At 61.7% G+C, this 57,671-nt stretch carries 52 protein-coding genes and 2 pseudogenes (1 of these 54 cut by a window edge); 21 read left to right on the top strand and 33 right to left on the bottom strand.

Translation table 11 applies throughout. The features are described 5' to 3' along the window. Positions 1-174 precede the first annotated feature (174 nt). Positions 175-360, top strand: a pseudogene (locus AC57B6_RS25260) (hypothetical protein); the annotation flags it as partial. A gap of 301 nt (positions 361-661) precedes the next feature. Here AC57B6_RS25260 and AC57B6_RS25255 read toward each other — a convergent pair. The 5 genes from AC57B6_RS25255 to AC57B6_RS25235 all read right to left on the bottom strand — a co-directional run bounded on the left by AC57B6_RS25255 (position 662) and on the right by AC57B6_RS25235 (position 4,254). Next, on the bottom strand, positions 662-1,000 hold the full coding sequence (locus AC57B6_RS25255; RefSeq protein WP_028194120.1) for a hypothetical protein: 339 nt from the start codon (positions 998-1,000) through the stop codon (positions 662-664). Between the two features lie 231 nt (positions 1,001-1,231). Beyond that, a complete protein-coding gene (locus AC57B6_RS25250) occupies positions 1,232-1,516 on the bottom strand; it encodes a hypothetical protein (protein WP_144192334.1) in 285 nt (94 codons plus the stop codon). A gap of 228 nt (positions 1,517-1,744) precedes the next feature. After that, a complete protein-coding gene (locus tag AC57B6_RS25245) occupies positions 1,745-2,299 on the bottom strand; it encodes a fasciclin domain-containing protein (protein WP_496422313.1) in 555 nt (184 codons plus the stop codon). Between the two features lie 231 nt (positions 2,300-2,530). Continuing rightward, a complete protein-coding gene (locus tag AC57B6_RS25240; RefSeq protein ID WP_144192336.1) occupies positions 2,531-3,130 on the bottom strand; it encodes a lipocalin family protein in 600 nt (199 codons plus the stop codon). Positions 3,131-3,255: 125 nt separating this feature from the next. Continuing rightward, a complete protein-coding gene (locus AC57B6_RS25235) occupies positions 3,256-4,254 on the bottom strand; it encodes a MerR family transcriptional regulator (RefSeq protein ID WP_496422312.1) in 999 nt (332 codons plus the stop codon). 365 nt (positions 4,255-4,619) lie between these two features. Between AC57B6_RS25235 and AC57B6_RS25230 the strand changes: the two genes are divergently transcribed. Both AC57B6_RS25230 and AC57B6_RS25225 read left to right on the top strand, forming a co-directional pair. Beyond that, a complete protein-coding gene (locus tag AC57B6_RS25230) occupies positions 4,620-6,095 on the top strand; it encodes an ATPase domain-containing protein (protein WP_496422311.1) in 1,476 nt (491 codons plus the stop codon). A gap of 5 nt (positions 6,096-6,100) precedes the next feature. Next, on the top strand, positions 6,101-6,457 hold the full coding sequence (locus tag AC57B6_RS25225) for a response regulator (RefSeq protein WP_491563063.1): 357 nt from the start codon (positions 6,101-6,103) through the stop codon (positions 6,455-6,457). A 96-nt stretch (positions 6,458-6,553) separates the two neighbouring features. Here AC57B6_RS25225 and AC57B6_RS25220 read toward each other — a convergent pair whose 3' ends face one another. Beyond that, positions 6,554-6,940, bottom strand: coding sequence for a hypothetical protein (locus AC57B6_RS25220; RefSeq protein WP_106352617.1), 387 nt, complete (start codon positions 6,938-6,940; stop codon positions 6,554-6,556). Positions 6,941-7,189: 249 nt separating this feature from the next. Between AC57B6_RS25220 and AC57B6_RS25215 the strand changes: the two genes are divergently transcribed. Together AC57B6_RS25215 and AC57B6_RS25210 are read left to right on the top strand one after the other, a co-directional pair. Beyond that, positions 7,190-7,630, top strand: coding sequence for an Hsp20/alpha crystallin family protein (locus AC57B6_RS25215; protein WP_028194128.1), 441 nt, complete (start codon positions 7,190-7,192; stop codon positions 7,628-7,630). 13 nt (positions 7,631-7,643) lie between these two features. Beyond that, on the top strand, positions 7,644-8,048 hold the full coding sequence (locus tag AC57B6_RS25210) for an Hsp20/alpha crystallin family protein (protein WP_046571673.1): 405 nt from the start codon (positions 7,644-7,646) through the stop codon (positions 8,046-8,048). Between the two features lie 69 nt (positions 8,049-8,117). Here AC57B6_RS25210 and AC57B6_RS25205 read toward each other — a convergent pair whose 3' ends face one another. Next, positions 8,118-8,636: a DUF2878 domain-containing protein gene (locus AC57B6_RS25205; RefSeq protein ID WP_496422310.1), complete on the bottom strand. Its 519-nt coding sequence runs from the start codon at positions 8,634-8,636 to the stop codon at positions 8,118-8,120. Between the two features lie 217 nt (positions 8,637-8,853). Between AC57B6_RS25205 and AC57B6_RS25200 the strand changes: the two genes are divergently transcribed. Both AC57B6_RS25200 and AC57B6_RS25195 read left to right on the top strand, forming a co-directional pair. Then, positions 8,854-11,259, top strand: coding sequence for an ATP-binding protein (locus AC57B6_RS25200; RefSeq protein ID WP_496422309.1), 2,406 nt, complete (start codon positions 8,854-8,856; stop codon positions 11,257-11,259). Between the two features lie 11 nt (positions 11,260-11,270). Then, on the top strand, positions 11,271-11,708 hold the full coding sequence (locus AC57B6_RS25195) for a response regulator (protein WP_028194131.1): 438 nt from the start codon (positions 11,271-11,273) through the stop codon (positions 11,706-11,708). Between the two features lie 96 nt (positions 11,709-11,804). Here the strand turns inward: AC57B6_RS25195 and AC57B6_RS25190 are convergent, their stop codons facing one another. The 3 genes from AC57B6_RS25190 to AC57B6_RS25180 form a co-directional block, all read right to left on the bottom strand. Then, entirely contained in the window at positions 11,805-13,475 is a 1,671-nt protein-coding gene (locus AC57B6_RS25190; RefSeq protein WP_028194132.1) for a PAS domain-containing sensor histidine kinase, read from the bottom strand. A 20-nt stretch (positions 13,476-13,495) separates the two neighbouring features. Beyond that, entirely contained in the window at positions 13,496-14,149 is a 654-nt protein-coding gene (locus tag AC57B6_RS25185; RefSeq protein WP_496422308.1) for a biliverdin-producing heme oxygenase, read from the bottom strand. Between the two features lie 591 nt (positions 14,150-14,740). Beyond that, a complete protein-coding gene (locus tag AC57B6_RS25180; RefSeq protein WP_496422446.1) occupies positions 14,741-16,132 on the bottom strand; it encodes an aminotransferase-like domain-containing protein in 1,392 nt (463 codons plus the stop codon). Positions 16,133-16,566: 434 nt separating this feature from the next. On the opposite strand from AC57B6_RS25180, the gene AC57B6_RS25175 reads away from it, so the two are divergent. From AC57B6_RS25175 to scpA, 9 genes are all read left to right on the top strand, one after another. Then, positions 16,567-17,049 carry an MSMEG_0572/Sll0783 family nitrogen starvation response protein gene (locus AC57B6_RS25175; RefSeq protein ID WP_028194136.1) on the top strand — a complete coding sequence of 161 codons (483 nt, stop codon included), beginning with the start codon at positions 16,567-16,569 and terminating at the stop codon, positions 17,047-17,049. 18 nt (positions 17,050-17,067) lie between these two features. After that, a complete protein-coding gene (locus tag AC57B6_RS25170; RefSeq protein ID WP_496422307.1) occupies positions 17,068-18,114 on the top strand; it encodes a Nit6803 family nitrilase in 1,047 nt (348 codons plus the stop codon). Next, a complete protein-coding gene (locus tag AC57B6_RS25165; RefSeq protein ID WP_028194138.1) occupies positions 18,107-19,177 on the top strand; it encodes an MSMEG_0568 family radical SAM protein in 1,071 nt (356 codons plus the stop codon). Before AC57B6_RS25170 ends, AC57B6_RS25165 begins: the two co-directional genes overlap by 8 nt. 2 nt (positions 19,178-19,179) lie before the next feature. Then, entirely contained in the window at positions 19,180-19,764 is a 585-nt protein-coding gene (locus AC57B6_RS25160; RefSeq protein ID WP_106352622.1) for an MSMEG_0567/Sll0786 family nitrogen starvation N-acetyltransferase, read from the top strand. Then, positions 19,761-20,747 (top strand): sll0787 family AIR synthase-like protein, encoded by a 987-nt coding sequence (locus tag AC57B6_RS25155; protein WP_030099134.1) that lies wholly within the window; start codon positions 19,761-19,763, stop codon positions 20,745-20,747. The genes AC57B6_RS25160 and AC57B6_RS25155 overlap by 4 nt, the downstream gene beginning before the upstream one ends. A gap of 80 nt (positions 20,748-20,827) precedes the next feature. Continuing rightward, entirely contained in the window at positions 20,828-21,112 is a 285-nt protein-coding gene (locus AC57B6_RS25150) for an MSMEG_0570 family nitrogen starvation response protein (RefSeq protein ID WP_028194141.1), read from the top strand. 82 nt (positions 21,113-21,194) lie between these two features. Beyond that, the gene (locus AC57B6_RS25145; RefSeq protein ID WP_496422306.1) at positions 21,195-22,496 is read left to right on the top strand and encodes an MSMEG_0569 family flavin-dependent oxidoreductase; all 1,302 of its coding nucleotides are present in this window, start codon (positions 21,195-21,197) and stop codon (positions 22,494-22,496) included. Positions 22,497-22,501: 5 nt separating this feature from the next. After that, a complete protein-coding gene (locus AC57B6_RS25140; RefSeq protein ID WP_496422305.1) occupies positions 22,502-23,335 on the top strand; it encodes a Pnap_2097 family protein in 834 nt (277 codons plus the stop codon). 14 nt (positions 23,336-23,349) lie between these two features. After that, on the top strand, positions 23,350-25,479 hold the full coding sequence (scpA, locus tag AC57B6_RS25135) for a methylmalonyl-CoA mutase (protein ID WP_496422445.1): 2,130 nt from the start codon (positions 23,350-23,352) through the stop codon (positions 25,477-25,479). Between the two features lie 30 nt (positions 25,480-25,509). Here the strand turns inward: scpA and AC57B6_RS25130 are convergent, their stop codons facing one another. The 8 genes from AC57B6_RS25130 to AC57B6_RS25095 form a co-directional block, all read right to left on the bottom strand. Beyond that, positions 25,510-26,253, bottom strand: coding sequence for a ribonuclease activity regulator RraA (locus AC57B6_RS25130; RefSeq protein WP_051743181.1), 744 nt, complete (start codon positions 26,251-26,253; stop codon positions 25,510-25,512). Between the two features lie 26 nt (positions 26,254-26,279). Next, positions 26,280-27,065: an SDR family oxidoreductase gene (locus AC57B6_RS25125; protein ID WP_028194145.1), complete on the bottom strand. Its 786-nt coding sequence runs from the start codon at positions 27,063-27,065 to the stop codon at positions 26,280-26,282. A gap of 23 nt (positions 27,066-27,088) precedes the next feature. Beyond that, entirely contained in the window at positions 27,089-27,547 is a 459-nt protein-coding gene (locus AC57B6_RS25120) for a RidA family protein (protein WP_081832901.1), read from the bottom strand. After that, on the bottom strand, positions 27,544-28,629 hold the full coding sequence (locus AC57B6_RS25115; RefSeq protein ID WP_454807989.1) for an alanine racemase: 1,086 nt from the start codon (positions 28,627-28,629) through the stop codon (positions 27,544-27,546). The genes AC57B6_RS25120 and AC57B6_RS25115 overlap by 4 nt, the downstream gene beginning before the upstream one ends. 95 nt (positions 28,630-28,724) lie before the next feature. Beyond that, the gene (locus AC57B6_RS25110) at positions 28,725-29,450 is read right to left on the bottom strand and encodes an amino acid ABC transporter ATP-binding protein (RefSeq protein WP_028194146.1); all 726 of its coding nucleotides are present in this window, start codon (positions 29,448-29,450) and stop codon (positions 28,725-28,727) included. After that, complete coding sequence (locus AC57B6_RS25105; RefSeq protein ID WP_496422304.1) at positions 29,428-30,165, bottom strand: amino acid ABC transporter permease; 738 nt, start codon at positions 30,163-30,165, stop codon at positions 29,428-29,430. Before AC57B6_RS25105 ends, AC57B6_RS25110 begins: the two co-directional genes overlap by 23 nt. Before the next feature lie 3 nt (positions 30,166-30,168). Next, positions 30,169-30,867: an amino acid ABC transporter permease gene (locus AC57B6_RS25100; protein ID WP_028194148.1), complete on the bottom strand. Its 699-nt coding sequence runs from the start codon at positions 30,865-30,867 to the stop codon at positions 30,169-30,171. 32 nt (positions 30,868-30,899) lie between these two features. Further along, positions 30,900-31,724: an ABC transporter substrate-binding protein gene (locus tag AC57B6_RS25095; RefSeq protein WP_496422303.1), complete on the bottom strand. Its 825-nt coding sequence runs from the start codon at positions 31,722-31,724 to the stop codon at positions 30,900-30,902. 169 nt (positions 31,725-31,893) lie between these two features. On the opposite strand from AC57B6_RS25095, the gene AC57B6_RS25090 reads away from it, so the two are divergent. The 5 genes from AC57B6_RS25090 (at position 31,894) to AC57B6_RS25070 (ending at position 40,573) form a co-directional block, all read left to right on the top strand. Further along, complete coding sequence (locus AC57B6_RS25090; protein ID WP_144192349.1) at positions 31,894-32,835, top strand: LysR family transcriptional regulator; 942 nt, start codon at positions 31,894-31,896, stop codon at positions 32,833-32,835. Positions 32,836-32,837: 2 nt separating this feature from the next. Continuing rightward, positions 32,838-33,749 carry a LysR family transcriptional regulator gene (locus AC57B6_RS25085; protein ID WP_496422302.1) on the top strand — a complete coding sequence of 304 codons (912 nt, stop codon included), beginning with the start codon at positions 32,838-32,840 and terminating at the stop codon, positions 33,747-33,749. Between the two features lie 993 nt (positions 33,750-34,742). Continuing rightward, complete coding sequence (locus tag AC57B6_RS25080; protein ID WP_496422301.1) at positions 34,743-37,934, top strand: efflux RND transporter permease subunit; 3,192 nt, start codon at positions 34,743-34,745, stop codon at positions 37,932-37,934. After that, the gene (locus AC57B6_RS25075) at positions 37,924-39,111 is read left to right on the top strand and encodes an efflux RND transporter periplasmic adaptor subunit (protein WP_046571707.1); all 1,188 of its coding nucleotides are present in this window, start codon (positions 37,924-37,926) and stop codon (positions 39,109-39,111) included. The genes AC57B6_RS25080 and AC57B6_RS25075 overlap by 11 nt, the downstream gene beginning before the upstream one ends. Then, positions 39,104-40,573: an efflux transporter outer membrane subunit gene (locus tag AC57B6_RS25070; RefSeq protein ID WP_496422300.1), complete on the top strand. Its 1,470-nt coding sequence runs from the start codon at positions 39,104-39,106 to the stop codon at positions 40,571-40,573. The genes AC57B6_RS25075 and AC57B6_RS25070 overlap by 8 nt, the downstream gene beginning before the upstream one ends. A gap of 77 nt (positions 40,574-40,650) precedes the next feature. Here the strand turns inward: AC57B6_RS25070 and AC57B6_RS25065 are convergent, their stop codons facing one another. The 15 genes and pseudogenes from AC57B6_RS25065 to AC57B6_RS24995 form a co-directional block, all read right to left on the bottom strand. Next, complete coding sequence (locus AC57B6_RS25065) at positions 40,651-41,808, bottom strand: M20 aminoacylase family protein (protein ID WP_042273656.1); 1,158 nt, start codon at positions 41,806-41,808, stop codon at positions 40,651-40,653. Positions 41,809-41,890: 82 nt separating this feature from the next. Continuing rightward, the gene (locus AC57B6_RS25060; RefSeq protein ID WP_028194154.1) at positions 41,891-42,202 is read right to left on the bottom strand and encodes an NIPSNAP family protein; all 312 of its coding nucleotides are present in this window, start codon (positions 42,200-42,202) and stop codon (positions 41,891-41,893) included. Between the two features lie 91 nt (positions 42,203-42,293). Beyond that, positions 42,294-43,433: a porin gene (locus AC57B6_RS25055; RefSeq protein WP_496422299.1), complete on the bottom strand. Its 1,140-nt coding sequence runs from the start codon at positions 43,431-43,433 to the stop codon at positions 42,294-42,296. 188 nt (positions 43,434-43,621) lie between these two features. Continuing rightward, positions 43,622-44,287, bottom strand: a complete 666-nt coding sequence (locus AC57B6_RS25050; RefSeq protein ID WP_496422298.1) for an SRPBCC family protein — start codon at positions 44,285-44,287, stop codon at positions 43,622-43,624. Positions 44,288-44,296: 9 nt separating this feature from the next. Continuing rightward, positions 44,297-45,178 (bottom strand): NAD(P)-dependent oxidoreductase, encoded by an 882-nt coding sequence (locus tag AC57B6_RS25045; RefSeq protein ID WP_496422297.1) that lies wholly within the window; start codon positions 45,176-45,178, stop codon positions 44,297-44,299. 15 nt (positions 45,179-45,193) lie between these two features. Continuing rightward, the gene (locus tag AC57B6_RS25040) at positions 45,194-47,548 is read right to left on the bottom strand and encodes a xanthine dehydrogenase family protein molybdopterin-binding subunit (RefSeq protein ID WP_496422296.1); all 2,355 of its coding nucleotides are present in this window, start codon (positions 47,546-47,548) and stop codon (positions 45,194-45,196) included. Next, on the bottom strand, positions 47,541-48,029 hold the full coding sequence (locus AC57B6_RS25035; protein ID WP_144192352.1) for a (2Fe-2S)-binding protein: 489 nt from the start codon (positions 48,027-48,029) through the stop codon (positions 47,541-47,543). The genes AC57B6_RS25040 and AC57B6_RS25035 overlap by 8 nt, the downstream gene beginning before the upstream one ends. Before the next feature lie 3 nt (positions 48,030-48,032). Next, positions 48,033-48,908, bottom strand: coding sequence for an FAD binding domain-containing protein (locus tag AC57B6_RS25030; RefSeq protein ID WP_496422295.1), 876 nt, complete (start codon positions 48,906-48,908; stop codon positions 48,033-48,035). Continuing rightward, positions 48,905-50,008, bottom strand: a complete 1,104-nt coding sequence (locus tag AC57B6_RS25025) for an ABC transporter ATP-binding protein (RefSeq protein WP_496422294.1) — start codon at positions 50,006-50,008, stop codon at positions 48,905-48,907. Before AC57B6_RS25025 ends, AC57B6_RS25030 begins: the two co-directional genes overlap by 4 nt. A gap of 11 nt (positions 50,009-50,019) precedes the next feature. Continuing rightward, a complete protein-coding gene (locus AC57B6_RS25020) occupies positions 50,020-50,907 on the bottom strand; it encodes a carbohydrate ABC transporter permease (RefSeq protein ID WP_252889769.1) in 888 nt (295 codons plus the stop codon). Positions 50,908-50,910: 3 nt separating this feature from the next. After that, complete coding sequence (locus AC57B6_RS25015; protein WP_030099156.1) at positions 50,911-51,828, bottom strand: carbohydrate ABC transporter permease; 918 nt, start codon at positions 51,826-51,828, stop codon at positions 50,911-50,913. A 7-nt stretch (positions 51,829-51,835) separates the two neighbouring features. Beyond that, on the bottom strand, positions 51,836-53,155 hold the full coding sequence (locus tag AC57B6_RS25010; protein ID WP_244144063.1) for an extracellular solute-binding protein: 1,320 nt from the start codon (positions 53,153-53,155) through the stop codon (positions 51,836-51,838). Between the two features lie 598 nt (positions 53,156-53,753). Continuing rightward, positions 53,754-54,167, bottom strand: coding sequence for a Rid family hydrolase (locus tag AC57B6_RS25005; protein ID WP_491563048.1), 414 nt, complete (start codon positions 54,165-54,167; stop codon positions 53,754-53,756). Between the two features lie 80 nt (positions 54,168-54,247). Next, positions 54,248-56,644 (bottom strand): acetamidase/formamidase family protein, encoded by a 2,397-nt coding sequence (locus tag AC57B6_RS25000; RefSeq protein WP_496422293.1) that lies wholly within the window; start codon positions 56,642-56,644, stop codon positions 54,248-54,250. A gap of 80 nt (positions 56,645-56,724) precedes the next feature. Further along, positions 56,725-57,671, bottom strand: a pseudogene (locus AC57B6_RS24995) (acetamidase/formamidase family protein); its annotated part runs 337 nt beyond the window's last position; the annotation flags it as partial.

Raw genomic sequence — 57,671 nt, 5'->3', positions numbered from 1 at the left:
CTGATGCGGTCGTTCACCTGCTGCACCGCACAAGCTGCTCGTCGCATATCACCTTGCTTCGGGAGCTTCGCAGCCACGTCCAACGAACGCTTGCGCGTCAGCGCCGCAGAAGACGCCCCCGGGCGGAACGCCGTTTGCTCGCCTTACGAGAATTCCACGCAACAGGAGTTCATCATGTCGACCAGTAGAAACGAGCCGCACGATACCCGGCAAACCGCCGGTAAAAATCAACCCTTGAAGGAACATCGTCCGGGCGTAAATAAAACCGAAGAGAAAATCGACGAGGCCGTCGAGAATACCTTTCCCGCTAGCGATCCGCCGTCGATGGGTGGCTCGACCCGAATAGATCCCGCGCAACCTGTCTCCCGCGAAACAGATCCGGGCGCGAGTTCACCCACGGACACAACGCAAAACGCGCAGGACACACGGGAAAAACGCCACCATCCTCCGTCGGAGAACGCGCTCGAATCGTCGCAGGATAAGAATCCAATTCCTCAGGATTCGGTGCGAAAATAAATTGCCGCGCGTCGGGTCACGAAGGCGAAAGCGCGTCGCTCATGTATTTTTTCAATCGGAGAGCGACGCCCCGCTCTCCCTTCAGTACCTGCGCGGCCAGTGTGCGGCCTGACGATCTGATGAACAACCTTGGCAAATAAAGAGCCTACGCCGGTGGATCGTCCTCGCGGCCTTCAAGATCTCCCTCTGCCGGATCGATGATGCGATCGGGTTCGATATCGCCGCTATCCACTAGCGTCGAGTCGCCGTCGGCGGCGCGGCGTTCGCCGGTACCCGTCCGGTCGGTGTCACCACCGAGTTCGGCGTCACCAGTTTCGAGCGCGTGATTGTCTAACTCGGAATCGACATCGAACTCATGACGCTTCGCACCGGCGACATCGCTGCCGCTATCGGATGAATCGCTCGGGCCGAGTGTGCCCGTCGTTCCTGAAGTTTGCTTGACTGTGTGCTGCGGCTCTTCGTCGGGGTTCAGCGTGCTGCTCATGGCGCTCTCCTTGGTTTATCCGGAAACGGCAGTGAGAGTGTGAGCAAGGACTGTTCCGCTGTGGCATCGGTACCGACCTCCGTAAGAACCAGCTTGACTGCCACGGTCGAGCACCACCAACGTAAAGGCATCTGCCCCGACGACGTCACGTGCGTTACTTAAAAAATAGCCCGCCACGGCGGCATGAGATCCTGGATGTGCTCGAGGGATTCCATCGCGCGTCGTAAAGTCCTACTGAACAGTCCGTGCCGGCATGCTGTTGTCTTCGGGGCGCATGGTCGGCATGTTCATACCGCCACTATCCCCCGTCTTGCTCATGTCGCCAGGAACCCGGTTCCACGGGCTCGATACGGGCTCGCTGTGGTACGTCATGCCTGCGGTTGCGGCACCGTGGGCGCCGCCGCTGCCATTGCCGCCGTTGCCGTTCCCTCCAGCTTGCGCAAGCGTCGCGGCACACACACATAGCGATGCGATAGCGACACGTGCGAGCCGAGCTTTCATCGTCAACTTATCCATGGTGTTTCTCCTGTGATCCCGGCTCGTCCGTTAGCCGTGCCGAAGTCTCATATACCGCGAAAGGTCTGCCCGGCTGCGCCGCGGCAACGCGCAAGCAGGTGCCCGCTCAGGGACGGAGCAGAGATGGACCGCGTCCAGGAGCGATGCATGCGTATGAGTCGAGGCTGGACAGCAAAAATGACTGCGATGTGCCGATTTTTGAGCCTCAGACTCTGCGTACTGTCTGCGCTACTTCGGCATCAGAACCTTGTCGACGACCATGATGACGCCGTTGCTCTGGGTAACGTCGTAGGTTGAAATGTCAGCAGTGTGGCCACCTGCGTCCGTCACTACGATATTGTGCGGACCGTTCTCTGTGAATATCAGCGGCTCACCATTGACCGTTTTCAGTTCGGCCTTGCCGCCGCCGGCCTTGATAGCCTGGTCGAGCTTGCGGAAGTCGTAGCGACCAGGAATGACGTGATACGTCAGGATGCTGGTCAGCATCCCCTTGTTTTCAGGTTTGACGAGCGTATCGACCGTGCCAGCGGGTAACGCAGCAAACGCTTCGTTAGTGGGTGCGAACACCGTAAACGGTCCGGGGCTCTTTAAAGTGTCGACGAGGCCTGCCGCTTTGACCGCGGCGACGAGCGTGGTGTGGTCGGCCGAGTTGACTGCATTGTCCACGATGTCCTTGTTTGGAAACATGGCCTGGCCACCGACCATGACCGTGTCGCTGGCCGCATAGGCGCTAGAGACGACTACCGACAAGGCGACAACGACGAGTATAGGTTTGCACTTCATGATGGACTTCCCCTGAGTCGCCAGGCGTAATTGCGTGGCTCTGACCGCATATACGGGGAATACGCGCGCCTGGATTCAAAAACGGCCTGCATCGAGCGATACCGCTTTCACGGGCAGCCGGCTGCAGTGCCTCTGGCACGTCGCTATCGACTCATTTGATTAGGAGGATGTATGAACAGCAATCTCATCCTCTCAGCCCTTCGGGCAAAAAGATATCCTCGGACGGACGAGCTAGTGCTGCGTTTTCCGTAGCATCGAAGTATCGTAGCCGAGCGCCGCAACCCGGCTTACCAGTTCGGCGCCCAGCGTCGGGTCGGGCTGCGCGGCACGCGTGAGAATCCACAAGTAGCGGCCACTGGGCTCGCCGACAATCGACCAGCTATAGTCGTCCGCATGGTCCAGCACCCAGTAATTCCCCAGATAAAGAGGTCCGAAGAACGACACTCTGAGTTTGGCGTTTGCCGAATCCGGCACGATCTTCGCACGCCCCTCCGACACGCGTAGCGGTCCGCCTGTACCTCCATCGCGACAGCTATTCGTTACGGCAATCAGGCCATCGTTGCGTTTCGCGTACTCGGCGCTCACGCTTTCGCAACCCTTCTCGAACCGGTTTTCATAGCGCGCAAACTCATACCACCGGCCGGTGTAGCGATCCAGATCCACCGGCCTCGCGGGCTCAGGAACCTGCGCATTGCCACTCTTGCCGCCTGTCAGCGATGCGCAAGCTGCCAATAGCCCAAGCGCGGAGACAGCGAGGATCGTTGCGGCGATACCTATCGGGCGCCGCTGCTTCGGCAGTGGCGACGGAGTTTGCGTTTCTGATTGATGCATCGAAATAGCCTTCGATCCGGTTTTCATAAGTCAAACACCCCTGGTTTGATCAGGCCAGCCATGCAGTGGACCGCATCACCATTCCTTGATGCGAACAGACGCAGCTAAGGCGGTGAGCGATCGGGTCAGTCATCGTGCCGCTGCTGCATGAGACGTTCCTCGTGCGCGATGTGCGCGAGCGCGGACTCGAACATCGCGAGGGCGCGGTTGGCCACGTCGCCAAGATTCCGGTGTAGCAATGCGTCCTCGGCAGAGCGCGATTCGCACTCGTCGCTGTATTTTTCGAAGGCCGAGAGTTTCATGATGAGTTCGACAAGGTGCCGTGGACATTCGCACGCAATCGTTGACGAGCGGGTGGCCATCCGGGTCAGCGTCTGATCGTCGAAGCGGCGTGCTGCACGCAGCCAGAGACTGTCGGGCGATGCCGCGCCCCAGCCTCGTGCGGCGCGGACCAGCTCTTCGAGCACTTGCCGCCACTCGATACGGCTGTCGGGTTCGCGGTAAAGACGCACACCGGATAACCGCAACATCTGGATGGCCCGCCCCGTACCGAACCCATAAGCTACTGCGATTGCCCTCGCCTGACACGTTTCGCCCAGACTCAGGACTTGCGATGCCACATCTTCGTGCAGCGAGGCAACCGACACCAGGAGGATGTCGGAGGCCTTATTGGCCAGCTTCGAACTCGCCTCGTCCAGGCTCGCAAAGCGCTCGAAACTGACTACGCCTGCTTCTGAAAGATCGACATCGTCCGACTCGATGCGCCGCAAATAGGCGTCGCCGATGACCGCGAGCGTAATGCCCAGGCGAGGCGGCGTTGTGCCCGGCGCCACCTCGGCGAACTCCCTGCCGGAGCGGCCGAGCGCGAGCTGTTCTAGCTGTATCCGATCAAGCTTCGCGATAGCGCCGATTGCATGGCCGCGCTCAACGAGGCTCTTGATCAGCAACAGCCTGCGCACGTCGTCTTCCGAGTACAGGCGCTGCCCCGATTCGCTCCTGGGCGGCGCCACGACACCATAACGGCGCTCCCAGATACGCAGCGTGGTGACGGGCATCTTTGCCAGCCGCGCCGCGTCTCCGCTGCGGTAACGCTTCTGGGTCTTGTCATCTGTCGCAAAAGCCACTGCAGCTCCTTTCTCCTACCGTCCGTATCGGAATGATAGACGACATATGAGACATAGTGAGTCGACAAAGAGCAGCACACCGAGTCACTGACGCTATTCATTCTGTGTTATACGATATGTACGGGTCAGCCTTGACTCGGAACGCTCGGAACACTCGGAACCAGACCTGAAGCACCATGAATTCGCTGAAATGGGGTCCGCACGTTACTCGCCACAGTGACGAGGTAAAATCCCGCGTCTTAGCAGACGCGCGCGTTTTTGCACCGGTGCGATCCTTCAGGCACACGGATTGCTCACCCTTGTCAGTTGGCCTGCGCTCGCATCGACTCACCGGCCCCAGTTTGAACCTTCGAGCACGATTGAAAATGACACATCAAACATCTATGACATCGGACCAGTCGAACGTCGAAACGGGCGTCCCTGGTCTCGACGTTATCCTGGGTGGAGGTCTGAACCGCGGAGCGCTGTATCTGATTGAAGGCATGGCGGGCGCGGGCAAAACGATCCTGTCTAGCCAGATCGGTTTCCATCGCGTGCTGCAGGGCGAAAAGGTGCTGTATATGACCCTGATCGCTGAATCGCACGACAAGCTTCTTGCACACCTGAGCGGTCTGAATTTTTTTGACGCACAGGTAGTCGCGGAGAAGATGTTCTTCGTCTCGGGCTATCACGCGCTCATGCAGGGCGGGCTGGATGGCTTCCTGAAGCAGGTGGCCTCGAGCCTTCACCAGTATCGTCCGAGTCTTCTGATCATTGACGGGTTCCGCAGCGCGCGGGAGTTTAGCGAGACGGATCTCTCACTGTCCAAATTCATCCATGAGTTGAACGCGCTGGTTGCCGCGATGAACTGCACGACATTGCTGCTGGCGCCTCTGTCAGGCAACGAACCGCATCCCGAGCACACGCTTGTGGACGGCCTGATCGAACTCAACCGCTACAGCGACGGTATGCGCCGGACCCGCGAAATCGAAGTCCACAAGATGCGCGCCCGCGATCATTTATTGGGCAAGCATTTCTTCCGGATCACAGACGGCGGGCACGTCATGTTTCCGAGGCTGGAAGCACGATGCGCAACGCAACCGGGGCCGGCGGACCTCAAGGCGCGCCTCGGATCGGGTATCCCACGCCTTGACGAGTTGCTTGGCGGAGGGTTTATCAAGGGCTCCACGACTACGCTGATGGGTGCAACCGGAATCGGTAAGACACTCCTTGGGCTTCAGTTCCTGGCGGCCGGCGCCAAACGCGGCGAAAAGTCCGTCTACCTCGGCTTTTATGAGTCGCCACAACGATTGATCGGCAAGGCCGAGTCCGTTTCAATTCCGCTTCAGCAAGCCTGCGACAGTGGGCTTCTGACCATCCAGTGGCAACCTGCCATTGAACTGGCGATAGACGAACTCGCAGCCGTTGCTCTCGCGACGGTGAAGCGAACCGGCGCTACGAGGCTGGTGCTCGACGGCATAGAAGGGTTCCGTGATTCCGCCATGCGCACAGGCCGGTTCGGTCTGTTTCTGAACGCACTGACGCATCAGTTGCGCGAAGCGGGAGTCACTACTCTTCTTACGGAGGAAGTACCGTTTTACTCCGATCCTGCCGCGACTCGCGGGATACGCCTGTCAGCCATGACCGAGAATCTCATTCTGTTGCGCTATGCCGAAACGGACACCGGGCTGCATCGAATGATTTCCGTGGTCAAGCAACGGGAAAGCATGCACGACTCTTCGCTTCGGGAGCTCGTCGTGTCCGAGAAAGGCCTCGATATCATCGACGCCTTTCCGGGCGCGGCAGATGTGCTCGCCGGTCGCGGGCGTGCCTCGGGAACACTTGGCCGGTTCCACAGCTGACGCCCATGAAAACAATCATGGTAGTGGACGACGAGTTCGATCTCCTGACTGTCTGGAGCCTCCTGCTCGAACAGGTCGGCTACACCGTCGTGACCGCGCCAAATGGAGCGGCCGCGCTTGAACTGGCGAGGAAGAGCAAGCCGGACCTCATCCTCAGCGACTGCATGATGCCGGTCATGTCAGGTCCGCAGTTGTGCGCGGCGCTTTTCGAGGACCCGGAGTTGCGGTCAATTCCTGTCATCCTGTGCAGCGCAGCCGCCGATATACCGGTGCAACCCAATCCGGTCATTGAATATTGCCGCAAACCTCTATCGATCGACACACTACTGCCGATCATTCAGAGGATGCTGCCTGAGGCCTAAGCGGGCAGCAAGGGAACGGGCCGGCCTCCAGCGCCGCGACAGAGACGAGCGGCCCGGTGTGAACGCGCATTGACACGCTTCGACGCATCGGTCGAATCACTGGATTGGGGTGGCCGCGCCAATCTTCTGCGCCAGCAATCGCTCGTAAGTGCCAAAACTCAAGTCCACCTCGTCCTGAGAAACAAAGTTGACCGTCAACGCTACCTGTTCGGCGGTGAGACCGAGGACCGTGGCGAGTGCGACCTCGATCGGCGCGGCACACGCGCGGTCTTCCGCGATGGTCGTGCCCACAGCAATGTCATACGCGCCGTCCTGATCGCGCAACACGACTTCGATAAGGCGCGCCCGCGCGCTCATGTTGCTTTCGATGGCTAACCGCGCGACCTCGGCCACAACGCGCAGCCGCTCGGTCGGAAAGCCACGAGTCGCATGCAGTCGGACACGGTGTTTGCCAAGCGTTATCCAGTCTGTGTCGAATTCCATGTTGCCTCCCAGAAGAATCTGCGGCGCTCAAATAGGGGCGGCCGCCGGGCGTTTCAATATATTCGAATCCATATATTCAGACTCAATCAATATTGGAAATGCTGAAGTTGAAAGTCTTCATCAAGCGCCTATTTTTGGCTCGCAAAACCCACTGCGCGATGCTCCCAGGAAGTCATTGGGGAAGGAGGTTTGTCCAACCGCCGCAGTGGGAAGACAACTTTGATGAGCTCGCACGACAGGAGATTAATTATGAGTGACTTCTACTTTGGCAACGACCTGTTCGGGGAACTCGATCGTCTGCAACGGCAGATGTCGGCGCTGTTCGGCAACCTTCCATCGAGCATCCGCTCGAGCCGCACGGACGCATTTCCTCCTCTGAATATAGGCAGCACCGACGACTCGATCAACATCGTCGCGTTCGCACCCGGCATTGACCCGGCCGCGCTCGACGTGACCGTCGACAAAGGCACGCTGACCATTGCGGGTGAGCGCAAGGCGCCTGAACTGTCCGCGGCGAGCGAAACCCGCTCTTACGCGAAGGAGCGCTTTTTCGGCAAGTTCCGCCGCGTCGTCGAACTGCCGCAGAACGCCGATCCGGACAAGGTCGTGGCCGGCTATTCGAACGGTTGCCTGACCATTCAGATCGGCAAGCGCGAGGCCTCGAAGCCGCGCTCCATCACCATTCAGTAAAGCGGAGGAACTCATGAACGAAACGACCCAAATCGCCCAACGCGACACCGGCGAGGTCGCTCGCCGCAACGAAAGCAACGCCCGCCGACTCTCGCTCGCGCCGGCTGTGGACATCATCGAGGACAGTCACGGCATCACCCTGTGGGCCGACCTGCCGGGCGTGCCGCGCGAGCGGCTCGACGTGAAGGTGCACGACGGAAGACTTTATATCGAGGCAGAGGCGGTGGTGCCCACCCCCAGCGACCTGCGGCTTCATCATTCAGAGATTCGCGCACCGCATTTCGCGCGAGTCTTCACGTTGAGCGACGACTTCGATACGTCGCAGGTGGACGCAAATCTGCATGACGGCGTGCTGAAACTCAGCATCCCGCGTCGTGAAGAGGCACGTCCGCGCCGCATCGAAGTGCGGGTGGATTGATGCCGATCTGAACGCCGGCGGCCCGTGACGAGGCGAGCTAAGCTCCTAACCCGTGCGCGCGCCGTCCGGCTAGTCCGTAGGGACATGAACCCCGTCCCAGCGCCGTGCCAACGCCAGCATCAGCGGCATCAGTACGGCCCACCCCACGCACAGGGCGACCAATGACAGCACGGGATCGCCAAAGCGAACCGCGCCAAGCGCCGCACCCGCGCGAAACGACAGCGGGCCGGCGAGCGCGCCGACCACACCTGCCAGAAACAACCGCTTCTTAAGCCAGCCGAACAGCACATTGAATTGGACTGCGAACAGAGCCCACAAGGCGAGCAGCCACCACGGGGCCGTGCCGCTAATCAGCGCGCCGCCCGGATAGACGAGCAGGCCACACGCGACCAGCAGACTTTCCCAGAGCGCACCGATCAGCACAGCCGTGGCTACCAGCTTCAGTTCGGGCACTGGCGCGGCGACACGCGTGGCGTGCCAAACTACCGTAGCCAGCACGAACGCGCCGCCGATCCACGCTACGCCCCTTGCGGCACTCAACACGCAGACAAACCAGCCCGTCTGACCGACAACGAAGTAGAGCCACACCCTGGGCGCTATGGGGCGCGGGGTATTTGAGGAAGACGGGCCCGGAGGAGCTGAGGACGACATGCGTTGAGGTTCGTGGATTCCTTAATTCTGTGTTTACGCATCGAAGTCGCGCCTGGATGCAGAAAGCCTCACGAGCCGCAACATCCTCGCTGTCCCCTGCGAGCATACTCCCCGCATCTCTATGCGAAAATCCCGGTCAGATCGAGGAGCGAGCATGGCTGACCTTTCACATTCCACATCCGCTGCAGTCGAGAACTGCGCCAACGAGCCTATTCACATTCCCGGCGGCATTCAGCCACACGGCTTTCTGTTCAGCATCGCTGCGGACGGCACCGTGCTGCAGGCAAGCAGCAATGCCACCCAATTGAACGGCGAGCCGGCCCAAAATGCGCTGGGGCAGCCGCTTGCGCAATTTCTCGGGGCCGAATGGGCTACGAGAATCGTCACCGCACTCGACACCGAAGATCTCGAAGGCATCCCCCTTTACCTCGGCTCGATTGCGATTTCACCCGCGGGAAACGGTACACAGGCGTCGCCATTCGCGGTGATCGTGCATCGCAACCAGGGCGTCGCGATAGTCGAGCTGGAACCTGCTCAAGGCACGATTGACGTCTTCTCGTCGATGTACCCCCTGGTGCGCACCTTCATTAACCGGCTGCATGGCGTTCAGGACGTCCACGGACTGGCGCAGCTTGCCGCCGAAGAGGTGCAGCGCATTACCGGCTTCGGCCGCACAATTGTGTACAACTTCGACGCGGACGGTAGCGGATGCGTGATCGCCGAGCACATCGAACCCGGCTACGCGTCGTACGAAGGCCAACGCTTCCCCGCCTCGGATATTCCCGCGCAAGCCCGTGCGCTCTACATACGCAACCGCATCAGGCTGATTGCCGACGCTGGTTACACGCCCGTGCCATTGGTGCCGCCGCTGCATCCACTGACTGGAAACCCTACCGATCTCACCTACTCGTCGTTGCGCAGCGTGTCGCCGGTCCATGTCCAGTACATGAAGAACATGGGCACGCTATCGTCAATGTCCATGTCGATCGTGGTCCGGGGTCAACTGTGGGGCCTGATTTCATGCCATCACGACACGGCGCGCATCCCATCGTTCGAAGTGCGCGCCGCATGCGAGCACATTGCCGAGGTGCTGTCGCTGCAGATCGAGGCCAAGGAAGAACATGCGCAAGCTGCCTACCGGTTGCGCCTGCGCCATACCCACACACGCCTGCTCGCGGCAATGGCCAACACCGAGAGCTTCGTGGACGCGCTCGCCGAGGACCCGCGGGACCTGCTGGATCTGACGGCGTCCGACGGCGCTGCAATCGTCTTCGACGGCCGTATTGTTCTCGTCGGCACGACGCCGGACCAAGCGGAGGTGGCCCGGCTCGTCGAGTGGCTCGATGCGCGGGTCGAGGACACCTTTCACACCGATTGTCTTGCCACCACCTGTCCCATCCTGGATCCTCATCCGAACTACGCCGGGATGCTGGCGGTATCGATCTCGAAGCTGTTTCGCAATTACGTGCTCTGGTTTCGCCCGGAGGTCGTACAGACGATCAAATGGGCCGGCGATCCACGCGCGAAGCTGCAGTCGCAGTCCGGCACGCTGTCGCCGCGCAAGAGCTTCGATGCGTGGACGGAAACCGTGCGCGGACGCTCGCTGCCCTGGCGCGCCGCGGAACTGGAAATCGCCCTGGACTTTCGGGCTGCGCTGCTCGGCATCGTGCTGCGTCGCGCGGAAGAGCTCGCGCAACTGGCGCTCGAACTGGGTCGGGCGAACAAGGAGCTTGAAGGATTTTCGTACACGGTTTCGCACGATTTGCGCGCCCCGTTGCGGCATATCGTCGGCTTCGGCGAGCTGCTGCGCGAAACGGAAGCCGAACGGCTCTCCGAGCGCGGCAAGCACTTCGTCGAACGGATTGTCGCTTCGGCGCGCTTCGGCGGGAAACTGGTCGACGATCTGCTGGCGTTCTCGCAAATGGGCCGGTCCGCGTTGCATCCGCAGCGAGTGGACGTAGGCGCCATGGTGGACGCACTCATCGCCGACGAAACCAAAGAAGCAGGGTCGCGCACCATCGTGTGGCGGGTTGGCGAACTCGGCCACGTAACCGCAGACGCGGTACTCCTGCACGTTGTACTGCGAAACCTTCTGGAGAACGCGGTAAAATTCACGCAAACCCGCGCCGAAACGGTCATCGAAGTAGGCCGTTATAGCGGCGAAGGTGATCTGGCCGACCAGCACGTGTTCTTCGTCAAGGACAACGGCGTCGGCTTCGACATGCGCTATGTCGACAAACTGTTCGGCGTGTTCCAGCGTCTTCATCGCGTGGAGGATTTCCACGGCACCGGAATCGGGCTGGCGGGCGTCAAACGCATCGTTGAGCGGCATGGCGGTAAAACCTGGGCAATCGGCGAACCGGAGCGCGGTGCCACGGTCTACTTTTCATTGCCGCATGAATTTGTCGCTGAAGCGAGCGAGGGCGAAGAATCCGCTAGCGCCGCGGTTGCCCGGCTCACGGCGCTGTCGCCCGGCAAGCGCTTCCGGCCTGTGCCCAAGGATATCCGGGGAGCGCGCGGCGGCGCTGAACATGAAGCACCATCTGATGAACCGAAGTAAAGGACCCCAACGTGCTACGCCCCATCCTGCTGGTTGAAGATAATCCGAACGACGTCGAGTTGACGCTGATCGCGCTGGAAAAAACGCGTCTCGCGAACCCGGTCGTGTCATTGCGCGACGGCGAGGAAGCGCTGCTGTACCTGCGTCGCGAGGGACCATGGGCGAGCCGTGCGGAAGAGAACCCGGCCGTGATCCTGCTCGATAAGAAACTGCCTAAAATCGACGGTCACGAATTGCTGAAGATCGTACGATCGGACGACAAGCTCAAGCGGATTCCGGTCGTCATGTTGACGTCGTCGCGGGAGGAAACAGATCTGCTGCGCAGCTACGACCTGGGCGTGAACGCCTACGTCGTGAAGCCCGTCGCTTTCGACGACTTCATGGCTGCTATCAACGATCTGGGCATGTTCTGGGGTGTGCTGAACGAACCGCCGCCCTACCCACGTTGAGCGCCCGCCGGGTATGTGCCCCAGCCAGCATCACCGTCAGCACTCAATTTCGCACGCGCGACGACAGCGAAGCCCGCTTTAACACGTCACGCCGGACTAAGGAGCGACCTGGCGGGACGCCGCCAGCCGCACACGGAAAGTCGCGCCGCGCCCTGGCCCTTCGCTTTCCGCCGTGATGGTGCCGCCGTGCAGGTCCACGAGATTCTTCACCAGCCATAAGCCAAGCCCCAGCCCTGCCACGCGCCCGGAGCCGCTCGTGCCAAGCTGCTCGAAGCGCTCGAAGATGCGCTCGATCGATGCAGCATCCAGGCCGACACCGGTATCGCGCACCGCCAGTTCCACCTGATCACCGTCGGCAACCACGGACAACTCGATCGTTCCCTGCTCGGTAAACTTCACGGCGTTCGACACCAGATTCCAGACGACCTGTTTCATCCGGTTCTCGTCCGCCAGCACCGTTACTGAAGATAGATCGTCAGCGATCAGCTGCAGGTTCTTTGCCTCCGCATGCACGCGCATATCTTCGGCAACGATGCCGGCGAGCGCGCCGAGATCGACCGGGCGCGGATGCACGGAGAGCTTGCCGGAGACGATCGCCCCGCTATCGAGCAGATCGTCGACCATGTGGGCAAGCTGACGGACGTTGCGGCTGATCACGCTGACGGCGCGCGTCACATGCGCCGGGTCGGCAGCTCGCTCGAGCAGATTGGACCACGCCAGAATCGCGCTCAATGGCGAGCGCAATTCGTGACTCACTGTCGTGACGAAATGATCCATTGCGACGGCGAGCCGGTCGCTTTCCTCACGTGCGCGCTTCTCCGATTCGGCAATCTCGCGCTGCTCGAGTTCGGACTCCTTGCGGGCCGTGATATCGAGCGTGAATCCCAGCACCCTTGTAAGCGAGCCATCCTGCAGATAACGCCCTACGCCGCGCACAAGAATCCAGCGGACCCGCTCGTCCGCCCAACCGACGCGAAAATCCACCTCGAAAGGCTCGTGACTGGCGAGCGCTGCCGTCATCGCTTCGCGAAAGCGCGTTCGATCGTCAGGATGGACCACCTCGTCGATAAGTCGACTCTCGGTCAGCGCGGCGTTGGCCGGGATGCCGAGATTGACGCTGCATTGTTCGGTGCACTCCATCGTGCCGGTGGCAGGATCGATCTCCCACGCGCCGAGTTGCGAAAACGCCAGCGCGAACTGAAAGCGCTCCTGGTTGTCACGCAATTTGGCCATCGCTTCGTCGGCGATGACCTGCCGTAACTGCGCCTGTGATCGCAGCTTCGCGCGTTCACGCTGGTTGCGCTCGTCCTCGGAGACGCTGTCCGTCACTTCGACAACGCATAAGGCGATCTTGCCGCCGTCGCCATGCCGGGCCGGCAGCCGATCTGCCTTGATTTTCCAGTAACGGATGACGGTCCCGTCCGTGACGGACAGGTCGCCGTTTTCGTCACGCCGACGTTCCGGCATTTCGTAGCGGAACAACGGAGACCACTGCGACGCCCCGGCCGACCCGGCTTTCAGTACGGAGTCGAGCCAGACGCGGCGCGCTTCACGCTGCTCGGGCGCGCCGAACTGGTTGATTTCATAAATCGACTTGCCTTGCAGGTCGCTCAGCGACTGCCCAGTCAAGGCGAGATAGCTTGCGTTGGCAAGCACAACCTCATAGCGCTGATTCAGGATCATATAGGCGTGGGGCAAAGCCTCGAACGCCCAGGCGGCATCAAACGAATCGTTGACGGCGGAAAGATTGTTACGGCGGAGATCCATTGAGGTTTCCCGGCTCCTCGTTAACCGGCGCCGGAACAGACGTCCTGGCTCGGACGCAGCGCGATATCAATGAGGCGGTCAAAAGCATCGACCGCGCCGTTACATGCTTCCTGTATCGCCTCGGGCGTGCACAGCTCATTCGTCATGAGGCTGACGAACGCTTTCCAGTGCGCCCCGGATGACTCGGAACACGGTTGCAGAAAACGGAGCGGATGCGGGGCAAGCCGCTCTTTCAGGTGCTTGTAGAGCACGGCTCCGCCCAGTTGCGATCCTTCTACAACATAGCAAACACCCCATCGATAAGCCGGACTTGCCGTCTCCATGTAGTCTGACACGCGGGCCTGCAAGATCGACTGGTCGATGTGATCCTTGGCGTGCAACGATGCAAAAGCGAGATCTGCGTCGATCAATGCGATGCGCTCCGAAATCGATCGCAAGATATTTTCCCGTGGACCATCCGCAAACGCGCGCAACCACACATCGATGGGCGTAAGCCACTCGCGCAGCATCGAGAGGTGCAAGAGATAGTCACCCACGTCCGCACTTTCTACCGAAAGCGGCATGATGCAATGAAGCAATTCATGCCGATGTCTGGTCGCGGAACGCAGTGTTTCGATCGCATCGGGTACGGAGCCGATCGGCCTGTCGGAGACGGACGCCTCCGCATTATTCATTCCAGACCCGGTGCCCGCCGTTTGATATAGAGAAGTGACTGTCACAAGCGTCAGAGGCGATATTGAGTAAACCCAACGGATTATATAGGCCTTCATTCTTCTGATGCGCTTATTAAGGAAAGCTTTCGTAACTCCATGTGACTCGCAGAATGAACGAGGATGGTTGCCCGTCAGCGGATACGCGTACGTCTTGAGCGTGCTGCCCAATTGCTGAACATGCTTGTGATTTCGACGTCGGGATTCGTGAGCGCGATTAACGCTTCGGTTGCTTCACGAAATGTGAGGTCGGTATTCGGCGATATATCGCGTACTTGTCTTTTGCGTACGACACCTCGACGCATGACGTGCGAACGCCCTATGGCTGTCAATTTCACAAGAGAGCGTAACGGCGAAATCAGAACGGATGTTCGCGAATGCGCTGTGACAGACCGGGCTTGTTCACATCCGTACAACACGTCGGTAACTGACTGAGGGAGTCATCTTAGGGCATGCGTTACCGCGTGCTGACCGACAGCGCATCGACCCGGGCAAGTCCGATCCAGGGTGTTTCATGTCGCGCCACCTGATCGTATCGGCAACGGCCAGGTTACTTCATATCACCGGCGAATGCAGAAGATGCGGATGCTCGAGCGTTTCGGCGATAACGCGCAGCGCCCGCTCGCATTCGCTCCGATTCTTCGAGCCTCCCAGACATACCCGCATCGCGTTGGGTGGATTACCGTCGGTCGAGAACGCTGCGCCGGCGACAGCGGCGATGCCTTGACTACGCAACTGCAGCGCCAGTTCGGAAGCGCTCCAGCCGCCTTCGCGGGGAATCGGCAGCCACAGATGAAAGCCGTCCGGATGCGCGTCATAGGAAGACGCGCCGAGCACGCGAGCGGCAATCGCCTGGCGCGCTTTCGACTCGCTGCGAATCGCGCCGAGCATCTCTTGCGCGGTGCCATCCGCAACCCACTGTGTGGCGAGCGAAACGGTAAATGGACTCGCCATCACGGTAGTCGCGCGCAGTGCGCCTGCCAGACGCTGCGCCTGACGCGGAGTCGGAGCGTGCAGATACGCGACGCGCAACCCGGCGCCCAGATTTTTCGACATTCCCGTGATGTAGTACGTCAGTTCAGGCGCGAAACTCGCCAGCGTGTCCGGCGCTTGCTGCGGCAACATCGCATAGGCATCGTCCTCGATGATCGGCACGCTGTAGCGCAACGCCACATCGGCGAGCGCCTCACGCCGCCTTCGCGTGAGCGTCAGCGTGCTCGGGTTCTGCAGCGTCGGATTGCAATAGAGCGCGGCCGGCTTGTCGGTCTTGCAAAGCGCTTCGAAGGAATGCGCCAGTGGCCCTTCGTCGTCGCGTGCGAGCGCCTGCAAGCGTACGCCCAGTTGCGCTGCGATCGCCTTGATGCCCGGATAGGCGAGCGTGTCGAGACAGATTGTTGCGCCCTGACTTGCCAACTGCGAGACGAGTGCGACGAGCGCGCTGTGAATGCCCGGACACACCAGCACGTTGTCCGGCGAGCAGTGAGTCAGGCGGCGCCTTAACCACTCCGCGCCCGCCGCCTTGTCGGCCGGCGTGCCGCCGAAATCCTGATAGCGCAACAGTTGATACGGGTCGCTATTCGCCATCAGACGGGCGGCGGATTCACGCAAGTGCGCGGCGTAGTCCGCGGGCTCGGGGGGCGTGTTCATCGTCATTTCGATGCTGCTGCCACCGCTTAGCGGCAGCGTCACGGTGCGGCCGCGCACGAAGGTGCCGCTGCCGGCGCGCGCATCGAGCAGGCCGCGCTTTTTTGCCTCGGCATAGGCGCGCGCCACGGTGGTGTAGTTCAGTGACAGTTCGTCGGCCAGATCGCGCAGGCCCGGCAGCCGGTCGCGCGGGCGCAGGCGTCCGGTCGCGAGATCTTCTTCTATCAGATCCGGGATCGCGAGATAAGCCGGTTTGCGGATTTCGGCAAGGCGTTTGATCCAGTGGTGAGTCGGGCTGCTCATGGTGTTCATGGGGTTCGTGGAACTGGAAAACGATTGGAAAAGACGTCATGCAGGGTCGAATCAGCACTGCAAAGTGATCGCATAACGCGGCTCGAATGATCGGATCAAATGGACCGATTGAATGGACGGACGGATCGATTGCGGTGAATGACTGCACCCGATCGGCGCGCGTGCACCATCGGGATCGCACCCGGCTGGTGCGATCAACGCCCGCACGGCCGCTTCCATTGGCGCGTCTGACCGTACGCAACCTTCGGGCCAAAAAATTTTTGGGCGCGTTCGACGAATGATCGTCTGCTTGATTGGATAGTGATCGCATTCGCCGCGACGCCAGATGGCATAGCCGTTGCGTTATCGGGCTCGGAGCAAACGTCAAGCAGCGCCTTGATATGACGCTTCATTTCCTGTTCCGGCAATTCACATTGGAGAGTGCCATGCCAGTTGTCAACAAACCGCTGCATCAGAAGGGCGATTACCTCGTCGACTACGAAGAGAAAGTCTTCGAGGACGTGAAGGCCGAGCCAGGTGAAAAGGCGCTCGTCACGTTTCATACGGTGGCGTTTGAAGGCTCGATCGGCTTCGTCAATCTTCTGCAAGCCACGCGTTTGCAGCGCAAAGGTTTCGAAACCTCGGTGCTGCTCTATGGTCCGGGCGTGACGCTCGGTCTGCAGCGCGGTTTCCCAACGCTCGGCGACGAAGCGTTTCCGGGTCATCTGAACTTCAACAAGCAACTGATGAAGTTCATGGAAGAGGGCGGCAAGGTGTACGCATGCCGCTTCGCATTGCAGGCGCTGTATGGGCATGGCGAAGCGTCGCTGATCGAGGGCATTCGTCCGATCAGTCCGCTCGACGTGCTGGATATCCAGCTTCTGCATCGCAAGGATAACGCACTGATCATCCACACCTGGACGGTCTGAGCACAGGCGGCTACCACCATGTCTGAAAAACGCATCGTTCGTGCCGCCGCAGTCCAGATTTCACCGGACTTCGAGCGCGGCGACGGCACGCTGAACAAGGTTTGTGAGGCGATCGATCAGGCGGCGCGCGAAGGCGTGCAGCTGATCGTGTTCCCCGAGACCTTCGTACCGTATTACCCGTACTTTTCGTTCGTGCGGCCACCGGTTGCCTCCGGCGCCGACCACATGCGTCTTTACGAAGAAGCGGTGGTGGTGCCCGGCCCCGTGACGCGGGCGGTGGCCGAGCGTGCCCGCCTGCATCGCATGGTCGTCGTGCTCGGGGTGAACGAGCGCGATTACGGCAGCTTGTACAACACGCAGCTGATCTTCGATGTGGATGGGCAGCTGTTGCTCAAGCGCCGCAAGATCACGCCGACGTTCCATGAACGAATGATCTGGGGACAAGGCGATGCGACGGGACTGAAGGTCGTGCAAACCGGCGTGGCGCGCGTGGGTGCGCTCGCCTGCTGGGAGCACTACAACCCGCTCGCCCGTTACGCGTTGATGACGCAGCACGAGGAGATTCACTGCAGCCAGTTTCCGGGATCGCTGGTGGGGCCGATTTTCGCCGAGCAGATTGAAGTGACGATTCGCCATCACGCGCTCGAGTCGGGCTGCTTCGTCGTGAACGCAACGGGGTGGCTGACCGAAGCGCAGATCGCATCTGTCACAAGCGATACGAATCTGCAAAAGGCGCTGCGTGGCGGCTGCAATACCGCAATCGTGTCGCCCGAGGGGCAGCATCTGGCTGCACCGCTGCGCGAAGGCGAAGGCATGGTGATCGCCGATCTCGACATGACGCTGATCACCAAGCGCAAACGCATGATGGATTCGGTCGGCCACTATGCGCGGCCCGAATTGCTGAGCCTCGCCATCAACGAGCGGCCGGCTACGACCGTGGCGCCGATGCCGTCGCCGGGCGATGCGTGGAACGCCTCGTCCAGCACCGATTTCAACTCAACCATGGGATGCCGCGATGAATTCCAGCGAGACCCTGCCGGCCGCGAGCCGGCAATTGATGACTGAATTGCAGTCGGTCGGCTTGCGGCTGGCCGATCCCGGTACCGGCGTCGCCAGCCGGCGCGGCGGCGCGGGACCGTCCGATCACAAAGCCGTCACGGTGGATGGCGTGACCATCATGGTGCCGGTGCATACCAACACGGCGTGGCATTCGCCGTTCGTCGCCGCGCCTGCCGATGCGGACGGCACCAGCGCATTGCTGCGCGGCACGATTCCGATTGCCAATATCAGCTTTCCAAAGGCGCCGCGCTTTTACGGCATGCAGACGCTCGACGGGGTGCCGTACTCGCACATCGCAACGCTGCACAGCGCCGATGTGCTGGCGACCACTGTGCTGCAAACCTGTATTCGCTATGAGAGCCGCCGCAAGACGTGCAAGTTTTGCGCGATCGGTCAATCGCTTGCCGCCGGTCGCACGATCGCGCGCAAGACGCCGGAGCAGCTCGCAGAAGTCGCGCGTGCGGCGGTGCTGCTGGACGGTGTCAGGCATATGGTACTGACGACCGGCACGCCGCCCACCAGCGACCGTGGCGCGCAGATTCTCTGCGAGAGCGCGTTCGCGATCAGGGCCGCGGTCGATCTGCCGATCCAGGCGCAATGCGAACCACCGGACGACGATCAATGGTTCGCGCGCATGAAGGCGAGCGGCATCGATACGCTCGGCATGCATCTCGAAGTGGTGACGCCGTCGTTGCGCGAACGCATCATGCCGGGTAAATCGGGCGTGCCGCTGTCGCGCTATATGGACGCGTTCAAGGCGGCGGTCGCCGTGTTCGGACGGGGACAGGTGAGCACCTATATCCTCGCGGGACTCGGCGACACCGCCGAAGCGATTCTCTCGATTTCGCGCGAGCTGATCGATCTTGGCGTGTATCCGTTTGTGGTGCCATTCGTGCCGATCAGCGGCACGCCGCTCGAAGATCATCCGGCGCCCTCGCCGGAGTTCATGAGGTCGGTGCTGCAGCCGCTTGGCTCAATGCTTGCCGCGGCAGAAATGCGCTCAGCGGACATCAAGGCGGGCTGCGGCAAGTGCGGCGCGTGCTCGTCCCTGTCTTCGTACGAGGTGTGATCATGTTTGGCGAAGCGATTGCGGGTGCATCGGGTGAACTGGACGACGCGGATGTCGCGCCGGCGTTTTACACGCCGACCGAATACCGGATCAAGTGGACCACGCTGCAGTGGGAGGCCGATGAGGCCTACAAGCTGCGGCGCGCGGTGTTCTGCATCGAACAGGGCATCTTTGTCGGCGACGACCGCGACGAAATCGACGAGCGTGCGCAGCAACTGGTGGCGGTGAGCTGTCTCGCCGGGATGCCGGAGCAGGTAGTGGGCACGGTGCGCATCCACGAGGAAGCGCCTGGCGTCTGGTTCGGTTCGCGGCTCGCCGTGCACGCTGCGTTTCGCCGTCACGGCAAGATCGGTGCAACGCTGATCCGTCTTGCCGTGACAAGCGCGCATGCGCTCGGCTGTCAGACATTCCTCGCGCATGTGCAGAGCCAGAATGTGCCGCTGTTTCGCCGTCTGCATTGGGATGTACTTGCAGAGGAAAGGATGCTCGGCCGTCCGCATCATCTGATGCAGGCGCAGCTTCAGCACTACCCGCCGTGTACGACACCGCGCAGCGGCTTTGTCACGCAATCGCGGAGCGGCTCATGAGTCTCGCGGATCTGGTCACGAGCTTGCGCGAAAGCCGCGGCTTTCGACACAAGACCGATATAGCCGGCGTAGTGTCGTCGCTGGCGGACCGCTTGCCGGGCGGCGCGCGCGATCTCGGCCAGGCGGTGGCGTTGGGCGACGACTGCGCAGCATTGCCGGATGGCGACGCTTACCTGTTGTTCGCCATCGAAGGTATGGTCAGCGACTTCGTGCAGGCGATGCCCTGGTTCGCCGGCTACAGCAGCGTGATGGTCAATGTCAGCGATATCTATGCGATGGGCGGCCGGCCGCTCGCTGTCGTGGATGCGCTATGGAGCAATGGCATCGACGCGGCGCACGAGGTGCTGGCCGGCATGGCCGCGGCGTCGGTGGCGTATGGCGTGCCGATTGTCGGCGGACACACCAACGCGCGAAGCGATCAGGCACAACTGGCGGTGTCGATTCTGGGCCGCGCTAACGCGCTGTTGTCGAGTTTCAACGCGAGACCGGGCGACCGCCTGCTGATGGCGGTCGATCTGCGCGGCCACTTCGAGGAACCGTATCCGTTCTGGAATGCTTCAGTCGGAGCGCCGGCCGCGCGGCTGCGCGGCGACCTCGAGTTATTGCCGGAGTTGGCCGAGAACGGGCTATGCGATGCAGCGAAGGATATCAGCATGGCGGGTACGCTGGGCACGGCATTGATGTTGCTCGAATGTTCGCGCGTCGGCGCTCGCATCGATCTCGATGCGATCCCGAAGCCGGCTGACGTGCCGCTCGCGCGTTGGGTCACCGCGTTTCCGAGTTTCGGCTATCTGCTCTCGGTGCGTGAAGCGCACGTCGAGCGCGTGCGGGCGCGATTCGACGCGCGTTCGCTGGCCTGCGCGGAGATTGGGACGGTAGACGCGACGCGCCAGGCGGTCGTCCATCGCGGTGACGATGCGGCGGTGTTGTGGGATTTCAGCGGCGAGCCGTTCATCGTCCCGGCCGACCAGGTGCCGCGATGAGCATCGACGCGTTGCGGATCGCGCTGCTGACACGCCAGCCGCCTGCTATCCACCAAGCCATCAGCAAAAAGAGGATTTCCATGCCTGTCATGCACTTCCGGATTCAATGGCCCGACGGGGAAGAAGCGAATTGCTATTCGCCGTCGCAGGTGGTCAGCGAGTTTTTTACGCCGGGCCATGCTTACCCGCTCGACGATTTTGTCAGACGCTCGCGCGAGGCGCTCAACATTGCCTCGGAGCGCGTGCGGCAGAAGTACGGTTTTGCCTGTTCGGCGGCGATGGATCAGCTCGCGCAGATCGAACAGGAGGCAGACCGCTTTCGCAATCGGCCGGACGCGACCGTCAAGGTCATCGAACTGCTCTAAACCCGGGACGAACCGTTGAACCTGGCGCGCCGGGCGGCAGCGCCGTAACGGTAAGCCGATTTTTTACCTGCAAGGACCCATCATGTCGAACACAGCGTACTCCGTAAGCGCCGGGACGCGCGAGAATAGCCACTACAGCGTGCTCGTCGTGGGTGGCGGGCAGGCCGGCCTGTCGGTCAGCTACTATCTGAAACAGGCCGGCGTCGATCACCTTGTCGTCGAGAAGAACACCGTCACGCACACCTGGCGCAACCAGCGCTGGGACGCGTTCTGTCTCGTCACGCCGAACTGGCAATGCGCGCTGCCGGGTTACCCCTACCCGGGCGACGATCCGCATGGCTTTATGAAGAAGGATGAAATCATCGCGTATCTCGACCGTTTCATCGCGATGGTCGATGCGCCGGTCATCGAGCACACCCAGGTCAAACGCGTGAAGCGGCAGGACGACGGCACCTTTGCGGTGGCGACGAGCCAGGGCGATTTCACCGCCGATCAGGTCGTGGTGGCCTCGGGCGGTTATCACACGCCGATCGTGCCGCGCATGGCTGAACGCCTGCCCGCGCAGATCGTCCAGTTGCAGTCGTCGGAATATCGCAATCCGCAGGCGCTGCCCGACGGCGCGGTGCTGGTGGTGGGATCGGGGCAGTCCGGTGCGCAGATTGCCGAGGACCTGCATCTGGCCGGCCGCCAGGTAGTGCTGGCCGTCGGCGAGGCGCCACGCTGTGCACGCTTCTACCGCGGGCGCGACGTGGTGGACTGGCTGGCCGACATGAAATACTACGACATGCCGGTGGAAAAGCACCCGTTGCGTGAGGGGGTGCGGGACAACACCAATCACTATGTGACCGGCCGCGACGGCGGACGCGACATCGATCTGCGCAAGTTCGCGGCCGAAGGCATGGAGTTATACGGACGGCTCGACGACCTGCGCGACGGGCGGCTGCACTTCGCACCGAACCTCACCGCCAATCTCGACAGCGCGGACGATACCTATAACCGCATCAACGCGAGCATCGACGGCTTTATTGAAAAGAACGGCATTGATGCACCGCCCGCCAGCGTCTACGAGCCTCTATGGCAGCCGCCTTGCGAGCGTACGACGCTCGAACTCGCAGGCAGCGGCATTACATCGATTATCTGGTGCATAGGCTTTACGCCGGACTTCGGCTGGATAGATGCGCCTGTGTTCAACGGCCGCGGTTATCCGGCGCACACGCGCGGCATTACGCCGGTCGAGGGGCTTTACTTCATTGGCTTACCGTGGCTGCATACGTGGGGCTCAGGGCGTTTCTCGGGCATCGCGCGCGATGCCGAGCACGTGAGCCGGGCAATTCTCGCGAGCCTCCGCGAGCGAACCTCCTCTCGCGACACAGTGGTGGCCTGAAGCGCATGGAGCAAACAACACAGCGCTATCGCGCCGGGATGCCGCAATTGGCCTATACGGGGCTGTCCGAAAACTGGCTGATCAAGGAATGCGGACATCGCCACTGGGAGGCGCTGGCGGAGAATGCCGGCCGGCGCGCGCCGGATTTCGTCGATGACGGTGGGAGCAAATCGTATGCGGCCTTCACCGCAATCAGATTGACGGGGGCCACGCTCCACGCAATCGGTGAGAACGACGCTTTCGAGCTCGGTACCGAGCTTTGCCGAACCGGTCCGGCTCGCCACTTTAGCCGGCACCGTCTGGTTTCGGGCAATGGCGAGTGCGCCATCGTGTCGATGTCGTCGACGTTCGTGCGGCGGCATGAGGTGCGCAACAACCGTTCGGTGACGCGCGCGACGTTCGCGGCAATGGCAGGCCCGACACCGACTCCGCCGGCGGACGCGGTGGACATGGGGTGGCGTGGCAAGCAGTTTCGCGCCGGGCAGTGGGACAAGCGGTTGCCCTTCACACGCGCCGATCGGGTCGAGAGCGACTGGATTGAATTTCTGCCCTGTCCGAACAACGATTTCAACGGCGCGGATTTTCTTTACTTTGCAAGCTTTCAGTCCTTTGTTGACCGTGCCGAATGGCAGCGCCACCGGTTTAACGAGCCACCCGTTATTTCAGGCCGCGAGTTGTTCTTCTACGGCAACATTAATGTTGGTGACACCCTCGGACTGCGCGTGGTCGCGGAGCATAAGGATGAACGCGGCCTCGCCCATTGGTGCGAGCTTCGTCGTGGCAGCGATCAGCAGAAGATTGCCGACGTAGTGACAAGCAAGCATTGGAGGCAGCGATGAAGCGCGAGGGCGATATGCGCGGCGAGCGGAGCTTCGCCGATGAAAGTCGCGACTCGGTGCGACACCCGCCCCATGCGGCACCGCTTAAAGCGCTGTATACGGAGAGCGATCTTGAAGGGGTGTCGCATCTCGGCAGTCGGCCCGGTGAGGCGCCCTTCGTGCGAGGGCCCCATGCGTCGATGTATACGCAAAAGCCGTGGACGATCCGTCAATACGCAGGCTATGCGGACGCGGCCGATTCGAATCTCGCATTCCGGACGGCGCTTGCCGAAGGGGCGCAGGGTTTATCGGTCGCCTTCGATCTGCCGACGCATCGGGGCTACGATTCGGACGATCCTGCCGCGACGGCCGATGTCGGCATGGCTGGAGTCGCAATCGACAGCGTCGAAGACATGAAGCGCCTGTTTCGGCAGATTCCGCTCGATCGGGTATCGGTCTCGATGACGATGAACGGCGCTGTGCTACCCGTACTGGCCGCATTCATCGTGGCAGCGCAAGAAAGCGGCGTGCGCACGCAGGCTCTGACGGGTACGATCCAGAATGACATCCTGAAGGAATACATGGTGCGCAATACCTGGATATTCGCGCCGGAGCCGTCCTTACGGATCGTCGCGGACGTCGTCGAGTATCTGGCCGAACGCGCGCCGCGCTTCAATGCAATGTCCATCTCCGGCTATCACTTTCAGGAAGCGGGCGCGGACGCGGTACTCGAACTCGCGCTGACGCTGTCCAACGCGCGCACCTACGTCGAGGCCCTGGTGAAGCGTGGCATGAATGTCGAGCGCATCGGCGAACGGCTGAGTTTCTTTTTTGGCGTCGGCACCGAATTCTTTGTGGAGATCGCCAAACTTCGCGCCGCCCGGGTTCTGTGGGCCGGGATAATGAGCGAATTGGGAGCACGTAAGGCTAGAGCGCAAGCTTTGCGCATGCATTGCCAGACCTCGGGATGGTCGCTCACTGCGCAGCATCCACAGAACAACATCGTCCGGACGACGATCGAGGCGATGGCCGCCGTGTTCGGCGGCACCCAGTCGCTGCATACCAATGCGTACGATGAGGCGCTCGCCCTCCCAGGCGCGGATGCGTCGAGGCTCGCGCGTGACACGCAGTTGATCATGCAGCATGAGATGGGCCTGTGCGATGTTATCGATCCGTGGGCCGGCTCGTACATGATGGAGTCGCTTACCGCCGATATTACCCGGCGCGTGCGTGATCTGATGGCGCAAATTGCTGCGCATGGGGGCGTCGTCGAAGCGATCCGCTCGGGTTGGGTTCAGCAGCGCATTCACGAAGCGGCAACACGCACGCAGGCGCGGATCGATGCCGGGCAGCATGTCGTCGTGGGTGTGAACCGCTTCCGATCACTGGATGCGGATACTCCGTCCAATTGCCTCGAGATCGACGGTCGGCGGGTTCGTGCCAGACAAGTTCGGCAGCTTGCAGAACTGAAGGCGCAGCGCGACGATGTTCTGGTCTCGCGCTCGCTGGCGGCGCTCGCTAACGGTGCGCGTGACGGCACCGGCAACCTGCTGGCCCTCACTATCGAGTGTGTCCGCGCGCGCGCGACAATCGGCGAATGCACGCGCGCGCTGGAGGCTGTCTGGCCGCGCTACAGCACGCCCAGTCGTTTTAGCAGCGGAATCTACGGCGAAGCGCGGATCGCCGATGCGGCATGGCGTGACGCATGCCATCGTGTCAGCGCTCTTGCCGCGCGCCTTGGACGCCTGCCCAGGGTGCTCATCGCAAAGGTGGGGCAGGACGGCCACGATCGGGGTGCAAAGACCGTCGCGGCGGCGTTGGCCGATGCCGGATTCTACGTGTCGCTCGGCGCGCTGTTCCGCTCGCCGGGAGAGGTGGTCGACGACGCCATCGCAGCAAAGGCCGATGTCATCGGCGTTTCGTCCCTATCGGGTGCGCATCTTGAACTTGTTGGCGAGGTAGTGCGCACGTTGCGGGTCCGGCGACCGAGGGCAGCGGTTGTGGTTGGCGGCATCATTCCGGACGAGCACGTACGTTTGCTCAAACGCCATGGCGTTTTTGCGGTGCTCGGACCGGGGACCGCGATGGAGTCGATTGTGGCGAGCTTTGTCGAAGCCGTCGAACTCGCATCGGCCTCGGCATCGGCATCGGCCGTTGCGACGTGATGCCCGATATTCGGCCCGTCGGAGCAGCGGTCACCCACCTTCCTTCGACGCACCGCCCAATGAAATATTCGCCGCCTCATAGCGAGCCCGGTTCGCCTCATTCGGCGGATAGAGGCCTGGCAAAGCAGCACCGCTTTCGACCTCGCTCATGATCCAGTTTTCCAGTCGCTCCTGTTCGACCGACGCGGCAACAACCTCGTCAAGCAGCGCAGCCGGAATAAGCACAGCGCCATCCCGGTCGACCACGATCACGTCGTTTGGAAATACCGCGACGCCGCCACAGTCGATAGGCTCCTGCCAGCCGACAAACGTCAGGCCGGCCACCGAGGGTGGCGATGCGGTACCCTGGCACCATACTGGCAGCCCGGTATTCAGCACGCCCACAATATCCCGAACCACGCCGTCCGTGACTAGCGCCGCAACTCCGCGCATGTGCATCCGTGCGCAGAGAATATCGCCGAAGATTCCCGCATCGGTCACGCCCAGGGCGCCCACTACGGCAATACAGCCACGCGGCATCGCTTCAATCGCCGCGCGGGTTGAAATCGGCGAGCCCCACGAAGCGGGGGTCGCGAGGTCTTCCCGGGCCGGCACGAAACGGAGGGTGAAGGCACGGCCGACGAGCCGCGGCTGACCTTCCGCGATCGGCCGTGTACCCCGAAGCCACACGTTGCGCAGACCGTGCTTCAGCAGGACCGTCGTAAGCGTGGCCGTAGATATGCCCGAGAGGGCCGCAATGATTCTTTCGTCGAGCGGAAGTGAGTCGATGGTCATGATTTGGCGCCTCCCCAAAAAAGTGATCAGATGCTGGCGATGAGACCGCCGTCGATACGGACTGTCGAGCCAGTAATGTATGAAGCTCGGGGACTCGCAAGGAAGGTCACCACATCTGCGTATTCTTGCGGCTCGCCGTAGCGCCCCACCGGAATCGAGCCAGTGCTCTCGGCCGCAACATCCTCGACCGATCGCCCTTCACGTTTGGCTTTGGCCTCGTCAAGGAAGCGTATGCGATCGGTGGCAATACGCCCGGGCAGCACGATGTTGCAGGTAACCCCGTCGCGACCGACTTCCCGCGCCAGTGTCTTCGACCAGCCGACGAGCGACATGCGCAGGGCGTTCGACAACCCGAGATTCGGTATGGGCGAGACAACACCCGATGAGGTGCTGGTGATCACCCTGCCGAAACCGCGTTCGCGCATTCCCGGAAGCACCCGGTCGGTGATGGTTACCACCGACAACACCATGCTCTCGAAATGCTTGCGCCACAGTGCGGCATCCTGGCCGTGCGCCGGCGTCGGAGGGGGGCCTCCGGTATTGTTCACCAGTATGTCGATAGCCCCCAGTTCGTCCTCGATCCGGCTGATATGACTGTCCACGGCAGACAGATCACCAAGATCCCACTGAAGCGCGATGGCATGCGAGCCCGCCTCTCTCACCGCCTTGGCGGTCTTTTCGGCCGCCGCCAGATCAATGTCGGCAACGGCAACGCGAACGCCCTCGGCCGCAAGCGTTCGTGAGATGACGCCACCAAGACCGCCACCGCCGCCAAGCACGAGAGCGGTCTTATCTTTTAGCTGTAGGTCCATCGTCTTTCCCTGTGAGAAACTGGTTAGCTATTTACTGCCGGGCGGATCGGCGCGTCGCCGGCCTGCGCGACAGCATCGATTTCGATACGCACGCCATTCAACGCGCACCCGATAGTGGTTCGTACGGGAGCGGCAGTGCCCATCACCTGGGCGTAGACGGCGTTGAAGCGCTGGAATTCGCCGATGTCCGACAGATACACCTGGACGCGAACAAGTCGGCTGAAATCGGTGCCGGCTTCTTCCAGGACAAGACGCAAATTGTTGAGCACCGCGGTTGTTTGCTCTTCGATCGTGGCGCCAATAATGTTTCGCTCAGGATCTCGCGGAACCTGGCCTGCTACAAAAATCAGCTCGCCTGCGCGGCGCCATGGGCTGTAATGACCACCTGTAGACGGTTGCTTACTCGATTCTGTCATGTGCGAAGTCTCAAACTGTGAGGAAGATAGACGTGGGTCAGCAGGCCCCCGCCTTCTGGCGGTCATCGCGTCAACGCGACAACCGTACGTTCGTTGCCGAGCTGTTCGCGGTATTCCCACCGTCCGTCGAGAGATCGAACGAGGGCGTTGCTGTACAGGTAGGCGGTGGTACACGTGTGCTCCGGGATCAGTAACAGCCTGTCGCCGGTGTGAAGTGCGTCGCTGCGAATCACCGTGTGCTCTTCGTTCATCATCACGATCTCGCCGGCGCCGTCAAAACGCTGCCGCAGCGGTTTGTCCGGTGAGATCGCCTTGCTGCCGGCGTCCAGCGTCGACGTGCCATTGCGCGTTGAAACAACCGTTGTCAAAACAAAGCCGGCGGCAACCCAGTTGTGATGCGATAGCTCTCTCAGGTGCTGGGCGTTCGAATACACCCAGGTACCCGGCGACACATACTGCATCGCAGAGCGCGGCCACAGGTCGAACGTATAGCTGCATGCGCCGACGACGTCGACATCGATGCCGTCTTCGCGCAGGCTCGACTGCAGAAACGCCAGCGTACCGGCAAGTTCTTCCACTGCGGCTTTGCGCTCGTCATACGCGCCGCGGATGTGGCCGTCGTAAACATGCCACCCCGCAAGCCGACCGAGCCGCGCCACCCCGCGCGCGAGTTCGAGCGCGGCCTCGTCCATCGCGACGCCCGTGCGCCCCATTCCGGGATCGAGATCGATACGCAGACGAACCGAAGGCGAAGCGCCGTCGAGTAGCCGCGTCCATACGTCCAGTCCCTCGCGGGAATCCACCAGGCCCGTGAGCTCGGCCTCCGGAAATGCTCGGGCCAATTCGATGAAGCGGCCGATATTTTGCGGATTGACAGTAGGAAACGCCCAGGTGACGCGCGTGCCGCCCGCGCTCAGGACCATTTCGACCTCGGCGAGCGTACTGGCTTTGAAAGCAAGGACGCCGTTGGCCAGTAGCAACGAAACGAGCCACGCCGCGCGGTGAGTCTTCACGTGCGGCATCAGGCGCTCAACGCCGCCGCACGCACGTGCAGTGACCGCCAGATTGTGCAGAACGCGGTCTTCCATCACCACAAAGCAAGGTGTTGCAACCGCCGGCACCAGGTCCGCGGCAATGGGATTAATCATGTTGCTCGTTGTCATAGAGTCATAGTTAGGAATACATAGCCCGCTTCGCCGACATCAAACTTGTCGATGAGCACCTTCGTATCGACGATGCGTGGCTAGTGACGTAAGTCGGACAGAAATGCCTGTGCGCGTGGGTGCTGCGGCGATCGAAAGAACGTTTGCGGATCGGCCACCTCGAGAATCGCGCCGCGATCCATGAACCAGACGCTGTCGCTCACCTCGCGCGCGAATCCCATCTCGTGAGTCACGCACATCATCGTCATCCCATCTCTGGCAAGCGATTTCATCACGCTGAGCACTTCACCCACCATCTCGGGATCGAGCGCGCTCGTCGGCTCGTCGAACAGCATCACCGGCGGCTCCATTGCCAGCGCGCGGGCGATCGCCACGCGTTGCTGCTGTCCTCCGGATAACTGCTGCGGATACGAGTTGGCCTTGCTGGCGAGGCCCACGCGATCGAGCAACGCCAATGCCTGCCGCTTCGCATCCGCACGGCTTCTCCCGGCTGCCTTCATCGGCGCCAGACACACGTTGTCGAGCGCCGACAGATGAGGAAAGAGGTTGAACTGCTGAAACACGAAGCCGACACGCGTGCGAAACCGGTTCAGATTCAACGACGCCTGGTGGACGCTCGTTCCGTCGACCGTGATCCCGCCACCGTGAATCTCCTCGAGGCGGTTGACGGTACGGATAAGCGTGGATTTGCCCGATCCGGAAGGGCCGCACACGACCACCACTTCGCCTCGCTTCACCTCGGCCGTGACGTCGACGAGCGCTTGATACTCGCCGTACCACTTGTTAACTTTGGAGAATTGAATCATTGATGACATTCCTGAGTTCCTGGATCTTTCCTGAGGCACGCCGCTGCGCGATGCGCCGTTCCACGACATGCGCGCATCGGGTGAGCGTGTAGCACACCACGAAGTAGGTCAAAGCGAGAATGACGAAAACCTGAAATGGCTGTGTGAGAAGACTGGCGTTGATCTGCTGAGCCGAGAACGTCAGTTCCTGGACGCTGATCACATAACCTATCGAGGTGTCCTTCACCGTCGATACGCATTGGCTAAGAATGCTCGGCAGCATGTTGTACAGCGCCTGCGGCAGAATCACGTGACGCATCGTCGCAACGTAACTCATCCCGAGGGAACGTGCGGACTCGGTCTGTCCTTTCGGCAAGGACTCGATGCCGGCACGGACAATCTCGCTCAGGTAAGCCGCCTGATAAATCACCAGCGTGACGACCATGGTCGTGAATGCGCTCACCAGATGGCCGATCAAGCCCGGCACGAGGAAATAACTCCAGAACACGAGCATCACGAGCGGCACACCACGCACGATATAGACGAGCACCGTCGAAGGCACGCTCAACACCCTGTACGGCGAGACACGGCATAACGCCAGCAGCACACCGAGCGGAAACGCAAAAGCGAGACCGAGCAGCGCGAGAATCAGCGTTAGCGCAAGACCACCGACCGGCCCGTTCGGATACTGCCCGAGCAGCAGGAAATGCGCGTTGTGGATGAGTATGTCGAGCATCGCTTATTTCGCCAGGATACGGGTGCGGCGCGTGATCGCCGCGCCCGCACCCATCAGCCCCAATGAAATGGCCAGGTAGATGACCGTTCCAACGAGATAGATTTCGAAGGTTTGAAAGGTTTGGTTCTCAATGTCGCGCACTGTGTACGTCAACTCCGCAACGCCGATGGCCATCGCCAGACTGGTGTTCTTGAACAGCACCACCGTATGGTTGATGAACGGCGGCATTGCGATGCGAAAACCTTGCGGCAGGATCACGTAACGCATCGACTTCGAAAAGCTCAAACCCAGCGAGCGTGCAGCCTCAAGTTGACCTGACGATACCGCCCGCAGGCCACTTCTAATATCCTCCGAGTAGTAAGCCGCCATGCACAGGCCGATGGCAATCGATGCGAAGATGAATTCACCTCCATGGGCGTTGATCCATCCTTGCGCGCTGTCCGGCAACAGCGTTGGAAACCCGAAATACCAGAGGAACAGTTGCGCGAGCATCGGAACGTTCTGATGGTAGGCAACGTAGCCGGCGACGATTCTCTCGATGAACGGGTTACCTAGCGCACGCAGCATCGCCAGCACCGTGCCGAGAGCAACCGCCAGTACCCAGCTCGTCAGCGTGAGCAGTACGGTGTACTGCATCCCCCACATCAAATGCTGCAGATTCTGGGCTGTGAAGATGCCGGAAAAGTTGAGATGCGCCAACATGAGTAATCCTCATCACACAAACGGCATTGGGGTCAGCCTTTGATCGGCCCGATCCTGAAATCGCGATGCATCTGATAGATCGTATTGGGACCGAGCCATTTGTCGAAGATCTGCTGTGCCTCGCCCGATTTTTCCATGCCATCCAGCGCGTTGTTCACCGCGCCGAGCAATGCCGGCTCCCCCTTCTTGATACCGAGTCCCCAGTATTCGAGACCCACCGGCGGCGACAGTGCTTCAACTTTTGTGCCTTGACCGAGTTTGGCGGCAAAGCGATGCATGATGGGTTCGGACACGACAAAACCATTGACCTTACCCTGCACCATGGCGAGGAAAGCGGATGGCGAGTCGTCATAGCTGACAAGCTGCACGCTCGGCATGACCTGACCCATGATGGCGATATTGCTGGAGCCTTTGATTGTGCTGACGCGCTTGCCGTTGAGATCGTCCCGTGCTTTGAACGGGCCAGCGGTCTTTACTGCAATGACCTGCCTGGCTACGTAATACTGACGCGTAAATGCGAGCTGTTCCGCGCGAGCCGGAGAGTAGCCGAGCACGGCGGCGAGCACATCGACACGGCCTTGCAGCAGCTCGGGAATACGCGCCTCCATCGACACCACCTGCAACACGGGCTTCACGCCCAGAGCCTTGGCAACGCCCTTGCAGTAGTCGACGTCGTATCCGACGATCTCGCGTGATGCCGGGTCCTGAAAGCCGAATGGCTCGAAGTTGGCGAGCACCCCGCACACCAGTGTTCCACGCGCCTTGATATCCGCGAGCTGGTCGGCCTGAGCGGTAGCCGCAACCACGGCCAGGGTGAGCCCCAGCAACGCAGCGATTATTTTGTTAGACGATTTCATGCGATCTCCATAGACAGTGTGCTTCAAGGCGCAACCGCGAGCGTTCGGCATGCTCGATCCGCATTGCAGGGGACGGGGAGACCTATTCTTGGCGGAAATAAATCCCAAATAAAGAGATATTTGTGCATACTTATCCATTCCAAAATGAGATGGATTCGAGAGAGGCCGCATGGCACGCCAGATCACTTTTCTGCAACTCGAGGCATTCGTTGCAATCGCGGATATGGGCTCGTTCGAAGCTGCCGGGCGCAAGCTCGGCAGCGTTCAGTCCGGCGTGTCGCGCCACGTTCGCGAGCTGGAGAGCCAGTTCCAGAAACCGCTGTTCGACCGCGGTTCGCGATCGGCACGGCTTACCGTCGACGGCCTCGAGGTACTCTCGCAGGCCCGCACGATTCTTCAGCAACGCGACGCCCTGTTAAGTCAGTATGCGAGCGAGAAAGTATTACGGCGCTCGTTGAGACTCGGCGTGACTGAGCTCGCGGCGCTAACCTGGCTGCCAGGCTTCATCGATGCATTGCGTTCGACCTATCCGTTGGTGGACGTCGAACTGGAGGTGGGGGGCGTCGCGGTGGAACTCTACGAAAAACTCAGACTGGCGCAGCTGGATCTGGCCATCGTGCCTGACACGCCACGCTGGGCGGACATAGTGAGGTTCCCGCTCGCCAACGTGCGTAACGGCTGGTTCTGCAGTCCCGCATTCAGCCTCAAGCGGCGCAGGCTCGCCGTGTCGGACCTCGGCCAGTTGACGTTGCTGTCCCAATCCGCCGACTCCGCGGTCGGCCATGTCATGAGCGAATGGCTCGAACGCAACGGTGTGCAACCGCGCAGCATTCTGACCTGCAACAACTTCGCGGCGCTTGGCGGCATGGCGAGCGCCGGTTTGGGGATCGCCTGTCTGCCAGACGCGATCTCGGGTGAACTCGTAACGCTGGGTCTGTTGCGTGCCGTCCATGTGACACCGGTGATGCCGCCGGTGCGCTATGTAGCCGCTGCGCGGCAAGACGCGCTGACACCGTTCCACCGCAAGGTCATTACCCTCGCGCGCGCGACGTGCAACTATGGAATGCGCTATCAGGACGCACGCGAATCACTCGCCAACGAGGCTGAATAACAATGCTGACCGTCAAGCAGATCGAGACGTTCTACTGGGTAGCGAAGCTCGGCACCGTGCAGCGGGCGGCCGACAAGCTCCATATCACGCAGTCCGCGGCGACCAAGCGCCTGCAGGATGTCGAAGCGAAGTCCGCAGCACGTTTGTTCGAAGGCAGCGGCAAGAAAGCAAGGTTGTCCGCGAAAGGGCACGAGATGTTCACGCTGTGCGAAGGCTTGCTGGACAGTATCGAGCTACTGGAAGCCTATCAGGACGCCGACCGGCAGATGGCCCGCGTGCTACACATCGGTCTGACCGAACTGGTTGCGTTGACGTGGTTCCCAGCATTCCTCCAGCAGATGCGCGACCTTTTTCCAAATCTCATCCTGCAACCCCATGTCGACATGTCCGGGCCGCTGCAAGAGCGGGTGATCGACGGACGCCTCGACTTCGCGATTTTGCCCGACGCAGCGCTTCCCGCATCAATCGAGCGCGTGATGCTCGGGAGTGCCCGCTTCGCCTGGTTTTGCCGTCCCGGTGCGTTCGACAGCAAACGCACAGTGTCGCTGCACGAATTGAGCACTGTTCCGGTCATCGAGCAAATTCCGGCGTCGATCATCACCGTGCTGAGTTCCAGGAGCTTCGAAAGTGCGGGCGTCGAGCCTGAGCGAATTTGCGGCGGCAATAATGCGGTGGCAGTGGGCGGTCTCGTGGCGGCCGGGGTTGGCGTGAGCTTGCTGCCGGTCGACCTTTTCAGGCAGCAAATCCAGAACCGGCTCATGCAGATCGTGATGACCAACCCACCTGCACCGATGGTTCGCTACGACGCGATTTTTCAGAAGCAGTCACATTCCGCGCTGGGGCACATGGTTGCCGACGTAGCACGGCGTTGCTGCGACTTTAGTTCAGGCGTGCAACAACCCACAGCAGGTTAAGGGCAACCCGCTGCGTCCCGCCCGGGTCTGCCAGACGTTGACGGACGCGCGGCACTCACTGGCCGCGCGCCGCAACGGTCTCTCTCAGGCCTGTCTGCTGATGGTTTGAAGAACCGATGCATGCTGGTCAATCGAGCATGCCAAGCGATTATTTCAGCGAAATCCGGCGATCACAAGTAGGCACCTTCCGGTTTCATACTTTCCCCACGGAAACTAATTGCTGCGACGAGCCTTACGGCGAGAAGAGTGCATAGAAACGAGCGCAAGACGTTGCGAATGAAGACGGCAGTTCGACTGCTCGAAAAGTCGAAGCACGATGCAGGGACCATACTCAGGGCGGTCTCCTATGTCGACTGCCAGACGCCGTCGGCAGCGTGAAAGCCATCCACCAGTCCACCTGTTTTGCGCACAACTGTTTTGCAGAAAAAGCCGTTTTTGCAAAACACCGTCTCCCGTTACGCTGCCCCTCGGCGCGCCACTGCGTTCAAAGCGTCAAAGTCGGCTTGCGAAGCTGGAAACTTTGTTGATTGAAAGTTTAGAGACGCCCTCCGGGCTCGGTATCGGCACGAATGTGCGCTTCTGCAGCGGTCCGTTAAGCTCTTTTCATATGTACAGTTAGCATTACTATTAATAGATCGATCCGTTGCTTTGTTGGTCAACTCTGAACACTTTCCCTCCTGAACAATTGGTAATAAAAAACGCGGGCGATCTGACGTTCACCGAAAGTGGCGCTCGCACTCCCCTTCCTGGTTCTTTCCCGCGTCACTCGCTCCAGCAACGACAAGGCATTCCCGGAGCGTGCAGGCAAAATGAAATGAGCTCACCCGGCAGCCATACGCGCCTGATGTCTCATTTGTCCTTCAGCAGAGATGCCGAGCTTTGTGTACATTCGCGCTTGGATTCAGGTACACGCACACGGCTACGAGTCATCGCGCGTCGCGCTAGCCTTCAAACAAGACACGCTTACGTTTTACCCCAAGCTCTGGAATTCTCATGCTCGGTCTAGTCCGTATCGCCCTTCGGCGACCCTACACCTTCGTAGTCCTGGCGATCTTCATCCTCATCATCGGTCCTTTATCTGCGATGAGGACGCCAACCGATATCTTTCCGGACATCAGGATTCCGGTGATCAGCGTCGTGTGGCAATACACGGGTCTGCCGCCAGACCAGATGGTCGGCCGCATTACGTCGCCATTCGAACGCACGCTGACGACTACGGTGAATGACGTCGAGCATATCGAGGCGGAATCGGTCGCCGGCTTCGGGATCATCAAGATCTTCTTCCAGCCGGGAGTGAACATCAGCACAGCGAATGCGCAGGTGACTTCGGTCGCGCAGACGCAACTGCGGCAGCTGCCTGCCGGGACGACACCTCCGCTGATCCTGAACTACAACGCTTCGACCGTGCCGATCATCCAGTTGGCGCTATCCGGCAAGGGACTTTCTGAACAGAACCTCGGTGACCTGGGCCTGAACGCAGTGCGCCCGGTTCTCACCACAGTCGCAGGCGCAGCAATTCCTTATCCGTTCGGCGGCAAGACACGTCAGGTACAGATCGACGTGGACCCCGCGGCGCTCCAGGCGCGCGGCTTATCCGCGCAGGACGTGGCCAACGCACTTGCCGGCCAGAACCTGATTACGCCGGTTGGTACTGAGAAGATCGGTAATTACGAATACACGCTGCAACTGAACAATGCCCCGTCAGAAATCAAAGCATTGGGCGACCTGCCTGTCAAAGCGGCCAATGGCACCACGGTCTACATTCGCGACATTGCGAATGTGCGCGACGGCAGCCCGCCGCAGACCAATATCGTGCACGTCGACGGCCGGCGCTCGGTATTGATGTCCGTGCTCAAGAACGGTTCAGTTTCGACGCTCGGCATCATCTCCGGCATCAAGCAGCGGCTTGCTGCAGGGAAAGCGTCGTGGCCCGATAACCTGCAGATCGAGCCCATCGGCGACCAGTCGCTGTTCGTGCGGGCGGCGATCACCGGCGTGGCGCGCGAGGGTGTGATCGCGGCCGTGCTGACGAGCCTCATGATCCTGCTGTTCCTCGGCAGCTGGCGCTCGACGATCATCATCGCGACCTCGATCCCGCTCGCTATCCTCGGCTCCATCGCGACGCTGTCCGCGCTCGGCGAGACCTTGAACATCATGACGCTCGGCGGTCTTGCGTTAGCGGTGGGAATTCTGGTCGACGACGCCACGGTGACGATCGAGAACATCAACTGGCACCTCGAGCACGGCAAGGAAGTGGAGACGGCCATTCTCGACGGCGCCGCGCAGATCGTCACGCCGGCATTCGTCTCGCTGCTGTGTATCTGTATCGTGTTCGTGCCGATGTTCTTCCTGAACGGTGTTGCACGCTTCCTGTTCGTGCCGATGGCCGAAGCGGTGATCTTCGCGATGATCTCGTCGTTCATCCTGTCGCGAACCCTAGTGCCGACCATGGCGAAATACCTGCTGAAACAGCATGTAAAGGGCGAGCACGCTCATGAAACCAGCAGCCCCGGTCCGCTCGCACGTTTCCAGCGTGGCTTCGAAGCACGCTTTGAAAAGGTGCGTGGCGCCTACCGTGGCTTGCTCGAACTCGCGCTGACCCATCGGCGACCGTTCGTCAGTTGCTTCCTCGGCTTTGTCGCACTCTCCTTCGCGCTGGTGCCGTTCCTCGGCCGCAACTTCTTCCCTTCGGTCGATTCCGGACAAATCCTGATGCATGTGCGCGCACCGGTCGGGGTCCGCGTTGAAAGGACCGCGCAGATTTTTGCGGATGTCGAAAGCACGATCCACCAGATCATCCCACCGGCGGATCTCGGCACCGTGGTCGACAACATGGGTCTGCCGGTCAGCGGCATCAATACGGCGTATAACAACACCGGTACGGTCGGCTCACAGGACGGTGATATCCAGATCGCGCTGAACGAAGGCCACCGTCCCACCGAAGAGTATGTTCGATTGATGCGCGAGAGATTGCCGCGGGAATTCCCGGGCGTGACGTTTTCATTCCCACCGGCGGACATCATCAGTCAGATCCTGAACTTCGGCTCGCCGGCGCCGATCGACCTGCAGATTCGCGGCAATAACCTGACCGCCAGCTACGCCTACACGGATCGTCTGCTGCGCCAGATTCGCGATGTTCCGGGCGTGGTCGACGCGCGGATCGCGCAGTCGCACGGCAACCCGACTTTCAACGTCAATGTCGACCGCACGCGCGCGCAATTGCTCGGCATCACCGAGCGCGACGTGACGAACAGCATGGTGGTGAACCTCGCGGGTTCCAGCCAGGTCGCGCCCACGTTCTGGCTGAACAACGCGAACGGTGTGTCTTATCCGATCGTGATGCAAACGCCGCAATACAGCCTCGATTCGCTCGCCGCCTTGCAAAACCTTCCGATCACAGCCAGCGGCGGAAGCTCCGCCCAGGTCCTCGGCGGTCTGGCGACCGTCGAACGGACCAGCAGCAACGAGGTTGTCAGCCAGTACAACATCCAGCCCATGGTCGAGATCTTCGCGACCACCCAGGGCCGCGACCTCGGCGCGGTGGCATCCGACATTCAGCGCATCGTGCACGACAACGCCGGCACCTTGCCCAAGGGTTCGACCGTCGCGCTGCTGGGCCAGGTGCAGACGATGAACAGCGCCTTTGCCGGCATGTTGTTCGGTCTGCTTGGTGCGGTGGTGCTGATCTATCTGCTGATCGTGGTCAATTTCCAGTCATGGGCCGACCCGTTCGTGATCGTGACCGCGTTGCCTGCCGCATTGGCCGGGATCGTCTGGATGCTGTTCGCGACCCACACGACGCTCTCCGTGCCCGCGTTGACCGGCGCGATCATGTGCATGGGGGTGGCGACGGCCAACTCGATTCTGGTCGTCAGTTTCTGCCGCGAACGTTTTGCCGTACACGGCGACCCGTTCAAGGCCGCCCTCGAAGCAGGCTTTACGCGCTTTCGCCCCGTGCTCATGACCGCGCTCTCCATGATCATCGGCATGGCGCCGATGGCCCTCGCTCTCGGCGAGGGCGGCGAGCAAAACGCACCGCTTGGCCGCGCGGTCATTGGCGGCCTGCTGTTTGCGACCACCGCTTCGCTGTTCCTCGTCCCCGTCATTTTTTGTATCGTGCACGCGCGCCCAGGGCGCGCGGCTACCCCGGCATCCGTCTCGGGAGGTCCTGCTCATGTCGTCTGAATCCGCTTTCCCCACTAATACACCGTCGCGCCGCCCGCTTCTGGTAGCAGGCGTGATAGGCCTGCTGGTCGCATTAGGCATCGTCGTCGCCGGCGTCACACTGCGAGCCGCCGACGCCCGCAAGCTGAAAACCTGGACCGACGCTCAGGCCGTGCCGACCGTCAACCTGATCCAACCCGTGCGCGACGCCAACGGCCCTGCGCTGCAACTGCCCGGCCGCCTCGAAGCGTTTACGCGGGCGCCGATCTTCGCGCAGGTCAGCGGCTATCTGAAATCATGGAGTGTCGATATCGGCGCACCGGTCAAAGCGGGCCAGGTCCTTGCCGAAATCGAAACGCCCGAGCTCGACCAGCAGCTCTTGCAAGCGCGCGCGGATCTCCAGAGCGCGCAGGCGAATGCTTTAGTCGCGGGTACGACGGCGAAGCGCTGGGAAGCGCTAAGCGGCACCGATTCCGTTGCCCAGCAGGACGTCGACCAACGCACGGCCGACTACGCCGCCAAGGAGGCAATCGTTGCGGCCGCGAAGGCCAACGTCGATCGCCTCGTCGCCACCAAGGCCTTCGCGCGCATCGTCGCGCCCTTCGACGGCGTGGTGACGGCCCGCGATACCGACGTCGGTGCGTTGGTCAACGCCGGCAGCGGCGGGGTGGGACAGGAGCTGTTCGCGGTTTCCGACGTCAAGCAGTTACGCGTGTATGTCCAGGTGCCGCAGAATTACGCACCGGCGATACACGACGGCACGACCGCCATCCTGACAGTCCCCGAGTATCCCGATCAGCATTTCGCCGCGCGCGTAGTGGCAGCCGCGGACTCGGTTAACTCGAGCTCGGGAACGACGCTGGTTCAACTACTGGTTGACAACGCTAACGGCAAGCTGCTGCCGGGTGGCTTCGCCAGCCTGAAGTTCACATTGCCCGTCTCCGCCGACTCGCTCCGTGTACCGGCCAGCGCGCTCGTCTTCGATAGCCGCGGCGTCGTGGTCGCCACGCTCGGCGCGAACGGTCGCGTGCTGTTCAAGCAGGTGAAGATCAACCGCGACCTGGGCGACTCAGTGGAGATCGGCTCAGGGCTCGCCGCAACCGATCGCGTGATCGATACACCGCCCGACGGACTCGCTGACGGCGACAACGTGCAAGTCGCGACTGCCACCGACAAGAAGGCGGCAGCACATGGTTAAGTATGGAATTCCGGCGCTTCTCGCGAGCGTCGTCGCGCTCAGCGCCTGCTCGCTCGCGCCGCAATACCGGGTCCCGCCGACGCCAATCGCCGCGCAATACAGGACGGTTGGCCCGTGGACCACGGCGCAGCCAGCCGACCGGATCGACCGCAATGGCTGGTGGAAGATGTATGGCGACGCGCAGCTCGACGATCTCGAAGCGCGCCTACTGGCAAACAACACCGATTTGCGCGCGGCGTACGCGCACTATGCGCAAGCGCAGGCTTTCGTGGCGCAGGTAGAGTCGGGACTGTACCCGTCGATCAGTGCGAGCGCCGTACCGCAGCGCGATCGCCAGTCCGACAACCGGCCACTGCGCGCGGGCGGCCCGAACGACTACAACTCGGTCACGCTTGGCGGCGAAATCAACTACGACCTCGACCTCTGGGGTCGCGTGCGCGACTCCGTGGTGGCCGGCAAGGACGAGGCGCAGGCGACCAAAGCCGATCTGGCCTCGGTAAGGCTGAGCCTGCAGGTCCAACTGGCGGATAGTTACTTCCGCTTGCGCGGCCTCGACCAGCAAACCGAACTGTTGAACGAGACTGTCATGGCGTATGCAAAGGCACTGCAACTCACGCAAACACTGCACACCAGTGGGATCGTGTCGGGCCTCGACGTTTCCCGAGCGCAAACGCAACTTTCATCGGCAAAATCGCAGTTGTCGCAGAACCTGGCGCAACGGGCGCTAATTGAACACGCGATCGCGGTCCTGGTTGGAACCTCCGCGTCCGAATTCAGCCTGCCGTCCCAGACCGCCGTCATCGCGTTGCCGGCGATCCCGACCGGCCTGCCCTCCACGCTACTGCAGCGACGGCCCGATGTCGCCGCGGCTGAACGCCGGGTGGCCGAAGCCAACGCAAAAATTGGCGTCGCGCGGGCCGCCTACTTTCCGGACATCACGCTAAGTTTGCAGGGTGGTGTGCAAAGCGCAGCGTACGCCGGCCTGGTTAGCGCGCCCAATCTGTTCTGGGCGATCGGCCCGCAGCTTGTGCAGTACGTGTTTGACGGCGGGTATCGTCGCGCGGAACTCGATTCCGCCAAGGCGGCAACCGAAGAAGCCGGAGAACTTTACCGTGGCGTGGTGCTGTCTGCATTCCAGCAGGTTGAAGACAACCTTGCCCTGCTGTCGTATCTTGGCACCGCGCTGAGTGAGCAGCGAGATGCAGCAAACGCCGCGCAGTACTCGGTCGACCTCGCGTTACGCCAATATCGTCAGGGTACGGTGGGTTATCTCGACGTCGTGCAGGCGCAGACCGTCGCACTCGATGCGCAACGCAGCGTGCTCGATATCCAGACCCGCCAGCTAAGCGCGAATGTGCAACTCCTGCATGCGCTCGGCGGTGGGTGGTCGAGCGATGAACTCGCTCAGGCGGCAGCAGCGCCCGCACTCGTCGCGACGGCAATGGAGCGCAACGCGAATTGACCGCCGGCCTGCGCGGTCGCGACACTAATCGTGCTCTTCGAGCTTCGCGATAAGCGTTCCGATTGACTTGCCAGGCTTCACACGCGCGCAACGCCAAACGCCTTCACGACGTTCACCCAATACGATGCACCGGTAGCCAATGCGTCGTCATTGAAGTCGTAGTGCGGGTTGTGAAGCGGAGCGCCTGGCTCAGGCCCGTCGACGCCCATCCAGACATACGCACCTGGCCTCGCCTGCGCCATGAACGCGAAGTCCTCCGAAGCCATCGACGGCTTACAGCCTAACGTCACCTTCGCCGCGCCGACGGTCGCACGCGCCGCATCGAGCGCGACGTCGGCTTCGGCCGGTGCATTGATCGTTGCCGGATAGCCGTAGTGGTAGGACAGCGTTGCTTTTGCGCCATGCGCCCTGGCAGTGAGCGTGCCGATTTCATCCAGCAGGCCCCGCACGCGCTCCTGCACGCCTCGCTCGAAGCAGCGCACCGTGCCTCGAATCACGGCGCGGTCGGGCAACACATTCCAGGCCTCGCCGCCATGAATCTGCGTGACGCTCACTACGCATGCTTCCTTCGGTGAGACGCGCCGGCTCACGATCGTCTGCAGCGCGATCACCACGTGGCTTGCGCAGACCAGCGCATCGATCCCCTCTTCCGGCATTGCGGCATGCGAGCCCCTGCCGTCGACCACAATCTCGAACGTATCGAACGAGGCCATCATCGGGCCACGGTTGATTGCGAAATGCCCGAGCGGCAAGCCTGGCCAGTTGTGCAGGCCGAAAACCGCGTCACACGGGAAACGCTCGAACAGTCCATCTTCGACCATGACGCGCCCGCCGCCCGCCACCTCTTCGGCCGGCTGGAAGATCACGTGAACCGTACCGCCCCAACCGGTATCGCGGCTTAACGAAGCAGCAGCACCCAGCAGCATCGCGGTGTGACCGTCGTGGCCGCACGCATGCATTTTTCCGCGGTGTTGCGAGCGGTGCGCGAATTCGTTGTACTCCACCATAGGCAGCGCATCCATATCCGCGCGCAAGCCGAGCGCAGGACCGTGCCCCCTTCGCAGCGTACCGACCACACCGGTTTTGCCGACACCTTCGGTCACTTCGAAACCGTATTCGCGCAGTGTCGATGCCACGAGGCGTGCTGTCGAGACTTCCTCAAACGCGGTCTCCGGGTGCGCGTGCAATGCACGACGCCACGACACCATCTTGCCGACCAAATCAGCTTCAATCATCGATTACCTCACAAACGCAGCGCGGCGCGGCAAGTACCGTTGCACGCTCCGCGAGTCAGAGAACTTCACCGCTTCGGCTGCTTCAGTCAGCCGGGCAAAACGGCACGGGGGCAAGGAACACCGACTCCTGATGCACCAGATACGGCAGGATGCGAGGCGTGAAGGCTTGCCAACGCTCGTCCGCCGCGAGCTTCGCGCGCTGCGCGGCGCGATGCGTGTAGTCGTCATAGCTCCAGCAGAACACGACCGAGTTCAGCGTGCCCGAGTCTTTGGTCCAGCAGCCCTTGAGCCGTGCGTACTGACTGATGATCGCGAGCCCTTCGCGCTCGTAGATTTGCAGAAACTCACCTACCTTTCCTGCCGTAATCTGATACGTACGCATTTCCACCAGCATGATTGCCTCCTGTTGCAATTCAAACGCTCACAAAACGACGGCCACCGGGCACGCTGTCACGCCGCCCGGCAGACCTGTGCTCCACCGCAGGTTAAAAGTTGTGTCGGATACCCAAGCGCACCGCGACCTGATTCGGCGTCGACGAAGGCGACAGGTATGTCAGATCCGCCACGGCCGCATGCCCGGTCGAATCGACGCCGCTCGCGCGTTGCCATGCCACGATCAGATAGGTGAAAGTACGCTTGGAAAACGCATACTGGGAACCCGCAGCCACCTGGTTGTAGTGCGCATGCGGCGACGACGTGTAGTCGTACGTGAGACCGGCCATGACTGCCGGCGCAAAGTTATGGCTGACGAATGCTTCGTACGAATCGAGCGTTGCCGAACCCTGGAACGTGGTGGTGGTTGTCGCGACTGCGTTGTTAAAGCGCGTATCGGTGTAAAGCGCGCCGAGTGTCGTCGCGCCGAACTGATAGTTGCCGCCCACGCCGAGGGTCTGCATGCTGTGCGCGGTCGCATAGCCGCTGTAGATCGGGTTCGTCACCGGGTTCGTAAACGCTCCGCCGGCCGTCGCCCCCGTGGTGCCGTCAAAGCGCGTCACCGCCGGGTTGTTCACGTAGAGATAGGCGGCCGCCAGCTTCAGCGGGCCATTCGCGTAGCTCAGACCGAAACCATACTGTCGCGATTCGCCTACCGAACCGGCCACGCCGCCGAAGCTGTAGAGCGCGCCCGCCGTGAGGCCGTGATACGTCGGGCTCACATACTTGATCGAGTTGCTGACGGGATACGTGCCCCAGATCCCGTCGACGTCGCCCGCATGCGACGACAGCGAGCCGCCGAACAGTTGCGCAGATGTCAGCGCCTGCAGATTGGTCACCATGAAGTCGTACTGCCGCCCAAGGCGCACGCTCCCGTAGTTGCCGGACAAACCCACATATGACTGACGGCCGAACAGCCGGTTGTTATAGCCGAGCTTGCCGCTGTTCAGGTCATAGCCGCTCTCCAGCTGGAAGATTGCACGCGTGCCACCGCCCAGATCCTCGCTGCCCAGCAGCCCGAACTTGCTTCCGCCCAGACCACCGCTGAAGGTCTGGTAATTGGCATGCCCGCCTTGATTGTTGGTGTAGGTAATGCCATCGTCAGCGACGCCGTACAGAGTCACGCTGCTTTGCGCCTGCGCTGCCTCGGCCAGACAGGTCAGCGCCATTAGGATAACTATTTTTTTACTCACGAGAATTCCTGTCCAATGAAAAAGTTGATTGGGTCAAACGCTGAACTACAGAACGAACAAGGTTGCCACTCGAACGGCTTGTAATCGATGCGCGGCGCGCTCAAGCATTGCAGCGCCCAGGCTCCTTACTTTTCAAAACGGTGCCCGGTCTGCACGCAGGCCGGGCGCCATCATCGCAACATGGACCGTCAGGCCGCATGCCCAATCAGGAATCCCACCAGCAAACCAAGCAGCCCGGAACCCGCTCCGACCAGCCAGACCCGCAGACCCGATGCCGAGCCGGGTTCGGACATGACGGTGGGCAGCTTCGTCTCGACGTGCGCTTGACCTTGCACGCTGCCCGTCAGTGGCGTGTCGTCCGGATGTATCCGCGGCGCCGGTTCGATGACTTGCATAGCGTCCACGGGTACCGCCTCCTTTTCGATGTGCGCCTTCAGCGCGCCGAAGAAGGCGTCGAGATTCTTGCCCGCCGCGGACTGAATCAGGCGGGATCCCACGCTCATCAGCTTTCCGCCGATTTCGACGTCCGCGTCGTATGCGAGCACCGTGGTCCCGGCTGCCGGTTCGAGCTGCACGCGCGCCGTGACCTTGGCAAAGCCAACCGCGCCCGCGTTGCCCGTGCCGACAATTGTGTAAGCCCTTGGCGGATCGAGGTCCGACAGCTCGACATTGCTTTTAAAGGTCGCCGCCACCGGCCCCACGCGAATCTGCACGGTCGCTTCGAAATGCCGCTCGTCCAGCATCGCGAGCGTTTTACACCCGGGCAGACACGCCTCGAGCACGGCAGGATCGTTCAGCGCGCGCCACACGACATCGGCCCGGGCGGGCAGAATGCATTGATCAGCTAGTTTCATCGCCACGCCTCAGCGCTCGTAGAGTTTGAAGAGCGCCTGGGTACCGTTGCGCGTAAAGCCTTCCTCAGCGAGCTTCTGATAAAGACTGCGCACCAGGTTCAGCCCCGGTAACTCACGTCCCATATGCGCGGCTTCCTCATGCGCGATCCGCATATCCTTGATGAAATGTTCGATAAAGAAGCCCGGTGCGAAATCGCCTTTCGCGATGCGCGGCCCCAGGTTATTCAACTGAAAGCCGCCGGCCGCGCCACCACCGATCGCGCTCAGTACGGTTTGCGCATCCAGGCCGGCGCTGTGTGCATAAGCCAGGCCTTCGCACACGCCCAGCATCGTCGATGCGATCACGATCTGATTGCACAGCTTGGTATGCTGACCCGCACCCGGTCCGCCTTGCAGCACGATCTTGGAGCCGAGGTGGCGCAGGATCGGCTCGACGCGCGCGAGCACGTCGGCCGCGCCGCCCACCATGATGGATAGCCGTCCCTCGCGCGCGCCGACATCGCCGCCCGAAACCGGCGCGTCCAGCATGTGTACGCCGCTGGCTGCGGCGTGCACGGCTAGCTCTTCGGCGAGCTGCGGGCTCGAAGTCGTCATGTCGATCAGCACGGCATCGCGCCGCGCATTCGCGATCAGGCCGTCGTCGCCGAGGTACAGCGCGCGCACATCGTCAGGCATGCCGACGATCGTGATGATCACGTCGGTTTCTTCAGCGAGCGCCTTCGGCGTAGCGTGCCAGGATGCGCCCACCTCGATGAGCGGCGCGGCCTTCGCACGCGTGCGGTTATAGACGTGCAGCGGATAGCCGGCTGCGGCGAGCCGTGCCGCCATCGCGGCGCCCATGATGCCGAGGCCGATGAAGCCGATAGCGGGTTTGATTGCAGATTGATTCATGATTGTTCGTTCCAGTCAGAGTGTGTCGCGCAGCAGGTCGCGCAACAGCATGGGAGTCAAAGGATGACGGTCGGCCACCACGCCGAATGGCGCTAGCGCATCGTTCACAGCGTTGGTCAAGGCACCGAGTGCGCCCATCACGCCGCCTTCGGCCATCCCTTTGATGCCCGCCGCCGTCGCACGGCTAGGCGTGTGCAACGGGATGATCTCGATGTTGGGTAATTCGGTCGAAGTGGCGATCATGTAGTCGGCAAGCGAGCCGGTCACGTTCTGTCCCGTTTCGTCGTAGCGCGTATGCTCGAACAACGCGCCAGACAATCCCATCGCCACGGCGCCATGTTGCTGCCCGGTCACCACGGTGGGATTGAGCAGCGTGCCGCAGTCTTCGGCGATCACGTAGCGCGCAAAATGGATTGCACCGGTGGCCACGTCCAGTTCGATCTCGCATCCGTGCGTCGAATTCGAGTAGGTCATCGGCGGCGGGTCGTAGGTCAGGTGAAACTCGAGACCGGGCGTGAGGCCCTGCGGCAGCGAAGTAGGATCCATATAGGCACTCCGCGCCACGTCGGCGAGCGTTAGACCCGCGTCCACCCAGGTGTCGCCGCTACGGCGCTCGACGCGCGCATCGACAAGTCGCAGCGAGTCGCTATCGTCCAGGCCGAGACAGGCGGCGGCAATGGCGAGCACTTTGCGGCGCGCGTCGAGCGCGCACAAATACAGCGCACCGCCGCCCGCCGTGCCGCTGCGGGCGCCGCGGCTGCCCATCCCGTATGGCGCGATATCGGTATGGCCCAGATGAATATGCACGCTCGACGGATGGACACCGAGACCTTCCGCCACCGCGTTGGCCATCGCGCTTTCATATCCCTGTCCGCTGGGGCCGAGACCCACCGACGCATTCACGACACCGCTCGGCTCGATACGGATCCAGCTCGCCTCGTGTCCCGAGCCCGGAATGCCGGCCGATTTATAGAAGCGCGAGCCGTAAGTCGTCGGTTCGACCACATTGCACAGACCCAGCCCAAGATAGCGGCCGGCCGCCCGCGCCGCCTGCTGGCGAACGCGAAACGCGTCGTAGTCGAAAGCTGCCAGCACCGCCTCGAAGGTCTGCGATGGCGTGATGTCGGCCAGTAATTCGCCAGTGGCCGTACGGTACGGCAGTTCTTCCGGCGTCAACAGGTTGCGGCGGCGCACTTCGACCGGATCCAGCTTCAGTTCGCGCGCGATGGCTTCCATCGTGCCTTCCATAACCCAGCTGGTGATGGACATCGGCGCGCGCATCGGGGCATTGCCGCATTTGTGACTGAGCACGACTTTCACGTCGAACGCGTAGTCCTGCAGCCGGTACGGTCCGCTCAACACCATAGCGACAACGCGTGCGAGGTAGTTCGCCGGAAAGAAGCAATACGCGCCAAAGTCTTCGCGGATCTCCAGATCGAGCGCGAGCAGCGTGCCGTGCTCGTCCACCGCGGCGCGCGTGCGGCAGAAGTCTTCGCGCGAATTAGCCGCTGCGGTCAGGTTCTCGAGACGGTCCTCGCGCCAGCGCACCGGCCGCTTCAGGTGACGCGCGAGCGCGGCGACGGTCAGCTCTTCGCGATACAACGCGATTTTCTGACCGAATGACCCGCCGACATCGGGCGAAATCACCGTCACCTGCGACTCGCTGAGCCTGAGCCGTTGCGCGAGTTGAGTGCGCAAGGGATGCGGCACCTGGGTTCCAATGTGAAATGTCAGGTGATCGCGCCCGGCGTCCCAGACCGCTGCGCAACCGCGCGTTTCGATGGGCACATGGGTCTGCCGCTGCTGCTGAAAGGTCGCCTCGACCACGCGGTAAGCGTGCCGGCTCACGCTCTGCGGGTCGCCGTTCGAGTAGGTCTGGTGCGACACCAGATTGCCGGGCACGCCGGGGTCGACTTGCACGGCATCGGCTTCGAGCGCCTGCCACATATCGGTCACCACAGGCAACGGCTCGAACTCGACCATGACCTGCTCCGCCGCGTCTTCCGCGAGGTACCGGTCCGTGGCGACCACACACGCCACAAGATCCCCCTGAAAGCGCACGATGTCGGTCGGCATCGTCGCGAACTCGACCGGCAATAAGCCCTCGATCGGCGCGGCGACGCGCATCGGCGTGGTCCACTGCGCCAGCTCCCGCCCGGTCACGACGGTCACGACACCAGGCATGCCGGCAGCCGCCGCGGTATTCACCGAGACGATGCGCGCATGCGCATGCGGCGAGCGCACGAAACTCACGTGCAGGGCACCCGCGATTTCGATGTCGTCGAGATAGCGGCCATAGCCCGTCAGCAGGCGATAGTCTTCGGTGCGCGGCACCGCCTTGTTGAGGTAGCGAAACGTCTGCTCAGACATCGGCGCTCTCCCCGCGCATCCGCGCGGCCGCGAGCAGGATCGCCCGCACGATGTTCTGGTACCCGGTACAGCGGCACAGGTTGCCGGAAAGCGCCTCGCGCACCTCGGCCTCAGATGGGCTTGGATGCTCGCGCAGATAGGCCTCGAAGGTCATCACGATGCCGGGCGTGCAAAAGCCGCACTGCAGCCCATGACACTCGTGCAGCGCCTGTTGCAGCGGCGAGAGACGGCCGTCCTGCGCGACAGCTTCGATCGTCGTGATCCGCACTTCGTCCATCTGAACGGCGTACGCGAGGCACGAGCGCGCCGGGCGGCCGTCCATCAGCACGGTGCATGCACCACATACGCCATGCTCGCAGCCGACGTGGGTGCCGGTCAGACGGCAGTCTTCCCGAAGCACATCGGAGAGCAGCTTGCGAGGCTCGCAATGCAGTTCGTGACGGGTGCCGTTCACATCGAGATAAATTGCTTTTTTTTCCATGACTTACTTCGAGGTCGTATTGTCCGGCCGCGTCGCGCGTTGCAACGCGCGCGCAGCGAGCGCCTTGACGAGATCGCGCCGGTAAGCGGCGCTGATGTCCGGTTGATCGTACGGATCGATAGCGCCTGCCACCGCGTCGGCGATTGCAGCCAGTGTCGATGCATCGGCCAGTGCGCCCACGAAGGCTGCAGCGAGTTCGCTCAGCACGAGTGGCGCATCCGCCACGCCGCCGAGCCCGATGCGCAGGCTGGAGAATCGGTTGCCTTCGAGCACGACGCTGAGTGCGCAAGCCGCAATCGCGAAATCGCCGTGCCGCCTGCTAAACAGTTCGAATGCGTGTCGTTCGTGCGGGCGTGCCACCGGAAAGTGCACGGCACAAATGATTTCTTCCACGGCGAGATCGGTCGTCATCACCGCAATCAGGAACTCGGTGGCCGGCACTTCACGCCTGCCGTCCGGTCCGGCAATCTCGATGCGGGCACCCAGCGTGCTTGCGATCAACGGCATTTGCGCCGCAGGATCCGCATGGGCAAGGCTGCCCCCAAGCGTGCCGCGCTGGCGGATCGCGTAGTGCCCAATGGTCGCGGCTGCTTGCGCGAGCAGCGGGCAAGCGGCGCGCACCGTGCTGTTGGTGGCCACCTCGTGATGACGCGTCATCGCGCCAATGGATAGCGACTCACCCGTAAGCGTCACGCCGCTGAGTTGCGGCAACGCGTTGAGGTCGATCAGATGCGCCGGCTGCGCAAAGCGCATGTTCATCATCGGCGCGAGGCTTTGGCCGCCGGCGATGACTTTGGCGTCGAAGCCGTGCAGCGCGAGCAACGACAGCGCATCTTCAAGCGTGTGAGGCCGGTGATACGAAAATACCGCGGGTTTCATGCGCCCTGCGCCTTCAGGTTCACACCGCTCGCCTGATCGAACAGGTGCAGACGGCGGCGGTTGATCGACAGGGACACACGTTCACCGACCTTGCATGAACGCTCCTTGCCGACACGAAAAAACATCGACTGCCCCAAACATTGCAGGCCGATGAACTGATCGGAGCCGACCGGCAGCAACGAGGCGATATCGCCCGTCAGCGAACAATCGGCCGACTCGCCATGCTCGTCGATGTCCTCGGCACGAATGCCGGCCGACACGGTCCGGCCACTGCATCCGGCAAGCAGGCGTTGCGTTTCGTCATCGAGGGCGAGCGAAAGATCGCCGCTGCGAAAATGCAGACCGCGCTCGCCTTGCATCAGCACGCCGTCGATAAAGTTGATCGGCGGGCTGCCGAGGAAATTGGCGACAAACTTATTGGCAGGCCGCTCGTAGATGTCGTCCGGCGAGCCGATCTGCTGCACGACGCCCTGGCGCATCACGACGATGCGGTCGGCCAGCGTGAGCGCTTCGGCCTGATCGTGCGTCACGTACACGAAGGTCGTCTGCATCGACTGATGCAATGCCTTGATGCTTGCGCGCATCGACACGCGCAGCGCAGCGTCGAGGTTCGACAACGGTTCGTCCATCAGAAAGACCGCGGGCTGGCGCACCATTGCGCGGCCGAGCGCAACGCGCTGGCGCTGCCCGCCCGACAGTTGCCCGGGGCGCCGGTCAAGCAGATGCTCGATTTCAAGCGACTGCGCGGCTCTTCGCACCCGCGCATCGATCTCCTGTTGCGGATATTTGCGCATCCGCAGGCCGAAGGCGATGTTGTCGTACACGTTCTTGTGCGGATACAGCGCGTAGCTTTGAAACACCATCGCCACATCGCGCCGATGCGCCGGCAAGGCGTTGACTTCGACGTCGTCGAACCGCAAGCTGCCCTGCGTGACCTCCTCCAGGCCGGCGATCATGTTGAGCGTCGTCGACTTGCCGCATCCGGAGGGTCCGAGCAGAACGAGAAACTCCTTGTCCTTTATCTGCAGATTCAGGTTGTCCAGTGCAACGTGCCCGTTCGCGTACTGCTTGCCGACCTGCTGAAATTCGATTTGAGCCATGACGTTTCCCTTTATCCCTTTACCGCGCCGGCAGTCAGACCGGACACGATGTAACGCTCGAACACCACGGCAATGATCACCGGCGGCACGATCGCGACCACGCCGGCTGCGTTGATGAACGAAAAACTCGTGGTGAAATCCGACGTGAAAGACGCGACGATGATCGGGACGGTTTGCGACGCGGCGGTCTGCGTAAACATCAAGGCGAACAGGAACTCGTTCCAGCTCGTCAGGAATGTGAACATGATGACGGCGACGAGCGACGGCACCGCGAGCGGCAAAAACACCTTCAGCAAAGCCTGAATCCGCGAGCAGCCGTCGACCCGAGCCGCCTTGTCGAGTTCGTCCGGCAGTGACTCGAAATAGCTAAGCAACATGAAGACGCTGAACGGCACCGTAATCGCCAGATAAGTGATGATCAACGAACCGACGCTGTCGAGCAGCCCGAGCTTGCGCACGAACAGAAAGAACGGTACGACCAGTGCGATATCGGGAATCACGCGGGTAGCCAGCATGAAATACACCGACAGATCGCGGCCGATGTACCGGATCTTCGCCATCGCATAAGCGGCGGGAACGCTGACGAGCAGATTCAGCAACACCACCGCTGTGGCAACCACGAGGCTATTGCGCAGCGCCGGCAAGAGGTACTGCGCGGTGGACGGAATGAACGCGGCGTTGCCGTCGTCCGGCGCTGTGCCAGTGCTCGCCGCGACGATCGCCTTGAAGCTGGACAGCGTCGGCGGATGGGGAATCCAGTGCGGCGGAATGGACGTGATATCCGCCTCGCGCTGCAGCGAAGACGACAGCAGCCACGCAACCGGTGCCAGTACATACAGCAACATCACGATTGAACCGGCCAGCAGCGCCAGGCGTTTGAAAAACAGAGAAGATGACATCCCTTAGAGCCTCTTGCCGAGTAGACGGATGATGGCGTACGACATCGCGAACGTGGCGAGCGCGAGCACATACGCGACCGCCGCACCGGTGCCGAACGACAGGTTGCGGAACGTCTCCACGTAGATATGCCAGGAGAGCACGTGCGATGCGTCGGCCGGACCGCCTTCTGTCAGAATGAAGAAGAGGTCGAAGTGACGCACCGCCATCATCGCTTCGTAGATCATCACGAGCATGAAGCCAGGACGCATTGCCGGCAGCGTCACGTGCACGAATCGGCTCCACAGATTGGCGCCGTCCACGCGAGCGGCCGCGTACAGGTCCGACGGAATGGATTTCATCGTCACGAGCAACAGAATGGTTGCGAGCGGCACTTCCTTCCACACGAACGCGTTACAGATCAACGCCAGCGTCTTGTGCGTGTCGCCCAGCCACACCATGTACTGCCCGATCACGCCAAGCTGCAACAGCAGTCCGTTGAGCGCACCGTACCCTGAGTCGTAGATCCATTTCCACATCAGACCGTCGACCACATACGGAATAGCCCATGGAATCAGCAAGGCGGTCGACAGGATGCGCCGGCCGGGAAACTCCTGATTCAGCAATAGCGCCATCAGCGTCGCGATGACCATGATCGCGAGCACCGACACGACGGTGAACCATGCAGTGCGCTCGACTGCTGCCCAGAACATCGGGTCGCGGAAGGTCTGGATGTAGTTGCCCAGTCCGACGAACGACACGCTGTTCATTCGCGTCAAATGAATGTCGAACAGGCTCGTCCAGAACGAGTAAAGCACCGGAAACACGGCGACCGCGAGCAGCACCAGCATCATCGGAGTCAGCAGCAGCATGGCGCTGCGCTGATCGGAGGGCGCCACGGAATGTCTGGCGAGCCAGCGGCGGCCCAGGGCTTGAACGCTCATATCGACCTCAGGCTTTGCTCAACGCGGTCCACTTCTGCGCGGACGTCTTCAGCGCATCAGCGACGCTCGATTGACCGAGGATCGCCGCTTGCCATGCCGTACCGTTGGTCTCATCCCACTCGCCGAACCAGCGCGTAATCACATCCTTTTTGCGCGCCAGATCCTGCTGCTTCTGAAACATCGAGAAATCGCCATACTTTTCGTACGCGGCGCGGACTTCCGGGTCGTTAAAGAGCGGTTTAACGCCGAACGCCGTGCCGGTATCGAGGAACATCGCCTTCTGGAACGCGTACTGCCCGTCGAATCGTCCGCCGAACGCTTCGATCAGGCGCGTCGCCTCGGCGGCCCGCGTCTTGTTGGCGCCGGCGGCGGCGCTCATCGCGTGCATGCGCATCCACGCAACCGTGGCGTGCGAACCGTTCGGGCCGGCCGGCATCAGCGCCTGTTTGATATGGCCCGCGACACGCGACTGGCGCGGATCGTTAAGCGCCTGAATCCGGTAGCGCGGCAACAACGCGAATGCGTGATTGCCTGACGCGACGGCCTTGAAACCGTTCAACTCGCCCAACTCGACGCAGGCAGGCGAAACAATGCGGTGCTTGTTGACCGCATCAGCAACCCATTGCAGCGACGTGAGCGCGCCGTGCTTCGGATCGTCCATCACCGCCTTGCCGCTGTCGTCGACAAAGCGTCCGCCGTTGGAAAACACCAGTGACGACATGAACTCGATCAGCCAGCTTTCGCGCGCCATCGAGAGCATCAGCGGGTATTGCGACAGACCCGCATTCTTGATCTTCAGCGATTGCGCGACCAGTTCGTCCCATGTTGCAGGCGGCGCCGCGATGCCCGCCTTGGCGAGCTTGTCTGCGTCGTACAGAAACGCCATGTAGTCGGTGTAGTACGTGAGACCGTATTGACGCCCCTTGTAGCGCATCGATTGAGTGCAAAAGTCCTGTACCTCGCCGTTGTACTTGAGCAGTTGCGGATAGCCGTCGAGCGGCGCAAGCCAGCCCGCGTCGGCCCACTCGGGCAGCCAGCCGTCGGACACCCACAGCACGTCGATCGGCGCCTGGCCGACGAACTTCGTCACCATCGCCTCCCGATACTGTGCGAACGGGAGGTTGTTGTAGTTGACGTTCAACCCCGCTTCCTTCTGAAACGGCACGAGCATGCGCTTCACCGTATCGACGCCGGCCGACCACGTATGGAGGTTCACGCTGTCTGCAGCGAAGGCCCGCGACATCCCACCGACCAGACCTGAAGCGGCGAGCCCCGCGCCCGCCGACAGCTGTAGAAATCGACGACGACCGTTTCCGAATCTATTCACGACGTTACTCATGGTTCGCTCCGACCGCCTGCGCGGCGCTGTTCACACGTGGCGTAGCCGCTGATCCGGCCACCTCTTGAGACGCGAAGATATCTTCGATAAAATAAATCGTCAACTGACGACATACGTTTTTCGTAGAATTTTTCCCGCACCGACATGTGACTGCTACGGCGAGCCAAATTTGATCGATTCCCCGCATTTTCTGCTATTTGGTCGGATGAATTCTCTCGACTGGTCGAGTAACTTTTATCGTCAATCGACGATAGAAACTGGAAAACGCGAATCCGGGCGAGTTTTGGAGGGGCGATGTGGCGGGGGTTCTATCGAATGCCAGTTTCTCGTGCATTGCTGCACCATTGGCGTGCCGGGACGCGAAGGAATACGGGAAGGAGTATGCGAAGTGGTGCTGCGGTCGAATGCATTCGCGACGATCCCGTCGCCGGTCCGCTCGTTTGGGTCATTGACAGCCATCGCCGTCGCGCTCGTGCAATTCAAGGCATCCCGCGCCACCTGAACACCGCTGTACGGCACGGGAGAAAGACGACACGTCGAAAAGCAGGCTGTCGACTGGATTCCCGTGCAGATGGCAAGTCGAGTATCAGGCGGCTGCCGAGTTCGGCCTATGGGCAATGAAGTCTATTTCGACGAGCGCGTCGCGCGCCAATCCCGTCACGCCGATGCAGGTCCGCGCCGGCAATTTCCCCTGCGGGAAACGGGCGGCATAGACCGCGTTCATCGTCGCATAATCCCGTTTGAACTCGGCCAGAAAGATCCGCACGGAGACGACATGTTCGAGGCCAAGTCCGATCCCCTTCAACACGAGGACCAGATTGTCCATCACCTGCGTCGTCTGTGCGGCAACGCCTTCGGGAAGCGGTGCGCTGTCGTCGTCCGGCAATGTCGGCATCTGGCCGGTGAGAAACACCCAGCCGCTCTGCTCGGTCGCATGAGAGAAGGGACCGACCGGGGTGGGCGCGTCCTCCACCATCCAGAATTTTGTTGATACATCCATCTGCCATCACTCCATGAATAAAAAAAGCGTCGTACGCGTACCACTGCTGGCAACGCCATAGCGAACGCATCGGAAATTGGTTAGTCCGTGAACAAGGCCTTGCGGATGATCGCGTGCACACCCCAGTTACCATCGACAACCTGTGTCACGCCGAAGTCGACCGCAACGGACATCAACGAGATTGCTTCATCTTCGGTGAGACCCTTGGTCGTCATCAGAAAGCGGCGCGTTTTGATGAACGCGTCGCGCATGGCGAGATCTAGCGTCGGCTTCTCGTAGACCTTACTCTGCGCGTGCGTGCCGAATTCGGCAAGATAGTTTGCATGGCTGAAGCCGTGCAACACCCACTCTTCAGGTGTTTCGACGAGCGGGTATGTCAAGTCCGCGTACGGTTGACCGGCCAGCGTCGCTCTCTTGTGCAAGACGAGTTGAAAGTCGCCGGTCAGCGAGCATTCGATCGCGGTCCCACATAGCTCGGAATCGCCCTGCGACGCGTGCGGGTCCCCGAGCGACAGCAATGCGCCGGGAGCGCCAATCGGCAGATAGACGATCGCGCCCTGCGCGATGCGCCAGTTGTCGAGGTTGCCGCCGAACGCAGAGGGCGGGATCGAATCGATGAGGCCGTCCTGTTGCGGCGCAACCGCGATCAGGCCGAAATGCGGGCGCACAGGGATCTTGACGCCCTTCAGGATCCCATGGTTCTCCTCAATGGTCGAATGGTCGACGGGCACGCCCGGATAATCGATCGTCGAGTGCACCACTCCGAATGGATCGCGCTGCGGCGTCCAGCGATAGTTGTAGACCGCACGCGCATGGGGCGGACCGTTGTGCGGCTGCGGTTCTGCGTCAAGCTCATAGATCGTGACAACTTCGCGCGGTTTCGGCTCGGTCAGCAGCTCGCGGTAATGAAACCCCCACCACGCAGCCGCATTGCTGCCGAACGCGCGCCCGCTGAACTGCGGATTCGCGCAGCGCCGCGGACGCACATCGAGAATCCTGACTTCCAGTACGTCGCCCGGTTCGGCGCCACGTACCGCGATCGGACCGGTACAGATATGCACTCCGAACCCTTCGCCGGCGCCACGTCCGTAGATCGATGCATCGAGCGGTCCGGCACCGCGCCGGTTGACGTTCTTGCGCTCGGCGGTCCAGTGGAACACGCTTTCGGCGCCCGGGTCGCCGGCAACCATGCGCGCCCAATCGTCCGATGCGTGCTGCGTCAGCGTCTCTATCGTCACCGTGTCGCCGCTGTCGACTTCGAGCACGGGTTTCAGGTCGTGCGAGAAATAGCCCCAATGCACCGTGTTTGCTGTGGCCCGCAACAAGTGGTGGCGCGGCTTGCCCGCACGACGGGCAGCGCCGCTCGGGGGGGCGGCATCGACCTCGACAGGGGGACTGGCCACGACCGTATCCACATCGCCGAGGGTTGCTTCTTGCAACCGTGCGGGCGCCGCGCCTTGCGCATGGAGCAGCAGCGCGTCCGTTTTAAAGGGCAGTCCGCGCGAAATGCGCTGCACCAGATGCCGGGCCAGATCGAGGCTCGCTTCGTGACGGAAGGCGCGCGGTGAGGTGTGATACTGCTCGCGAAACGCGCGACTGAAATGCGCGGGATCGTTGAAACCCCAACGGAAACAGATGTCCGAAATCGATGTCTTTTCGTACTGAGGATCGACGAGTTCGACCCTGCAACGTTCGAGGCGGCGCAGACGCAAATAGGTGGAGAAGCTCTGGCCCGCGGTTTCGAACAACTTTTGCAGGTAGCGCTGAGAGACGCGCTCTTCCGCCGCGAGAAGCGCGAGACTGAGTTTCGGGTCGCCAAGGCGCGCATCGATACTGCGGCAGACGCGCGAGAAGATGGCCGCCTGTGAGGATGTCAGTACGCTCGTCGGCGCTTCGCGCTGATGCGCCGCGAGCAGCGCCACCAGGAACTCAACCAGCACGAGTTCAAGCGGACGCAACTCGTCGGCCGGCAACGTATCCAGGCTTTCCGCCAGCGACGCCAGGAAACCGGAAAACACATGGCCGACGCCGCTATCGCCGGCAATCCGTCCGGCACTCGTCAACGACGGCGCAAGGAGCCGCCCTTTGATCGCCGCACGCGGCACACGCACCACGAAGGCGCGGAAATCCGTGGCGAAAACCAGCGAGGCGTCCTCATGCGACGGCAGATAGACGAGGTCGTTCAACGCCAGCGGCTCGCGTCGGCCGACGGTGTCCAGCGTCGCCGCCCCGTCAAGGTGCAGCACGAGTAGCACACTTTCGCCGCCGGCGGCATTCGGCTCGAGCGTCTGCGCAGCGGACGCCAGCAGACTCAACTCGAAGCCGCCGATCGACCGTTGAGCGTGGATCACTCCGTGTAACGCCCGTGCAGAGAGGATCGCGACGCTGCGCCATCCCATCCTGTCTAGCGCTTCCCGCCACGCGCGCGGCCGTTCAATTTCCGGATAGGATTCGGTTGTAAAGCGCGGCAGATCCAAGTGAACTCCAAGGCCGATGCCTGAGCGCGAACGCGTCACAGGTACCCGCTGCACCTCGATGGTTCAAAAAGGCGGGCTGGTCATCGCGGAGCAATATTCACGCCATCGCATGCCGACTGCATTGATGGCCCGCTGACAAAAACGTTCTTGCGGATCGAGCCATGCACCCCCCAGTTCCCGTCGACGACCTGGGTGACGCCGAAGTCAGCGGCGACCGACATCAACGCGATGGCCTCGTCCTCGTTCAGCCTGTGCACGGTCATCAGGAAGCGGCGCAGCTTGCGGAACGCGTCGCGCATCGCCTTGTCCACGCTCGCGTGCTGGGCCACCTCGATCTGTCCGGCCGGGCCGAGTTCCGCCAGATAGTTCGGGAAGGTGAAGCCGTACACCGACCATTGGTCTTCGGTTTCCAGCATCGGGTGCGTGAGGCCTTCGAGGAGCGTGCCGCCCAGGTCGTTCTTCTTGTGCAGCACGAATTCGAAGTCTCCGGTTAGCGAGGTCTCGATCGCAGTGCCGCCGAGCTCACTGTCTCCCTGTGCCGCATGCGGATCGCCGACCGAAAAGAAGGCGCCTTCGACGGCGACCGGGTAATACATCCGCGCCCCTTTGCCGACGCGCCAGTCGTCGATATTGCCGCCGGTGTAGCTGGGCGGATTGGAGCTGACATAGTCGAGCTCCGCCGGCGCGAGTCCCATGGTGCCGAAATGCAGCCGGGCGGGCACCTTCACGTTCGACAGAATGTTCTCCCGCTTCCTGACCGACGCATGGTCGACCTTCACGCCGGGATAATCGATCGTCTGATGCACGATGCCGTCCGGATCCGTCTGCGGCGTCCACACGTAGTTGTAGACCGCGCGTGCGAACGGCTCGCCCGACGTGTCGAGCTCGAAGATCGTCACGACTTCACGCGGCCTCGGCTCCTCGATCAGATCGTGATAGTGAAAGCCCCATGATGCTGCGACGTTCGAACCGAAACAGCGGCCGCGATAACACGCATTGCAGCTCGGCCGCGGCCGAACGTCGAGTA

This window comes from Paraburkholderia sp. BGA-UO-ETr-F12, from assembly GCF_059567945.1.
The sequence above is the reverse complement of the archived record's forward strand: the minus strand, read 5'-3'. Positions and strand labels throughout refer to the sequence as shown.

What these genes read in the sequence shown, in the direction of transcription:
- AC57B6_RS25255 (WP_028194120.1), bottom strand. Translation starts at nt 1,000, where the DNA reads ATGAGCAGCACGCTGAACCCCGACGAAGAGCCGCAGCACACAGTCAAG.
- AC57B6_RS25250 (WP_144192334.1), bottom strand. Translation starts at nt 1,516, where the DNA reads ATGGATAAGTTGACGATGAAAGCTCGGCTCGCACGTGTCGCTATCGCA.
- AC57B6_RS25245 (WP_496422313.1), bottom strand. Translation starts at nt 2,299, where the DNA reads ATGAAGTGCAAACCTATACTCGTCGTTGTCGCCTTGTCGGTAGTCGTC.
- AC57B6_RS25240 (WP_144192336.1), bottom strand. Translation starts at nt 3,130, where the DNA reads ATGCATCAATCAGAAACGCAAACTCCGTCGCCACTGCCGAAGCAGCGG.
- AC57B6_RS25230 (WP_496422311.1), top strand. Translation starts at nt 4,620, where the DNA reads ATGACACATCAAACATCTATGACATCGGACCAGTCGAACGTCGAAACG.
- AC57B6_RS25225 (WP_491563063.1), top strand. Translation starts at nt 6,101, where the DNA reads ATGAAAACAATCATGGTAGTGGACGACGAGTTCGATCTCCTGACTGTC.
- AC57B6_RS25220 (WP_106352617.1), bottom strand. Translation starts at nt 6,940, where the DNA reads ATGGAATTCGACACAGACTGGATAACGCTTGGCAAACACCGTGTCCGA.
- AC57B6_RS25215 (WP_028194128.1), top strand. Translation starts at nt 7,190, where the DNA reads ATGAGTGACTTCTACTTTGGCAACGACCTGTTCGGGGAACTCGATCGT.
- AC57B6_RS25210 (WP_046571673.1), top strand. Translation starts at nt 7,644, where the DNA reads ATGAACGAAACGACCCAAATCGCCCAACGCGACACCGGCGAGGTCGCT.
- AC57B6_RS25200 (WP_496422309.1), top strand. Translation starts at nt 8,854, where the DNA reads ATGGCTGACCTTTCACATTCCACATCCGCTGCAGTCGAGAACTGCGCC.
- AC57B6_RS25190 (WP_028194132.1), bottom strand. Translation starts at nt 13,475, where the DNA reads ATGGATCTCCGCCGTAACAATCTTTCCGCCGTCAACGATTCGTTTGAT.
- AC57B6_RS25185 (WP_496422308.1), bottom strand. Translation starts at nt 14,149, where the DNA reads ATGAATAATGCGGAGGCGTCCGTCTCCGACAGGCCGATCGGCTCCGTA.
- AC57B6_RS25180 (WP_496422446.1), bottom strand. Translation starts at nt 16,132, where the DNA reads ATGAGCAGCCCGACTCACCACTGGATCAAACGCCTTGCCGAAATCCGC.
- AC57B6_RS25175 (WP_028194136.1), top strand. Translation starts at nt 16,567, where the DNA reads ATGCCAGTTGTCAACAAACCGCTGCATCAGAAGGGCGATTACCTCGTC.
- AC57B6_RS25170 (WP_496422307.1), top strand. Translation starts at nt 17,068, where the DNA reads ATGTCTGAAAAACGCATCGTTCGTGCCGCCGCAGTCCAGATTTCACCG.
- AC57B6_RS25165 (WP_028194138.1), top strand. Translation starts at nt 18,107, where the DNA reads ATGACTGAATTGCAGTCGGTCGGCTTGCGGCTGGCCGATCCCGGTACC.
- AC57B6_RS25160 (WP_106352622.1), top strand. Translation starts at nt 19,180, where the DNA reads ATGTTTGGCGAAGCGATTGCGGGTGCATCGGGTGAACTGGACGACGCG.
- AC57B6_RS25155 (WP_030099134.1), top strand. Translation starts at nt 19,761, where the DNA reads ATGAGTCTCGCGGATCTGGTCACGAGCTTGCGCGAAAGCCGCGGCTTT.
- AC57B6_RS25150 (WP_028194141.1), top strand. Translation starts at nt 20,828, where the DNA reads ATGCCTGTCATGCACTTCCGGATTCAATGGCCCGACGGGGAAGAAGCG.
- AC57B6_RS25145 (WP_496422306.1), top strand. Translation starts at nt 21,195, where the DNA reads ATGTCGAACACAGCGTACTCCGTAAGCGCCGGGACGCGCGAGAATAGC.
- AC57B6_RS25140 (WP_496422305.1), top strand. Translation starts at nt 22,502, where the DNA reads ATGGAGCAAACAACACAGCGCTATCGCGCCGGGATGCCGCAATTGGCC.
- scpA (WP_496422445.1), top strand. Translation starts at nt 23,350, where the DNA reads ATGCGCGGCGAGCGGAGCTTCGCCGATGAAAGTCGCGACTCGGTGCGA.
- AC57B6_RS25130 (WP_051743181.1), bottom strand. Translation starts at nt 26,253, where the DNA reads ATGACCATCGACTCACTTCCGCTCGACGAAAGAATCATTGCGGCCCTC.
- AC57B6_RS25125 (WP_028194145.1), bottom strand. Translation starts at nt 27,065, where the DNA reads ATGGACCTACAGCTAAAAGATAAGACCGCTCTCGTGCTTGGCGGCGGT.
- AC57B6_RS25120 (WP_081832901.1), bottom strand. Translation starts at nt 27,547, where the DNA reads ATGACCGCCAGAAGGCGGGGGCCTGCTGACCCACGTCTATCTTCCTCA.
- AC57B6_RS25115 (WP_454807989.1), bottom strand. Translation starts at nt 28,629, where the DNA reads ATGATTAATCCCATTGCCGCGGACCTGGTGCCGGCGGTTGCAACACCT.
- AC57B6_RS25110 (WP_028194146.1), bottom strand. Translation starts at nt 29,450, where the DNA reads ATGATTCAATTCTCCAAAGTTAACAAGTGGTACGGCGAGTATCAAGCG.
- AC57B6_RS25105 (WP_496422304.1), bottom strand. Translation starts at nt 30,165, where the DNA reads ATGCTCGACATACTCATCCACAACGCGCATTTCCTGCTGCTCGGGCAG.
- AC57B6_RS25100 (WP_028194148.1), bottom strand. Translation starts at nt 30,867, where the DNA reads ATGTTGGCGCATCTCAACTTTTCCGGCATCTTCACAGCCCAGAATCTG.
- AC57B6_RS25095 (WP_496422303.1), bottom strand. Translation starts at nt 31,724, where the DNA reads ATGAAATCGTCTAACAAAATAATCGCTGCGTTGCTGGGGCTCACCCTG.
- AC57B6_RS25090 (WP_144192349.1), top strand. Translation starts at nt 31,894, where the DNA reads ATGGCACGCCAGATCACTTTTCTGCAACTCGAGGCATTCGTTGCAATC.
- AC57B6_RS25085 (WP_496422302.1), top strand. Translation starts at nt 32,838, where the DNA reads ATGCTGACCGTCAAGCAGATCGAGACGTTCTACTGGGTAGCGAAGCTC.
- AC57B6_RS25080 (WP_496422301.1), top strand. Translation starts at nt 34,743, where the DNA reads ATGCTCGGTCTAGTCCGTATCGCCCTTCGGCGACCCTACACCTTCGTA.
- AC57B6_RS25075 (WP_046571707.1), top strand. Translation starts at nt 37,924, where the DNA reads ATGTCGTCTGAATCCGCTTTCCCCACTAATACACCGTCGCGCCGCCCG.
- AC57B6_RS25070 (WP_496422300.1), top strand. Translation starts at nt 39,104, where the DNA reads ATGGTTAAGTATGGAATTCCGGCGCTTCTCGCGAGCGTCGTCGCGCTC.
- AC57B6_RS25065 (WP_042273656.1), bottom strand. Translation starts at nt 41,808, where the DNA reads ATGATTGAAGCTGATTTGGTCGGCAAGATGGTGTCGTGGCGTCGTGCA.
- AC57B6_RS25060 (WP_028194154.1), bottom strand. Translation starts at nt 42,202, where the DNA reads ATGCTGGTGGAAATGCGTACGTATCAGATTACGGCAGGAAAGGTAGGT.
- AC57B6_RS25050 (WP_496422298.1), bottom strand. Translation starts at nt 44,287, where the DNA reads ATGAAACTAGCTGATCAATGCATTCTGCCCGCCCGGGCCGATGTCGTG.
- AC57B6_RS25045 (WP_496422297.1), bottom strand. Translation starts at nt 45,178, where the DNA reads ATGAATCAATCTGCAATCAAACCCGCTATCGGCTTCATCGGCCTCGGC.
- AC57B6_RS25040 (WP_496422296.1), bottom strand. Translation starts at nt 47,548, where the DNA reads ATGTCTGAGCAGACGTTTCGCTACCTCAACAAGGCGGTGCCGCGCACC.
- AC57B6_RS25035 (WP_144192352.1), bottom strand. Translation starts at nt 48,029, where the DNA reads ATGGAAAAAAAAGCAATTTATCTCGATGTGAACGGCACCCGTCACGAA.
- AC57B6_RS25030 (WP_496422295.1), bottom strand. Translation starts at nt 48,908, where the DNA reads ATGAAACCCGCGGTATTTTCGTATCACCGGCCTCACACGCTTGAAGAT.
- AC57B6_RS25025 (WP_496422294.1), bottom strand. Translation starts at nt 50,008, where the DNA reads ATGGCTCAAATCGAATTTCAGCAGGTCGGCAAGCAGTACGCGAACGGG.
- AC57B6_RS25020 (WP_252889769.1), bottom strand. Translation starts at nt 50,907, where the DNA reads ATGTCATCTTCTCTGTTTTTCAAACGCCTGGCGCTGCTGGCCGGTTCA.
- AC57B6_RS25015 (WP_030099156.1), bottom strand. Translation starts at nt 51,828, where the DNA reads ATGAGCGTTCAAGCCCTGGGCCGCCGCTGGCTCGCCAGACATTCCGTG.
- AC57B6_RS25005 (WP_491563048.1), bottom strand. Translation starts at nt 54,167, where the DNA reads ATGGATGTATCAACAAAATTCTGGATGGTGGAGGACGCGCCCACCCCG.